The sequence below is a fragment of the Yersinia vastinensis genome (assembly GCF_902726565.1).
Taxonomy (GTDB): domain Bacteria; phylum Pseudomonadota; class Gammaproteobacteria; order Enterobacterales; family Enterobacteriaceae; genus Yersinia; species Yersinia vastinensis.
The window spans coordinates 1-53,817 of sequence record NZ_CACVAF010000017.1; the positions used below are offsets into that span (position 1 = coordinate 1).

Genomic DNA, 53,817 nt, shown 5'->3' on the forward strand with positions numbered 1-53,817 from the left:
TGTTAGGGCGCGGCTGGCAACAGAGCCTTATAGGCGCATATGAAAAACCTCCGGCTATGCCGGAGGATATTTATTTTTGTTCTGGAGTCATGGTGACTTCTTTTAACGCTTAAAACCTCAGGAAAAACGTTCTTGGTCGATAAGTTGTTTGCCAAAGGGGAAAATATTCTCTTTATTGTTTTGTGACTAGTATCTCACTGGCGGTTATTTTTATTGGGTTTTGATTATTTATCTATTTGTATTTTAAGTGTTTTTATTGTGTTTTTTCTTTTTTAATATCTTTTATCAAAGAGAACAAAATTCTCCATGCGCCAAAAACAACAGGAAATAATGAAAAGTATTTCTCTCTATAAAACCATAAGATGAAAATAAATAAAATCACTCACTAATAACTTAAAATGCAAAAAATTACGCATCAACAATTACTCGATTGGTTGAGAAAAGAAGTGAAAATCTCATTAGGTTGTACTGAGCCAATTGCTATTGCCTATGCTGCTGCGGTAGCGGCTAAATATCTTAAGGAGCCACTGGTCAAGATTGCCGGGAATATATCGGAGAACCTATATAAAAATGCGATGGGGGTCACTATTCCGGGGACGGCTTATTCAGGTGTTACGCTTTCAGCCGCAATAGGAGCGATTGGTGGTAATGCGGATGCAGGGTTGGAGGTATTAAAAGATATTACTACAGCACAAATAGCTGAAGCTTATCGACTTAATGAATCAGGTCATGTGCGTTTAGAAACACTTGAGGCTGAGGACTTTATTTTTATTGATATTACTGTATATAGCCTTTGCGAACAGTGCCGGGTTGTTATTCAAGGTAGTCATACAAATATCACTGAACTTTATATTAATAATATTAAACAAGACCTCACAAATGATTTAATGACAAATAATATTCAGAGCCCTGAGTTACCTCAGTTCTCCCTACTCGATGCGTTTAGATTTATTACTGAAGTTGCCGCAAAAGACATTATGTTTATGCTTAAAAGTGCAGAAGTCAACTCGGCACTTTCTGATGAAGGGCAAAGGAAAAATTATGGCTTGAACGTCAGCGGCGCATTAGTACAAGCCAGAAAAAACGGTTTTATCAGTGCTGATTTATTGAGCCAAATGTTAATCAATACGACTGCAGCCTCAGATGCGCGTATGGGGGGGGCACCTTTACCAGCGATGTCAAATTACGGTTCGGGCAATCAGGGGATTACGGTGACGATGCCGGTGCTGACACTTGCCAAACACCTTAACGTTGACGATGAAATATTGGCTCGGGCGCTGGCATTGGCTCACTTGGCTGCTATTTCAATTCACATGCGTTATACCCGACTATCTGCATTGTGTGCAGCTTCTACGGCTGCCATGGGGGCCGCCGCAGGAATGAGTTGGCTGTTGACCAAGAACTATCAGACAATTTCATATGCTGTCAGCAATATGATAAGTGATATCAGCGGCATTATTTGCGATGGTGCATCAAATAGTTGTGCCATGAAAGTCTCTACTGCAACAGCTTGTGCATTTAAATCAGTATTAATGGCACAGCAAAACACCGTGGTCGGTGAGCGTGATGGTATTGTTTCTTGCGACGTAGAAGGCTCTATTAATAATTTATGTAAATTAGTTTTATCACCAATGAGACAAACGGATAAAGAAATAATCAGTATAATGACGCTTAAATAAAATAAGCAGTACTGTTTAACAGTGAAGCCTAGCATCATTATTTATAATGAGCGGTTGGCTATCGTTAAAATTTAAGGGATAAATAATGAAGAAAACAAAATCAATTGCAACTCTGGTGATCCATGCAGGAGATCAAGTTGATCGTGGTAATAATGCTATTTTCCCACCAATTACTACCGCCAGTTCTTTTATTCAGCCAAATTTAGGTGAGGAAGGTGAGTTTTGTTATTCCCGATGCAGTAATCCAACAAGATACGCCTATGAAACGGCATTGGCTGAATTAGAAGGCGGAATCTATGCAACGGCAACCGCTTCTGGTATGGCTGCAACTGCGCTCATATTGGAACTGCTTCCTAAAGATTCCCATGTATTAGTAATGAAAGGTGTTTACGGCGGTACTTATCGTTTATTTGAGCGGCTGCGCAAACAAACATCAGGTACCACATTTAGCTACGTCGATCTAAATGATCTTGCCGCAGTGGATAACCATATCCAAGAAAATACCCGTTTAATCTGGATTGAAACACCGACGAACCCGCTGTTGGAATTGGTTGATATTGAAGCGGTGTGCCAGGTTGCAAAAGAGCGAGGCATCATGAGCTGTGTGGATAATACTTTTGCCAGCGCTTGGAACCAACGTCCTCTCACCCTCGGTGCGGATATCGTTATGCTTTCTACCAGTAAATACATTGGTGGGCATTCTGATTTAATTGGCGGTGCAGTGATTACGAATGTTCAGGATATCGCACAACAGCTCGATTTTTGCAAAACCACCGTCGGGGCTATTGCCTCTCCGTTTGATGCTTATCTGGCATTACGGGGCATGAAAACATTGGATGTTCGTATGGAGCGTCAATGTAGCAATGCCTTAAAAATGGCTCAGTTTTTAGAGCAACATCCGAAGGTACTTGATGTTCATTATCCTGGGTTGGAATCTCATCCTCAATATCAGTTATGTAAGAAACAAATGCGTTCTGGCGGTGCAGTCGTCAGCATTCGATTAAAAGGTGATATCTCGGCGGTAAAAACCTTTATTGCCAAGTTAAGTTACTTCGTTTTAGCCGAGTCTCTGGGGGGAGTTGAAAGTATGGTCAACCATTCTGCGTCAATGTCCCATGGTTCTATGTCCAAAGAAGAAAAGGAAAATATTGGCATATACGACACAACACTACGCCTTTCAATAGGCATCGAAGATATTAATGATTTAATAGCAGACGCAGAGCAAGCCCTTTCCTTTATACAATAATTAATAGGGTAGTTATATGCATGATTACGGCGTGTGGACAATTATAACTCCATTAGTCACGATTTGTTTGGCCATCTTTACTCGCCAAGTCATACTGTCGTTACTTATGGGGATAGTTGTTGGATTTACGGTCATTAACGACCACAATATTATTCAGGGAATCAGTGGGACGTTAAATGGCATTATTGATACGTTCTCTTCTCCAGGAAATACCCGTACTGTTATTTTTATGGTGATGATTGGCGGTATTATGCGCTTAATTGTCGTGACTGGTGGGGTGAGAAGTTTAGTTCGCGCCTTAACAGAAAAGACCCAATTTGTTACCAATAAAAAAGCAGTGCAATTACTGGCGATGGTGATTACTTCAATCATTTTCATCGAAAGTTCGATTAACCAACTTATTGCTGGGGCATCGACCAAAGATCTGGCAAAAAGATACGGCCTGTCACCGGAAAAAATGTCTTACATTATTCAAACTTCCTGTGTCTCTGTTTGCTCCTCGGCAATGATTAATGGGTGGGGCGCCGCTATGATGGGGGTTATCGGTGTCCAGATAGCGAAAGGCTACATTGATGGCCAACCATTTGAAATTCTTGCCAGATCAATGGTGTGGAATCTTATGGCATGGTTCTCTCTGGCTTCAGTGCTATTTTATATTTTCTCTGGTGCTACTTGGGGGCCGATGAAGAAAGCGGAAGTAAATTTCGTTAGTAAACAGGATGTTCATGTCTCGAAAGAAGAAGATGAAGTCATTGATCATCCGGCATGTAATTCATTGCTTAACTTCCTAATCCCTATCCTATCGACTGTCATTGCTGTTCCGGTTGCACTTTATGTGACTGGTGACGGTGATTTTACGAAGGGCAGCGGTTCTATGTCGGTTTATAGTGCCGTGATGTTCGGGACAACCGTTTCATTTATTTGGTTCTGTGGCCGACGAATTCTGAATATAGAATCCTTCTTTAAAGAGCTGTATGTCGGTTATGCCAGCATGGTTAAGATCAGCTCAATTATGGTATTGGCATTTTTAATGGGTAATGTCTCTGCGGATCTTAATACCGGACAATATATTGCAGCTATCACGTCTGGTGTTATTTCCCCCGGTTTCTCCATTGGTTTTATTTTTATTATCAGTGCCATTATGTCGCTCGCGACGGGGACATCATGGGGAACGTTTGCCATCATGATCCCTATTGGTGTGCAACTGGGTGTTTCGGTTGGTATACCTGTGGAATATATGATTGGTGCAGCAATTGCCGGGTCTATTTTTGGGGACATGACATCGCCCATATCTGGGGATGCTATCGTGGCATCGATGGCAACAGATTGTGACCACATCGAGCATATTCGCACACAAATGCCTTATGCCATTGCCACCGCGAGCATTGTTTTAGCCATCTATCTTTATCTCGGTTTCTCAGTATAACGTAGCGTATTTTGTATTTTTTCCCGACAACAATGTACAGAAAATACCGTCTCTAATGCCATTATAGATTCTTATAGTGGCATTATTTTTTGCTGCTTCCATGTATCGGTTTGTTGTGCTTATGTCAGGTTGAGTAAAGTTCAACAATTATATTGACCGAGTAATTATAAACTTTTGCAAAATAACTGACGGCTGTCGGTGAAATATATCTTATATCAAATAAGTGTTGATTTTATGTTTCATAATGTTTGACTATTGCTTTATAAATTGAGCAAAAGGGAATCATTATGCTTTGGAAAAATACCAAGGAGAAGTTTGGTTGCGTCACTATTAGTATCCACTGGCTAGTGGCATTAACAGTATATGCACTGTTTGCTCTGGGCTTATGGATGGTGACATTAGGCTACTACGATGGTTGGTATCATCAGGCACCTGAAATACATAAAAGCGTCGGGTGTATCCTTTTTGCTGTGATGTTATTTCGTGTAATTTGGCGTTTTATTTCACCACCACCAAAGCCACTATCGAGTTATAGCCGTTTAACTCGAGTTAGCGCGATATTGGCGCATGTTATTTTATATATTTTTCTATTTTGCATTATGTTCAGCGGTTATTTAATTTCGACGGCTGATGGGCAACCTATCAATATATTTGGTTGGTTTTCCGTACCGGCAACATTAACCGGATTACCTGAACAAGCGGATATTGCCGGGACAGTGCATCTTTATCTAGCTTGGGCTGTTGTTGTGATTTCACTATTACATGGACTGGCCGCAATTAAACATCACTTTATTGATGGTGATATGACTCTTAAACGGATGCTGGGACGTAGCACCGATTAACCAACTGTATTATGGAGAATTAAGCATGTTTAATAAGACCCTTTTGGGCCTGACTGTAGGCGCACTGATGTTTACCGCAGGTAGCGCCGTAGCCGCTGAATATAAAATCGATAAAGAAGGCCAACACGCCTTTATCGAATTTCGCATTAAACACTTAGGCTATAGCTGGTTATACGGCAGTTTTAACGATTTCGATGGTTCTTTTACTTTCGATGAAAAGGATCCGTCAGCTGATAAAGTCAACGTCGTGATCAACACAAACAGTGTAGATACCAATCATGCCGAGCGTGATAAGCATCTACGCAGTAAAGATTTCCTCAATGTTGGTAAATTCCCACAGGCGACATTTGAGTCAACAGAAGTGAAGAAGAACGCAGACGGTTATACTGTGGTAGGTAATCTGACGTTAAATGGCGTGACTAAGCCTGTGACGTTGGAAAGCAAATTAACCGGTCAGGGTAATGATCCGTGGGGGGGTTACCGTGCTGGTTTTGAAGCTAACGGTAATATTAAGCTGAAGGATTTTAATATCACCACGGACTTGGGGCCAGCGTCACAAGACGTCGAGCTGATTCTGTCAGTTGAAGGTGTGCGCGTTAAATAGTATCACTGTTTACTTGATTAAAAGGAGCCTTTGGCTCCTTTTTTACTGAGCATTTTCCACCGATGACTTATTCTCCATTGAATTGAAAAATGGCCCATTACTGACAGAATCTCTGATAATCAGCTCGGATTGAAATATATTTTCCTTTGATAAATATCCGCCATCTAGCATAGATATAAGTCGATTGATAACTTCATTTATCATACCGCTGACAGGATCTTTTATGCTCGATAGTGGGGGCCGTAGGAAAGGTGCAATAGGAATATTGTCGAAGCCGATGATGGAGATATTTTCAGGAACTTTCATTCCCACTTCATCTAATTTTTTTATTGCACCAATCGCCATATCATCATTACTGGCAATAATTGCACTAAAGGGAACGTTGCTGTCTAACAACAGCTCTACCGCTAATGCTCCACTAGTAGGCGTCCATTTCCCTTGCACAATTAGCTCATCCTGAACCGGCAAAGAAGATGCAGCTAATGCGGCTTTGTACCCCGAAAGGCGTTCTATTGCCGTGGGGGAATCCAGTGAACCTGTAATGAATGCAATATTCTGGTGGCCTCGCTCAATAAGATATTGCGTTGCATGATAACTTGACCCTTGATGATCACAGAAAATACAGTGGCTGTGATTTTTTCTGAGCTTTCTGTTCACCACCATAATGGGCTGCTTATATTTATCAATAATAAGGTCCATGGCATCAACAGTTAGAAATCGTGGGTAGATTATGATTGCATCACAACGTAAATCGAGCAGGAATTGGATGGCTTCTTGTTCCTCTGCTGCGCTGTGTTTCCCGTCAACCAGCACTAATTGCCGGCCATGACTTTCTAACTTTTGCGCAGCCTGAGAAAGTATTTCATTAAAGTAGCTCCCCTGATACAGGGTATTCGTCACGACAAAACCGATACATTCAGACTTATTTGTGGCCAGATTTCTGGCCAGTAAATTTGGCCGATATCCTGTCTCTGCTATTGCCTTAAATACCTGCTCTTTAGTCGCTTCGCTGACATAACCTTTGCCCGACAAAACACGCGAAACAGTGGCTTTTGACACCCCAGCTTTCTTTGCCACTTCTTGCATTGTAGACATAGGCCTTCCTGACACATTGAAAATTATTATTATTCTATACCTTTCGTTCTTGAAGTTGCGAGGGTTCGTCAGGTTCTGTAGCGAAACTGATGTCCTTGACACTGAAAAATCACCCTCTAATGACGATCACTATCACAGAATTAAAATTGAATAAATTCACCTATTGAATTTCACCTCATATTTTAAGATTCTCATGTGGAACCGGTTACCTATTGGGTCGAAAATGACAATATGAACAATTTTTCGTTGGTAACCAAATTATAACTATATGAATATTATAGCTAATTATGAATTTATGCTGGCAAGGGGCATTTCTCTTAAGCCGCAAAGAGTTCACTTAGCTCGGCGTGCGTCATTACGGGGAGTTGCCACTCATGTCAAAAAATTTTGCTGCTGTATCTCGACAAATCGTCGATGCCATTGGTGGGGCGAATAATATCGCAGCAGTGACTCACTGTATGACGCGTTTACGTTTTGTACTCAATGACGATAGTGCGGTTGAACTGGCAAAGTTGAAATCCATCACCGGTGTGCTGGGAGTAGTTCGCAATGAAAACCAGTGCCAAGTCATTATCGGGAATAATGTGTCTTCAGCCTATGCGGAAGTGATCAAATTGCTTCCTGAAGGTATATTGCCCACCAATACACAACCCCAGAAAAATAAAATTACGTTAAAGCGAATTGGGGCGGGGATACTTGATGCGCTGATTGGCACGATGTCACCGTTGATCCCAGCCATCATCGGTGGTTCGATGGTGAAACTGCTGGCGATGATTCTGGATATGACTGGCATCTTCGAGAAAGGTTCATCAACACTCATTATCCTCAATGTCATTGGTGACGGGGCTTTCTTCTTCCTACCAGTGATGGTGGCGGCCTCGGCGGCGATAAAATTCAAAACCAACATGTCGTTAGCCATTGCTATTGCGGGTGTGCTGGTTCATCCAGCCTTTATTGATTTAATGGCGAAAGCGGCGCAGGGGCAGCAAGTGGAATTTATGGGGGTTTCTGTCACGGCCGTGAAATACACTTATACCGTGATTCCCGCTCTCTGTATGACTTGGCTGTTGTCTTATATTGAAAGATGGGTCGATCGTATTACACCGGCGGTGACCAAAAACTTCCTGAAACCGATGCTGATTGTGCTGATCTCAGCGCCGATTGCCATCATGTTTATCGGGCCGTTGGGGATCTGGATCGGTAGTGGTATTTCCTCTCTGGTGTACACCGTTCATGACTATCTGGGCTGGCTTTCTGTTGCGATTATGGGCGCACTCTGGCCGTTGTTGGTGATGACAGGCATGCACCGTGTATTTACCCCCACCATCATCCAAACCATTGCCGAGACTGGGAAAGAAGGGATGGTTATGCCGTCAGAAATTGGCGCTAATCTTTCTCTTGGTGGTTCTTCACTGGCGGTGGCTTGGCGAACCAAGAACCCTGAACTGCGCCAAACCGCATTGGCTGCGGCGGCCTCAGCGATTGTTGCTGGTATATCTGAACCGGCACTTTATGGTGTGGCATTGCGCCTCAAGCGGCCATTGATCGCCAGCCTTATCAGTGGCTTTATTTGTGGTGCGGTGGCGGGTATTGGTGGGTTGGCTAGCCACTCAATGGCATCACCTGGGCTATTTACTAGTGTGCAATTTTTCGACCCGGCAAACCCAATGAGTATTGTGTGGGTGTTTGGTGTCATGGTTCTGGCGATAGTTATTTCATTTATTACAACATTACTGTTGGGATTTGAAGATATTCCTGTGGAAGACAATGAAGGGGACTCTGCCTCTGTAGCAGACCCTGCTGTTTCGCACAGTGCAGTAAAAATTAACTAAATTAAAGAGGTACTTAATGGCAGCATCAATATTTCCCGACGGTTTTTTATGGGGCGGCGCATTAGCCGCAAACCAGGCCGAAGGCGCTTGCTTTGAAGGGGGGAAAGGGCTGTCAACGGTGGATATGATCCCTCATGGACCACACCGTTTAGCCGTGAAATTAGGGCAAGAAAAGCGTTTTAGCTTAAGAGAGGATGAGTTTTACCCTAGTCATCAAGCGATAGATTTTTACCATCGTTATAAAGACGATATTGCGCTAATGGCTGAAATGGGGTTTACCGTATTTCGCACATCAATCGCCTGGAGTCGAATTTACCCGAATGGCGATGAAACGACCCCCAATGCAGAGGGGGTTGCTTTTTATCGTGACCTCTTTAACGAATGTAAAAAGTACAATATTGAGCCGTTGGTGACGCTGTGCCACTTTGATGTTCCGATGTATCTGGTTGCTGAATATGGTTCGTGGCGTAACCGCAAAATGGTTGAATTCTTTACCCGCTATGCCCGCACTTGTTTTGAAGAATTTGATGGGTTGGTGAAGTACTGGCTGACATTCAACGAGATTAATATTCTGCTGCATAGCCCATTTTCTGGTGCAGGTTTGGTGTTTGAGCCGCATGAAAATCAGGATCAGGTAAAATATCAGGCAGCGCACCACGAACTGCTCGCCAGTGCGCTGGCAACAAAAATTGCGCACGAGATTAACCCTGAGAATCAGGTTGGTTGCATGTTAGCTGGGGGGAATTTCTATCCGCGGACTTGTAAACCGGAAGATGTCTGGGCTGCGCTGCAAAAAGACCGTGAAAATCTGTTTTTTATTGATGTTCAAGCTCGGGGCGCTTATCCAGCTTACACCAAACGACTTTTCCGGGAGAAAGGCATTTCTATTGCCACTGAAGTAGGGGATGACGATATCCTCAAACATACCGTGGACTTTGTCTCTTTTAGCTACTATGCCTCTCGTTGTGCATCTGCGGACATGAATGAACATAACAGCAGCGCTGCCAATATCGTCAAGTCACTGAAAAACCCTCATATTCAGGCCAGTGAGTGGGGCTGGGGAATTGATCCCCTCGGTCTGCGTATCACCATGAATATGATGTATGACCGCTATCAAAAACCACTATTTTTGGTGGAAAATGGCTTGGGCGCGAAAGATGAAATTAACTCACAAGGTGAGATTGACGACGATTATCGTATCAGCTATTTGCGTGAACATATTAAGGCGATGGCCGAGGCCATCGATGATGGTATTCCGGTAATGGGGTATACCTCATGGGGCTGTATTGATTTAGTTTCTGCCTCTACTGGCGAAATGAGTAAGCGCTATGGCTTTATTTATGTGGATCGCGATGATCATGGAAAGGGGTCTTTAGCTCGTAAGAAGAAGAAATCTTTCTATTGGTATAAAAAAGTTATTGCCAGTAACGGTGCCGATTTGAGTTAAATCATTCGCTGGGAATTTTATTTATTGCTTATATTCCCAGCGAGTCACGTTATACGGGTAGGGGCTATTTTAATTTTATACTGACGATTATTCGGTACTGCCGTTACGATCGCGTGGCGACCCTTTCTTCAAGTTGGTCATAAAATCCATAAATGCGGTACGTAGTGGTGCAAACAGTGGGTGCTTGCGATTCTCCATCATAGTTTCTGAAAACAGTTTCAAACCCAATGCAAATGCCGCTGTTTTTTCTTTGCCAAAATCAATATCTTCCCGAGCTTGTAACCGTTCGATGATGCCGAGAATATCATCATGATTCTCGGCTTCAAACGTTACCGGGGCTTTATCAATGGGATGACCTTTGTTGTCGGTCAGCGGCTCAATGGTGATGCGATAACGGTAACCGGGCATTATTTTTTCTCCTGCTCACTCTCGTCGGTGGCTGCTGATTGCGGTGCTAACTCTTTCTCAATAATCTCTACCGCGGTCAACAAGGCGGTATTAATGCGCACGACCTGTTCAGGGGTAACATCTGAACGCACCATATTGCTGCGTAAAATGTGACGTAAACGGTGCATCGCATCAGAAATACCTTCAGCCAAATTCCCTTCAGGGCGGCGTTCTGCTTGTGCTAATCGAGAGAAAATGGTGTTGACCATCTCTTGATTTTGCTGCAATTCAACTTTACCCGCTTCAGTGACCTGATAGCTTTTACGACCATTACCGGTTGCCACGGGGGTAATAAAATCTTGCTCTTCCAGCAGCGTCAGTGTTGGGTAGATAACCCCGGGGCTTGGTACATATAGACCTGATGATGCTTCTTCAATTGCTTTAATCAGCTCATAGCCATGACTAGGTTTTTTATCCAGCAGTGCCAAGAGAACAACCCGCAAATCACCATGTTCAAACAGACGCTGCATTTTATCACCGCGCCCACGTCGACCACCTCTGACTGCTTCTGCCCCTTGTGCCGCCATGTGATGACGACCCCCACGATGCATTCTTTTACCACAGCAACCTTGCCCTTCATGATGTTCATTACTGCAATGGCGGCTTCGTTTCATTGAACCAAACATAGTTAATCTCCTTTAGATATATCGAAACGATTTCGATATGTCTAATCTAGATCGATATATCTAAATTAGCAAGAGGGGGAGGTGAAAAAAGATATATCTAAATGAATGCAGCGCTAGGGACTGTTGCCAAGAAAGAGGTTGAGAGAGAGAAATACGCGGAAGGAAAGTGGGGAGTGAGAAATTCCCTCCCAGTATTAAAACAATGGCTTATCTTAAATAACTGAGTGCCAGCGTCTTTGTCGGGAGGGGAAGTGACCGATTAAATTATCAGCTTTTCTTAACAAACTCAGATTTCAGCTTCATTGGGCCAAATCCATCGATTTTACAATCGATATTGTGATCGCCTTCAACCAGACGAATGCTTTTCACTTTGGTGCCAATTTTCAGCGTTGAGGAGCTGCCTTTGACTTTCAGATCTTTAACCACGGTGACGGCATCGCCATCGGCAAGCAGGTTGCCATTGGCATCACGTACAACTAACCCTTCTTCAGCCGCTGCTGAATCACTGTTTTGCGACCACTCATGACCACATTCTGGACAATTGAGTTTTTCCCCTTCTTGCCATGTATATTCAGAACTGCACTTTGGACAGTTTGGTAAATTCATTATGTTAACCTCTTGAAAATAAGCTAAATAAATTCAAAAAAATGACAAATAAAAGACTACTGTACTAATAAGTGCATATTTTACACTTTTTATCACATTAAATGATAGTCAGATGGCGGATTAGGCGTATAAACGATATGGCTTCTTACTTCTATTTTGTTATTACAAACCAGAAAAATTCAAACTCAATGCTTCTCTGATGATGGTCGCTTTGTTGAATAAAACTCAATCCGGCTGACCAAATTCGGCCACAACAAAATCAATAAAGCTGCGTAATTTAGGGGTGGGTCGCCGGTTAGCTGCAAACAAGATATGCATTTGGCGCGAGGGGGCTTGATAGTCAGCCAGCACTTGCACCAATTGCCCAGAGTTAAGGTAGTTTTTCAGTACGACTTCTGCGCCAAGAATAATGCCACCGTTATGTAAAGCTGCGCAGAGTAATGCGGTGGCATCATTCACCTGCAAGCGCCCATTAACTTGAATGACATGAACCTGGCCATCCTTGGTAAAGTGCCAGCCGCGTTCGGGAGGATGAGTCCAGTAGGTATAACCGAGGCATTCATGTGTAGTCAGATCTGCGGGGACTTTGGGGATGCCGTGCTCCAACAAATAGTCTGGCGAGGCGCAGGCAATCAGCCGGTAGGGGGCTAATGAACGAGCAATGAGTGATGAGTCTTTGAGGGCACCAAGACGTATCACCGCCTCATAGCCTTCATCAATGAGGTCAACAAAGCGGTCATTGAGTGTCAAATCAACGTGGACTTCTGGATACTCGTGCAGATAGCGGGTCATCATCGGTGCCAGACTATAGGCTCCGAAAGTCACGGGGGCATTGATGCGAAGGCGACCCCGAGGCGTGGCATTAAGCTCGTGTGCAATCGATTCTGCAGCTTCAGCTTCAGCCAATACCACTTTACAGCGCTCATAAAATAGTGCGCCTATTTCTGTCAGGCTCTGTTTGCGCGTCGTGCGGTTGAGGAGTTGTGTGCCTAAGCGATCTTCCAAAAAGGCGACATGCTTTCCTACCATTTGCGAAGATATATCAAGATGTTCACTTGCTCTGGCAAACGATCCACAGTCTACAACTTTGATAAACACCGCCATGCTTTGTAGCCTATCCATGATTCACAACCTATGGTTTCTAAAATCGCAACTGAATGAGTATTTATCACTGTTTGATTGATAATTATAGTGGTCAGGTACAATTTGATACGGACAACAAGCGAGTGTTGCTATGAAAATCGGAATTATTGGGGCTGGGTTTATTGGACGTGCTGTTGCCGAGTTGGCTGTTCGTCATGGTCATCAAGTCATGATCAGTAACTCCCGAGGGCCAGATACCTTACTTAGTCTTGCCGCAGCAATAGGATGTGAGATTGGCACGGCTGAAGATTCGGCAGCTTTTGGCGAGGTGGTTTTAATTGCTGTTCCACTAAAAAATTATCGTGCAGTGCCTGTCGCGGCGTTAGCGGGCAAAATTGTGCTTGATGCTAATAATTACTACCCTGAGCGGGATGGACAGATGGTTGAATTGGATACGCACCAGACCACAACCAGTGAGCTATTGGCGCGCCATCTGCCGGAGTCAAAAATTGTTAAAACATTCAATTCCATTCGGGTAAAAGAACTCGAGGTTGATGGTCAGTTAGCGGGAACACCGCATCGGCGTGCTCTGCCTATCGCCGGAGATGATACTGAGGCGAAACAACGGGTTACAAAATTACTGGACGAGTTCGGTTTTGATACTTTAGATGCCGGTCCACTGGCCCAAGGCCGATTATTCGAACGTGGTACCGTGCCATATTGTGTTCGCTACACTTTGCCCGAGCTGAAGCAAGCATTGGCTATATAGTGATGAATAGAATTCAGTATGCTATCCGCAATATTCTCATCATATGGATGAGGAACTGCTTAACCTGATTGCGTGGGTAGGAGAAGTGCTAATGGTGTCCCCGACTGGAATCGAACCAGTAACTAGCCCTTAGGAGGGGCTTGTTATATCCGTTTAACTACGGGGACCTTTTTATCAGCGGGTTTACTGCCGATGAAGTGTACTGCCGGAGCATTATACGCATTTTGACCCAGATAATAAGCAGTTAGCTGTCTGTTTGGTTATTCTGTCACCAGCGGGGAGTGAATAATTAGCATTAGTGTGCAAAAAACATCAGACCAAAGCGGTAAAAAGTGGGCCATTATGTGTGCGGGTGATTGTCTACTTTGTCGCTTTTTTTAGGTTGATGGGTCATATCGCTGCGGATCTGTGCGTGACTTATCAATGCAAAAATAAAGGTGCCACCAATAATGTTGCCCGCAAGAGTTGGGATGGCGAACGGATAGATAAATTGCTGCCAGGGTAACGATCCGTTAAATACCAAATAGAAGATTTCTACTGAGCCAACCACGATGTGGGTTAGGTCACATAGCGCCACCAGATAGGTCATCAGAAAAATCACCCAAATCTTGGCCCCTCCCGCGGAAGGCATCATCCAGACCATAGTGGCAATGATCCAGCCGGAAAATATACCATTAGCAAACATCTCACCCGCAGAATTATCCATGACACTTTGTGCAATGCTAACAAACGCGGCACGCGTAGCCTCGTCAAATACGGGCATATAAATAAAAGCGCAGGCCGCGATTCCGGTGCCAATCAAGTTGCCAAACAATACCAACCCCCAGAGACGGAATAGCAGGATAAAATTTTGGCGACTGGGCTTTTGCATTATCGGCAGTACAGGGGTGACGGTATTTTCAGTAAATAGCTGTTGGCGCGCCATAATGACGATAATAAAACCAAAGGTATAACCGATGTTTTCCAGTAAAAAGCTAGCTGGAGTATCTGGTAATTTGGCGTGAAAAATACCTTTGGCAATCAATGATGCTCCCATGGAAAGGCCCGCCGCCACGGCTGACCATAGTAGGGCAAAGCTGTCGCGCTCTAACTCTTTTTCACCCTCGACACGAATAATTTCATGGATTGCTGCGGCTTTGGAGGGCAGGTTTTTTTCGTACACTTTAATTTCCTTACCATCATGTTGTCCGCGGCTCTCCACGTTCAGTTCATCCTCAGCTTGAGAAAGTTTTTCATCACTCATAGGGGATTTCCGGTTAGTCGTGAAATAAGGAGGTCGTCAGAAAATAAGCATAGTAGCTAATTATTGTTCGTGAGCTTTTAGTCACGATAACTAAGATAAGTCGTAACTAAATTTTAACGTTGTTGATTTTTTCTACAGAAATTTGATCTTGACCCGAATATTACCTCTATTAGGGTAGGCCTAGCATTAGACCCATGCTACGTAAGGAATAAGCCTTATGTTATCATTCAGTTTTCCTGAGTGAATAATTCTACGGTGGAAGACAATCCTTCATGCTGGAAGCTAAAAATCTGACCTGCATCCGAGATGAACGAAGCCTGTTCCAACAGTTAAGTTTCTCTGTGGCGGCGGGAGAGATTGTACAAGTGGAGGGGCAAAATGGGGCAGGTAAAACCAGTTTGCTGCGTATTTTGGCCGGGCTTGCTGATGCTGATGTTGGGCAAGTGAACTGGCTGGGTGAAAATATACGCCGTGACCGCGCCCGTTATCATCAGGATTTACTGTTTTTAGGTCATCAGCCGGGCATTAAATCGGTGCTGACACCATTTGAAAATCTGGCATTTTACCAGTCGGTATTCCAGCAGGTGGATAGTGCCGCAATCTGGCAAGCCTTATCTCAGGTTGGGTTGGTGGGATATGAGGATTTGCCGGTCTCTCAGTTATCGGCAGGCCAGCAACGGCGAGTGGCATTGGCCCGTCTGTGGTTGAGTAAAGCACCGTTATGGATTTTGGATGAACCTCTGACGGCGATTGATAAGCAGGGCGTCAGCACATTGTTAGCCCTGTTTGTGGCGCATGCCGCCAAAGGCGGTATGGTCTTGCTCACCACACATCAGGATCTGGATGCTGTCGGCCAGCATGTGCGTAAAATCCGTTTAACCAGCACGCAGGAGAAGTAATGTTTATCAGCGTGTTGCGCCGTGAATTGAAAATAGCCTTCAGAAAAGGCGCAGAAATCGTTAATCCGCTCTGGTTTTTTCTGATTGTTATCACCTTGTTTCCATTAGGGATTGGCCCGGAACCACAATTATTGGCACGTATTGCCCCGGGTATCGTCTGGGTTGCGGCATTACTCGCTTCATTGTTATCTCTGGAGCGATTGTTCCGCGATGATTTCTATGATGGCTCTCTTGAGCAGTTGCTGCTATTACCCACTCCGCTAGCCCTCACGGTGTTAGGCAAAGTGTGTGCTCACTGGGTTGTTACCGGGCTGCCTTTACTTATTTTATCGCCCTTAGTGGCGTTGCTACTTTCCCTTGATAGTGATACTGCCATTGCGATGGCGCTGACCCTGCTGTTGGGGACGCCGACCTTAAGTTTTATTGGGGCTATCGGTGTGGCGCTGACCGTCGGTTTACGTAAAGGTGGCGTTCTGTTGAGTTTATTGGTTCTACCGCTGTATATCCCTGTGCTGATTTTTGCTACCGCAGCTATTGATGCGGCGTCGATGGCACTGCCGATTGACGGTTATCTGGCTATTTTGGGGGCAATGTTAGCAGGGAGCGCAACATTGGCACCTTTTGCTACCGCTGCTGCATTGAGAGTGAGTGTGCACTAGCTAATTATCGCTGGGCACAAAGAGGCTTTTTGTCTGAGAAGTTATTAACAACAACCATTAAAAGAGTAACGGTTTTCAGAAGCTTAAGCGCGGTAGCCAACGCAGATCTGAGCAGATTGTGCGCCGTACCCTGCACCGACATGCCCACGAGGGTGATGGCGGTCCAATTTCAACGTGAGCAATGAAAAATGTGGAAATGGTTTCATCAATTCGCTAAACCCGAGCGACTCTATCAGCTGTGTGGGCGTTTTATTCCATGGCTAGGTATAGTGGCCGTTATCTGTCTGGGGGTGGGCTGGGTATGGGGATTCGGTTTCGCCCCATCGGATTACCAGCAAGGTAATAGCTTCCGTATCATGTACATACATGTGCCTGCGGCGATTTGGTCGATGGGTATCTATATGTCGATGGCTATCGCGGCATTTGTTGGTTTGGTCTGGCAAATGAAAATGTCCGATAACATCGTGGCAGCCATGGCTCCTGTGGGGGCAGTATTTACCTTTATCGCGCTGGTTACAGGGTCTGCTTGGGGTAAACCCATGTGGGGAACCTGGTGGATTTGGGATGCCCGGCTGACTTCTGAGTTAGTCCTGTTGTTCCTCTATCTGGGGGTTATCGCCCTTTATAACGCCTTCGAAGACCGCAAATTAGCGGGGCGAGCTGCCGGTATTCTGGTGCTGGTTGGCGTAGTCAATATCCCTATTATTCATTTCTCAGTCGTTTGGTGGAACACCCTGCATCAAGGTTCGACCAATATGCAGCAAAGCATCGATCCCAGCATGCGCTCCCCGCTGCGATGGGCCATTTTTGGCTATCTGTTCTGTTTTGCCACACTGACATTAATGCGCCTGCGCAATCTGATTTTGCAGCAAGAGCGCCATCGCCCTTGGGTGAGTGCGTTATTACGTAAGGAGCCACGCCTATGAAACCTGCTTTTAACTCTTGGGCGGAATTTTTTGCGATGGGCGGTTATGCCTTATATGTCTGGCTAGCTGTTGCTGCAACGTTATTATCACTGCTATGCCTGTGGGGACATACGCGCTGGCAATACAAACAATTATTAGCGGATATTCAGCGCCGTGAGGCTAGAGAGCAGCGTATTCAACAGGCAAATCAGGCTCAGGTCGAACACGCGAAAAATGCCGCCCGTCCGCAGGAGAAACAACAGTGAACCCACGTAGAAAAAGTCGGCTCTATCTGGCCATTGTAGTGTTGATCGGTATCGGTCTGACCGCCACTTTGGTGCTGTATGCACTGCGTTCTAATATTGATCTATTTTATACTCCAGGTGAAATTTTACAGGGTAAAGGCGAGCGTCATGAGAAGCCGGAAATCGGCCAGCGTCTACGTATTGGCGGCATGGTCATGCCAGGCTCGGTGCAACGCGACGACAAAACATTGGAAATGAGTTTCAAAGTTTACGATGCACGCGGTGCCGTCACTGTGACTTACACCGGTATTCTGCCCGACTTATTCCGTGAGGGGCAGGGCGTAGTCGCACAAGGCGTGTTTGCCGAGGGCAATACCATCAATGCCAAAGAAGTGTTAGCAAAACATGATGAGAAATACACGCCACCAGAAGTGCAAGAGGCAATGAAAGAGAATCATACTCGCCCGGCCGAGGTTTACAGTAGCGCCAATGGTGGGAGCAATGCCTCATGATGCCTGAAATTGGCAGTTTCCTATTATGTCTGGCGCTGGCTATCTCATTATTACTGAGTTTGTATCCACAATGGGGAGCCGCGCGGCAAGATGCCCGTATGATGGCAACTGGCAGACCATTGACCTACGGTATGTTTGCCACGATTGCGCTGTCATTTATATGTCTGATCTATGCGTTTGTGGTAAATGATTTCACTGTCTCTTATGTTGCAGCAAACTCAAATTCACATTTACCGGTTTATTACCGGATTGCGGCGAGCTGGGGGGCGCATGAAGGGTCACTGCTGCTTTGGGTATTACTGCTCAGTTGCTGGTCACTGGCGGTAGCACTGTTTAGCCGCTCAATGCCAGATGATGCGGTAGCCCGCGTGCTATCGGTGTTGGGGATGATTACCGGCGGCTTCCTGCTGTTTATCATTCTGACCTCAAATCCGTTCAACCGCACCTTGCCGGACTTCCCGATTGATGGCAACGATTTAAACCCCCTGTTGCAGGATGTTGGGCTGATTTTCCATCCACCTTTACTCTACATGGGTTATGTGGGCTTCTCGGTGGCGTTTGCATTCGCCATTGCTTCTTTAATGGCTGGCCGTCTCGACAGTGCATGGGCGCGCTGGTCACGCCCGTGGACTCAAGCTGCATGGGTGTTCTTAACTTTGGGCATCGTGCTCGGCTCGGCATGGGCCTATTATGAGCTGGGTTGGGGGGGCTGGTGGTTCTGGGATCCGGTAGAGAATGCCTCCTTTATGCCATGGTTGGCAGGTACGGCGCTGATTCACTCATTGGCGGTGACTGAAAAGCGAGGAACGTTCAAAGCCTGGACGGTATTACTGGCGATTACCGCATTTTCTTTATGCCTGATGGGAACATTCCTAGTGCGTTCCGGCGTGTTGGTGTCAGTACACTCTTTTGCCTCTGATCCTGCTCGCGGCATGTTTATTTTGGCTTATCTGGTGATTGTCATCGGCGGCTCTTTACTGCTGTATGCCTTTAAAGGTGCGCAGGTCCGCAGCCGTACCCAACATGAAGTCTTCTCACGCGAAACTTTCCTGCTCGGTAATAATGTGTTGCTGATTGCTGCCATGTTGGTGGTGCTATTAGGTACCTTACTGCCGTTGGTCCACAAGCAGTTGGGGCTGGGTAGCATCTCTATTGGCGAACCTTTCTTTAATACGATGTTTACTTGGTTGATGGCTCCAATGGCATTGTTGATGGGGATCGGGCCGCTGGTGCGTTGGCGCCGTGATGAACCGAGCAAGTTGTGGAAACGTTTAGGTGTGGCGCTAGTGGCAACGTTGCTCTTGTCAATATGGGTACCGTGGTTGCTGCAAGACACTATTGCCGGTATGACGGTGGTTGGGCTGATGATGGCTATTTGGGTGATTATTCTGACCTTGATGGAGTTACATGAGCGCGCCACGCATCGCCATGGTTTCTGGCAGGGGTTAAGCCACCTTTCTCGTAGCCATTGGGGCATGGTGCTGGGGCATCTTGGTGTGGCTGTCACCGTGATTGGCATTGCATTTAGCCAGAATTACAGTGTTGAGCGCGATGTGCGCATGAAAGCCGGTGATAGCATCGATATCCATGATTATCACTTTGTTTTCCGTGATGTTCACGAGATCAAAGGGCCAAACTATACCGGCGGTGTTGGCATTATTGATGTCACTCGAAACGGTAAGCCAGAAGCCACGCTGCATGCAGAAAAACGTTATTACGCGGTTGCCCGTTCAATGATGACTGAAGCGGCCATTGATGGTGGCCTAACCCGTGATTTGTACGCCGCCTTGGGTGAAGAGTTGAATGACGGTTCATGGGCGGTGCGCCTGTATTACAAACCCTTTGTCCGCTGGATCTGGTATGGCGGGGTGTTTATGGCCATCGGTGGAATTCTCTGCATGCTCGATCCTCGTTATCGAATGAGCAAAAAGTTAAAACGCGGCGCTACAACGGAGGCTGAAAAATGAAATCTCAAGGTTCATTCAATAAGCTGATGTTTATTCCGTTGGTGCTGTTTTTACTGCTGGTTATCGCCTTTTTAGTGCAACTAACCCGTAATGCTAATGGCGATGATCCAACCATGTTGGAGTCAGCGCTAATTGGCAAGCCTGTACCGACGTTCAAGTTGGAATCCCTTGAACAACCAGGGAAAACCTTTGATCAGGCAATATTGCATGATGGCCAGCCGATGCTGCTCAACGTCTGGGCAACGTGGTGCCCGACGTGTCGTGCCGAGCATCAATATTTAAATAAACTCGCCGCTCAGGGCATCCGTGTCGTGGGATTGAATTACAAAGATGATCGCGCCAAAGCTGTGCAGTGGCTCAATTCGTTGGGCAACCCGTATGCCCTGAGCTTATATGATGGCGATGGCATGTTGGGGTTAGATCTTGGGGTTTACGGCGCGCCGGAAACTTTCTTAATCGACGGTCAGGGCATTATTCGTTACCGCCATGCCGGTGATCTCAATGATCGTGTTTGGCAGCAGGAAATCCTGCCACTCTACAAAAAGTATCAGGGGGGCGCATGAGATTATTCAGTCTGCTACTTGGCTTGATACTGAGTTGGAGTGCGTTTGCTGCTATTGATACTTACACTTTTAGCACCGAGGCGCAGGAGCAGCAGTATCGTGAATTGACCGAACAACTGCGCTGCCCGAAATGCCAGAACAATAGTATTGCGGACTCAAATGCCATTATTGCCGCTGACATGCGCGGTAAAGTATATGAGCTGCAACAGCAGGGGCAATCTAAGCAGCAAATCATTGATTATATGGTGGCCCGATACGGTAATTTCGTCACCTATGAACCACCGGTGACTGCTGCCACCCTAATTCTGTGGGTTGGGCCAGCACTGTTTGTCCTGATAGGGGCCGTGATAGTCGTGTTGCGCGCGCGGCGAAGAGTGGCGAGCGAAGCACCACTTTCGGAGCAAGAGCAGCAAAGATTACACCGTTTGCTGGCTGAACAGGCAGTGACAGAACAACACTCCCCGGCTCAACAAGAAAAAACTAACAGGAAACAACCATAATGGCTTTTTGGCTGATAGTGATTATTTTGCTGGTGGTTGCGGGCGCTCTGCTGGTTATTCCGGCTCTGCGGCACAAGACAAATTCGCAAGTGACAACCCGAGATGAGCTGAATAAAGCAATTTATCAAGACCGGTTATCTGAACTGGCGGAAGACGAAGCGCAGGGTGTGGTCGAACAGAGACCTGAATTGATTCAGGAACTGCAACAAAACCTTCTGACGGATATTCCACAGCAATCATCTGAAACCACCAGCCCAATCAATCGTTGGGTACTATTACCGGGTTTAGTGATTATGGTGGTCGTCGCGGTGGGGTTATACCTGAAAACTGGCGGCTTACCTAAAGTGCAAGAATGGCATCAGGTTGAAGCACAAATGCCGGAGTTACGAGCGCGGGTTGCCAATGAACGAGCGGAGCCTCTGAGCATGGAGGAAGTTGCCCGTTTAGGGTTGGGGCTGCGGACTTCTTTGCAGCAAGATACTGGTAACGTTAATGATTGGATGATGTTAGGCCGAGTGGGTATGGCGCTGAATAATGCCACCACAGCAACGCAAGCTTTTGCTAAAGCTTACCAACTTGCACCCGATAATGATGATGTCAGGCTGGGCTATGCCGAAGTCTTGACACGCTCCAATGATCCGCAGGATAACCAATTGGCAACTCAGATGCTGCGCACTATGGTGGGGCAGGATCATACCAACTTGCGGGCCATGAGTTTATTAGCTTTTAATGCTTTCGAGCAGGGAGATTTTAAACAAGCCATTGGTGCGTGGGAAGTTATGCTAAAATTGCTGCCGGCTGGTGATTCTCGAATAGAAGTGATAAAACGCAGTATTGCACAAGCCAAATCACAGGCAGGGCAGGAAACAGCTACACTGGGAATAGAGGTTTCATTATCACCTGATGCCGCCCGGGATTTACCGCAACAAGGCATGCTGATTATTTCGGTAACCGATGGCGTAAACCCAATACCGGTTGCTGTAAAACAACTACCATTGAGCCGATTCCCGCTATCAGTGACGCTGGATGACAGTAATGCAATGATGCCAGAGCGTTTGCTCTCTTCTTTGCAGCAGGTGAATGTACGCGCGCGTATCTCACTAGATGGTACTGTTAATTCTCAACCTGGTGACTGGTTTGGCGAAAGCGGAGTGCAGAGTTTTGACGGTAAAGGGCAGCCTCAGACTATTATTAATGTTCAGATAAACAAACAGATCCCTTAAATCGAAGGGGCTGGATAGAATTTCATGGAGAAAAGTATGAACTACCGCCTGATGGGGCTAGCTTTTGCAACCGTACTGTTAGTGGGGTGCGCCAGTAGCTCATCGGATCACATGGAGCAGGGCCGCTCAGATCCACTAGAAGGTTTTAACCGGGCAATGTTCAATTTTAACTATGAGGTTCTAGATCCTTATATCGTACGCCCGGTTGCGGTTGTTTGGCGTGATTATGTGCCACAACCGGCACGTAATGGGACGAGCAACTTCTTAAGTAACCTTGAAGAGCCAGCCAGCATGGTCAACAGCTTCCTGGTCGGCGACCCGTACAACGCCATGAAGCACTTTAACCGCTTCTTCCTGAACACTATTTTGGGGATGGGCGGCTTAATTGATGTGGCGAGTATGGCGAATCCGAAACTGGCGAAGCAAGTTCCTCAGCGTTTTGGTTCTACATTAGGTCATTATAATGTGGGTTACGGGCCATATGTGGTTCTGCCAGCGTATGGTAGCTTCACGATCCGTGAAGATGGCGGTAATGCCGCTGATTACGTCTACCCAGTGTTGAGTTATCTGACGTTCTGGATGTCGGCAGGTAAGTGGATGCTTGAGGGCGTTGAAACCCGTGCCCAACTGTTGGATTCTGATGGTTTACTGCGTAACTCTTCTGATCCGTATCTGATGGTGCGTGAGGCTTACTTCCAGCGCTATGATTTCTTGGCAAGTGGTGGGCAGCTAAAACCAGAAGTGAATTCGAATGCACAAGCTATTCAGGATGATCTGGAAAGTATCGATTCAGCCAACTGATTATTGATACCCAATGAACAAATAAAAAAGCGCCGAAAGGCGCTTTTTTGTGGGCAAATGTATTGCCAAGCAGGCTATTAGAAAGCGTAGTTGAAGTTCACGCCGTACAGCAATGCCGTCCCTTTAGAGTCAAATTCATAGGTCGTGCCGCCCAATGCTGCTGGTGTTTTTTCCGTAATATGAACGTTCTGGCCATGCATATAGGAAATCCCTACGTCAACAGAGGCATCTTTGTTGAAGGCGTAAGTTGTACCGGCACTGATCCAGAAACGGTCTTGGTCTGGGATAGAGATGGTACGGTTATTGGCTGGAACTGGGCTATCATCGAAGGCGATACCGGTACGGAATGTCCAGTTGTCATCATAATAATAGGTGGTACCCAGTGCGATACGATAAGCATCGTGCCAGCTTTCATCTTTCTGGAACAAGACGTTACCATTAGACCCTGTTGCTTTCAGCTCTTTAAACTGACTCCAACTGGTGTAGGCCATGCTGTAGTGAATTGCCCACTGTGGTGCTACACGATTATAGCCTGACACTTCCCATACTTCGGGCAGGTTCAGAGTCAATGCACCCGGAATTACAGCACCACCAGTGCCACCAAATGCAGGTGGTAACTGATTACTGAAATCACCATCAAAATCAATTTTCACTTTTGAACGGTAGGTGAAGCTGTAACGGTTTTCTTTATCGATTTCATACAGAACACCCGCATTCCAGCCATAACCCCACTTAGTCCCTTCCATTCGAGTGACTTCGGTGCTGTTTGGTAGGCCTAAGCGAGCACCTGCTTCACCAATATGACGCACGATCTTCGCATCAGCATAAACGGCGTTAAAGCCTAAGCCAAAACTGAAGTTTTCATTTAAACGATATGCTGCACTCAGGTTCAGGTTAGCGGTTTTCAGATCAGTCTGACCACCGAGAGCCCCTGCAACATAATCATCATTAAATTCCGTCGCCAAACCGTAGTTCGAAGTACCAGAGGCACCAATTGCCCACTGTTCATTCAGCGGCATAATAAAGTGGATATTTGGGATCCACTCTGATGGCGCGATATTATTGGCACTGGTGCTTCTACCGCTTGGTGATGTTCCGCTGATATCGACGTTTGGATCAACATAAACGAAGCCACCAGAGAAGGAAGGGCGATCAAACATAGTCATCGCGGCGGGGTTGCGGCTCCCCACTGAAGCATTGTCAGCAACAGCGCCTTCACCAGAGAAAGAGCGGCCCAATGCAGCGGCTGAATATTCATTCAGCTGAAAACCGGCCGCAGACACGTTCGAAGAAATTAATGCTACTGCAGCTGCCAGAGCTGATCGGGTAAACAGGTTTTTCTGGTTCATGACCAAAACCTCATTGTTTTAATTAATGTTACATACCGTAACAAGAGAATGCGGGATTGTAGGGTCCGTTATCACTCAGACAAAGCAGACCAGTGGCTGAAGTATAGGTCCGACCTGTATCAATGTTGCAAGTATGTTTTGACATTTGGTCGTTTTTGATTGCAAAAAATAGACGTAGTTAACAAAAAACTCACAATTTAATAGCAATTAATACATTATTGATGAGTGAACAAACAATTTGACTGTGATTTCCATCACTTAATAGGCCTTTAAACAGTAAGTCCTAGTTCCAAGTGACCGAGGAGAGTAAAATAGGGGATAGAGAAATATTTTTTGCACCATGTTTTATTTTTGTGCCATTTGCACTATCTAATAGGCAATTTGCACCTATTTTGAAATATCCGTTGAGGAGAATTGAAGATGTCAGATGCAATTAATCGCTGTAGTGCCGAAGAAACTGCGGCATGCTGCTGCGTAGATGTGGGTACTGTGATGGACAATACCGACTGCACCGCATCCTATAGCTGTGTATTCGATAACCGTGCTGAAGCTGAAGCTATGCTGAAACTGCTGACTGAAAAAGCACGTGCTGTTGAGTCCGAACCTTGCCTGATTGAACATAAGCTGGAAGAGACTGAAGGTGGTGTGCGCCTGACTATCGATTTCACCTTTGCCTGCCAGGCAGAAACTATGATCTTCCAGTTGGGCCTGCGTTAATTTAGACCCTGCCGCCGTGAGGTTATCGAACGCGGAGCTTTTTGCTTCGCGTTATCCTCAAAGGGCCGTTTTGCAATCTTTGTCTTTCCTCCCTTCTTATTTTTATTCCTAAAAGTTGCTCCTGCTCTCACTTTCCTGCTCTATAGGTTTACCAAATGTAAATATTTGGTTAACAATAATTAGATCAGGTCTGACCTGTTAATTTGTTATGCTTTAATTAAAGCCACTTTTTTATCAGGAGCGTTTATGAGTAAGCCATTACCGCTAGTGACGCGTCAGGGCGACCGTATCGCCATTGTCAGCGGTCTGCGAACCCCTTTCGCCAAGCAAGCCACTGCTTATCATGGCGTACCAGCCGTAGATTTGGGCAAAATTGTGGTCAGCGAATTATTAGCCAGAAGTGGTGTAGCTCCTGAATTAATTGATCAACTGGTGTTTGGTCAGGTCGTACAAATGCCGGAAGCGCCCAATATCGCCCGTGAAATCGTACTGGGGACGGGCATGAGTGTGCATACCGATGCTTACAGTGTCTCACGTGCATGTGCGACCAGTTTTCAAGCCGTAGCTAATGTGGCTGAAAGTATTATTGCCGGTTCGGTGACTGTGGCTATTGCCGGTGGCGCAGATTCCTCTTCCGTTTTACCTATTGGTGTCAGTAAAGCACTGGCGCGAACCTTGGTTGATGTGAATAAAGCACGAACGCTATCTCAGCGGCTGAAATTATTCAGCCGATTAAAATTTCGCGATTTACTGCCTGTCGCCCCAGCGGTGGCTGAATACTCAACCGGCTTGCGCATGGGCGATACTGCGGAGCAAATGGCAAAAACCTATGGTATCAGCCGCGAAGATCAGGATGCTTTAGCATTACGATCTCACCAAATGGCGGCACAAGCTTGGCAGCAGGGGCTGCTGCAAGATGAGGTCATGACGGCTTATATTCCGCCTTATCGTGATGCTATCGCTGAAGATAATAATATCCGTAAAGATTCCACGATGGCGCAATATGCCAAATTGCGTCCGGCGTTTGATCGCAAACATGGCAGTGTGACGGCGGCGAACAGCACACCACTCACGGATGGCGCGGCAGCCGTGATGATGATGAGTGAGTCAAAAGCCAAAGCGTTGGGTCTACAGCCTTTAGGTTATCTGCGCAGCTTTGCATTTTCCGCTATTGATGTATGGCAAGACATGTTGCTAGGCCCATCTTACGCAACGCCATTGGCGCTGGATCGCGCCGGTATCACATTGGCTGATTTGACTCTCATCGACATGCATGAGGCTTTTGCAGCACAGACACTGGCTAATTTGAAAATGTTTGCCAGTGACAGCTTTGCCCGAGAGAAACTGGGGCGTAGCCAGGCTATCGGTGAAGTCGACATGAGTAAATTCAACGTATTAGGTGGCTCTATTGCTTATGGACACCCCTTTGCCGCCACGGGCGCGCGTATGATAACCCAAACACTTAATGAGCTGCGTCGCCGTGGCGGTGGATTAGGGTTAACCACCGCATGTGCTGCGGGAGGTTTAGGTGCCGCGATGATTTTGGAGGTGGAATGATGAATCAGGAACCAGTCATTAATAGCGGTGATGAAATCGCGCTGGTGGATAATGCGGCTTCAGTTCATTCAGCATTTACCCTCCATGTGCGCCCCGACAATATTGGTGTTATCACCATCAATGTTGTAGACGATAAAGTGAATACCTTAAAGGCTGAATTTGCAGAACAAATTACTGAAATACTGCAACAAGCACAGGCTTTGACCCAATTACAGGGGCTGGTGATGATTTCCGGTAAACCGGATTCATTTATTGCCGGAGCTGATATCACCATGATTGCCGCGTGCCGAACCGCACAAGATGCACGTGTTCTGGCACAAAAAGGACAATCCATTTTGGCGCAAATCGCCGCATTCCCAGTACCGGTAGTCGCCGCAATTCACGGTGCTTGTCTGGGCGGAGGACTGGAATTGGCGCTGGCATGTCATGCACGTATTTGTTCGCAAGATGATAAGACAGTGCTGGGTTTACCCGAGGTGCAATTGGGCTTGTTGCCAGGGTCCGGCGGCACACAGCGCTTACCACGCTTGGTGGGGGTTAGTAAGGCGCTGGATATGATATTGACAGGCCGGCAAGTGCGGGCACGTCAGGCGCTGAAAATGGGGTTGGTGGACGATGTTGTACCGCAGGATATTTTGCTGGATGTGGCTATCAAGCGAGCAAAAGCCGGTTGGCTTGATAGGCCAGCACTGCCATGGCAAGAGCGCTTGCTCAGTGGCCCATTAGGCAAAGCGCTGTTGTTTAGTCTTGTGCGCAAAAAAACCTTAGCGAAAACCAAAGGCCATTATCCTGCGGCTGAACGTATTATTGATGTCGTGCGTAAAGGGCTGGATCAGGGCGGTCCTGCCGGTTATGAAGCCGAAGCCAGAGCTTTCGGCGAACTGGCGATGACTCCTCAATCAGCCGCTCTGCGCAGCTTGTTTTTTGCCACTACGTCGTTGAAAAAAGAGACTGGCGGTGAAGCTCGACCACGTACTATTCACCGTGTAGGCGTGCTGGGCGGCGGTCTCATGGGCGGCGGTATTGCCAATGTGACAGCGACCCGAGCGAGGTTGCCCGTTCGTATCAAGGATATCAATCCACAGGGGATTAATCTGGCGCTGAAATATACTTGGGATACGTTAAGTCAACGGGTGCGCAATAAACGTATGCGTCCAGCTGAACGGCAACAGCAGATGATGCTGATTTCAGGTAGTACGGATTATCGTGGTTTTGCCAACATTGATATTGTTGTTGAAGCTGTGTTTGAAGATTTATCACTGAAACAACAAATGGTTGCGGATATCGAGAGCGTTGGTAACGCGCAAACTATTTTTGCCTCTAATACCTCCTCATTACCCATAAGCCAGATTGCAGCACAAGCACGACGGCCAGAGAATGTTATCGGACTACATTATTTCAGTCCGGTGGATAAAATGCCGCTAGTTGAAGTGATTCCTCATAGCAAAACCAGTGAGGAAACTATCGCCACGACTGTTGCTCTTGCGCGAAAACAAGGGAAAACGGCAATCGTGGTTGCTGATTGTGCTGGGTTCTATGTAAACCGCATTCTTGCACCTTATATTAATGAGGCTGCTCGCTGTTTGCTGGATGGCGAACCTGTCGACTCAATTGATAAAGCGCTGGTGGATTTTGGCTTCCCTGTAGGGCCGATTACTTTACTGGATGAAGTGGGCATTGATGTCGGCACCAAGATCATGCCAATTTTAGTCGAGCAATTAGGGCCACGTTTCGCGGCTCCCCCTTCATTTGATGTCATTTTGAAGGATGGGCGCAAAGGGCGTAAAAATGGCCGGGGCTTCTATCTCTATCCGGCTAAAAGTTCGGGTTTTAAGTGGAAAAAAAATCCGGGTAAGGAAGTGGATACCAGCGTGTATACGCTGCTGGGTGTCACGGCCAAAGCACATATTGGGTCTGCTGTGATAGCGCAGCGTTGCACCATGATGATGTTGAATGAAGCTGTGCGCTGCCTTGAAGAATCTATTATTCGTCAACCGCGCGATGGTGATATTGGTGCGGTGTTTGGCATTGGCTTCCCACCATTTTTGGGGGGGCCTTTCCGCTACATGGATAGCCTTGGGGCTGACAAAATGGTGAAGACGCTTAAATTGCTCGCGCAGCAATATGGTGAGCGTTTTGAGCCTTGCCAATTGTTGGTCACGATGGCTGAACAACAGCAGAGGTTTTACCCGCTGCAGAGCCAAGTGAATGACGAGCAGGCGAAAGAGAGTGTTATTGGCTAGCGTGACCAGAACATTTTAGGATGTTTTTTCACCTATTCACTGTGGGTCAATACTCTATAATTAACAGTGTGAGCAGGATCACCACCTGCAATTCTAAGAGATAAGGTGGCTGTACACAGGGGTCAACCCGCGCTACCTTACAACCAGAATCACGTGAAGTGACTATTCGTGCCAAAATGAATTAATAGCCACTTATTGTGCAGGTAATAGAGTTTGGATTAAGCTATTGATATGGTTACTCTGTAACCAATCAAGGTTGGCTGTTGATGTTCCTGAGGTAAAAAACAGCCATTTTCTTTACCTTAAGTTTCAGGCAAAATGCCCGGCCGCCATAGAGAGACGGCGCGTTATCGTTATGAAGTTTCTTTGCTTTCCAGCAAAGGTTTCGGCGGTACAGCACGCGAAGCGTTTCTGTATAGCGTTATTTTGTTAACAAAAACGGTGCAATATGCAAGTTTTCATTATGCGTCACGGTGACGCGGCCCTTGATGCAGCAAGTGATGCACAACGGCCTCTAACTCTGTGTGGTCAGGATGAATCACGTCAGATAGCAAGCTGGCTCAACGACCAGTCAGTCGATGTTGATCAGGTTTTGGTCAGCCCTTATCTACGTGCAGGGCAAACATTGGAAGTGGTTCGTGAAGTGATGGCGCTTCCGCCATCACAAGAAGTGATGCCAGAATTAACGCCCGGTGGGGACGCGGCCTTTGTCTGCTGTTACTTGCAAGCGCTGGCAAAAGAAGATTGTGCCGCGGTGTTGATTATTTCGCACTTACCCTTGGTGGGGTATCTGGTCGCTGAACTTTGCCCTGGGCAATGCCCACCGATGTTTGCGACATCGGCCATTGCTTGTGTTGATTTGAATGGCGAGACAGGCAAAGGAACTTTCGATTGGCAGGTTAGCCCAACACAACTTTTAGCGAAAGCTTGCCACGGCTAGATAGAATAATCTCATTCACTGTCAATGGGCGCGGCATAACTGCTGCGCCTATGTTATTTTGTCATCCGCACAATGAATACCCTATTGGCAATAGTGCACAAATCCCTCTAGCATTGTCTTGCTACTGCTCTAACTCAATTAACACCAGCAATGCAGCCGTTCCACCCCACTCTTTAGGGGCCTGATGGAAAGCTAGTACGTCAGGATGCTGCGCCAACCACAGTGGTGTTTGCTGTTTTAAAACATGTTTGCCATGACCATGCATCACACAGGCGCAATGCACGTGCTCGCGTTTACAGGCCGCGATCAATGCCCCCAATTCTTGCTTGGCTTGTTTCTGAGTTAATCCGTGTAAATCCAAAAACATATCGGGCGAATAGTCGCCGCGGCGTAGCTTCTTAACTTCGAAGTGGTCAACACCGGGCCGCACGTACCGTGTCGGGCCTTCGGTATCCAATTGCGGCTGGAATTCATCAGAAAAATAATAGCTAGCATCGACCTGCTCTTGCAGCAATCGTTCAGGTGCAATTTTTTTGCCGAGTTTAGGTGGCACACGGTGAACAATAGTGTCTTGTTTCAGCTTTTTCGCTCCGGCAATCGACTCTTTAAATAGCTGTAGTTCATCCGTTGTCAGGTGATATTTATTTTTCATTGTCTATTCATCGTGCTTATTCATTTTCCTCAGTTTACCTAATGTCCCGCGGAGATTAACCACTTTAATCTGTCTTTCATTATTTGGTTATCATGCAACTGATGTATTGCTGCTGATTTGTGGCGGGCTTCATGGCAAACTAGGCAAATAGATAATGATTTTACGTACCCGCTGGAGAATATTTTGGACAAAATTTTCGTCGATGAAGCAGTCAATGAGCTGCACACCATTCAGGATATGCTGCGCTGGGCTGTCAGTCGTTTTAATGCGGCCAATATTTTTTATGGTCACGGTACTGATAATCCGTGGGACGAAGCGGTGCAGTTGGTTTTCCCAAGCCTATTCTTGCCGATTGATATTCCAGAGGATATGCGCAATGCGCGTCTGACTTCCAGTGAGCGTCACCGTATTGTTGAGCGCGTTATTCGTCGGGTTAACGAGCGTATTCCGGTCGCTTATTTGACTAACAAAGCTTGGTTCTGCGGCATGGAATATTATGTCGATGAACGTGTGCTGGTGCCACGCTCGCCAATTGGTGAGTTGATCAATAACCGCTTTGATGGGCTGATTCGTCATCAACCTAAGCATATTCTGGATATGTGTACCGGTAGTGGTTGTATTGCGATTGCTTGCGCCTATGCCTTCCCTGAAGCGGAAGTGGATGCCGTCGATATCTCCAACGACGTGTTGGCCGTCACTGAACATAATATCCAGCAGCACGGCATGGAGCATCAAGTTACGCCAATTCGTTCTGACCTGTTCCGCGATTTACCTCCAATCAAATATGACCTGATTGTCACTAACCCGCCTTATGTCGATGCTGAAGACATGTCCGACTTACCGCAAGAGTTCCGCTTTGAGCCAGAACTGGGGCTAGCTGCGGGCAGTGATGGCCTGAAGCTGGCGCGCCGAATTCTGGCTTGTGCGCCTGATTTCTTACAAGATGACGGCGTGCTGATTTGTGAAGTGGGCAACAGCATGGTGCATTTGATGGATGAATATCCTGATGTGCCGTTCACTTGGCTAGAGTTTGACAACGGTGGTGATGGCGTCTTTATGCTGACTAAACAGCAACTTATTGACTGCTCATCACATTTCAGCATGTATCGTGATTAATCATCACTTTTAAAACTGCCAGCCGGTTAATACTATGCTGGCAGTGAACTTAATGACTTAGAGGAACCGTGATGGCTGGGAACAGTATTGGGCAGTTTTTCCGCGTCACCACTTTTGGTGAATCTCACGGCATTGCCTTGGGATGTATTATCGATGGCGTCCCACCAGGAATTCCCATCACTGAAGCTGACATTCAATTGGATCTTGATAGACGCCGCCCTGGGACTTCACGGTATACCACACAACGCCGTGAGCCAGATCAGGTGCGCATTTTGTCAGGCGTATTTGAGGGCGTGACTACCGGTACGAGCATCGGGTTGATGATTGAAAATACCGACCAGCGTTCACAAGATTACAGTGCTATTAAAGATGTATTTCGTCCCGGGCATGCTGATTACACTTACGAACAGAAATACGGTGTGCGCGATTATCGGGGGGGAGGTCGCTCATCTGCCCGTGAAACGGCGATGCGTGTCGCCGCCGGCGCTATTGCTAAAAAATATCTTGCGCAGAAATTTGGCGTACAGGTGCGTGGCTATCTGGCACAAATGGGTGATATCAGTTGTGATTTAATTGATTGGGATTTGGTCGAGCAAAATCCATTCTTCTGCCCGGATGCCAGCAAACTGGAACCACTGGATGCCTTAATGCGCGAGCTGAAAAAGGCCGGTGACTCGATTGGTGCCAAAATCACTGTCGTGGCTGAGCATGTGCCCGTGGGGCTAGGTGAGCCGGTATTTGACCGTCTAGATGCCGATTTGGCCCATGCATTGATGAGCATCAATGCTGTGAAAGGGGTAGAAATCGGTGATGGCTTTGCGGTGATAACCAAACGCGGTAGCGAAAATCGCGATGAAATTACGCCACAGGGTTTCCAGAGTAACCATGCGGGCGGCATTCTCGGTGGGATTAGCAGTGGGCAGCCGATTGTGGCGCATATCGCACTGAAACCGACCTCCAGTATTACGGTACCGGGGCACACGATTAATCGGCAGGGTGATGCGGTTGAGATGATTACCCGTGGTCGTCATGATCCTTGTGTCGGCATCCGTGCTGTTCCGATCGCTGAAGCGATGATGGCGATTGTGTTAATGGATCACCTGCTGCGCCAGCGCGCTCAGTGTGGTGATGTAGTTTCAGACGTCCCGCGTTGGTAAACACAATGAAAAAATGGATAACGGGTGTCGTGGCATTAGCCGGTTTAGCGGCGCTCGCGACCATAAGCCCGGTAATGGCAGCGACGCCGTGGCAACAGATTACACATCCGGTGGCCGGACAACCGCAGTCAATTGGTGGTTTTGCCAATGGCTGTGTTATTGGTGCCATGCCTTTGCCGCTTGAGTCAGCTGATTATCAGGTGATGCGTCCGGATCAGCGCCGCTATTTTGGCCACCCCGATTTACTGAATTTTATTCATCGTCTGGGTGATAAAGCCCAACAAAACCAGCTCGGAACTGTCCTGATTGGCGATATGGCGATGCCTGCTGGTGGGCGTTTTAGTAGTGGGCATGCCAGCCATCAATCGGGGCTAGATGTGGATATTTGGTTGCAACTGCCACAACAGCGCTGGAGCCAGAAGCAGCTATTGAAACCACAACCCATTGATTTGGTTGCAGCCGATGGTAAACGAGTCGTTCCTGCATTGTGGCAACCACAAGTTGAAAGCCTGATTAAACTGGCCGCCAAAGATAATGAAGTCACGCGTATTTTCGTCAATCCGGCAATTAAAAAACAGCTTTGTCTGGATGCTGGCGCGGATCGTAACTGGCTGCATAAAGTGCGTCCATGGTTTGGTCACCGCGCTCATATGCATGTGCGCTTACGCTGCCCAGCAGATAGCCTTGAATGTCTGGATCAAGATACGCCACCGCCGGGTGATGGTTGTGGTGCCGAGTTAGAAAGCTGGTTCCAGCCACATCAACCAAGCGCCAAACCGGGTAAAACCTTACCACCACCATTGCCGCCTTCTTGTCAGGCTTTGCTGGATAACCATTTCGCTGCGGAATAAACTTTGATGTTTAATAGAATCCGTTAACATCGAATAAATCTCTCAAGGCCTCGCTATTGCAGGGCTTTGTGTTTATTGGCATCTAACAACATTGATTGACAGCGAATAATAAACCGGACAAGCTACCGGACAAATAAACGGTTATCCGGTGGCCCTATGAAGTTAACTGATACCAAAGCCCGCAACGCTAAACCTCAAGAAAAAGCCTATCAATTGCAGGATGGTAACGGCCTGTACTTGGATGTTCGCCCCTCGGGTGTAAAGACATGGCGTTATCGCTACTGGATCACGCCTACAAAGGACGGACGCTACACTATCGGGAGTTACCCTGCCGTATCGTTGGCCGAAGCTCGTCGATTGCGTGAGTGGGCTAGGGAGCAGGTAAAAAACGGCATCGCCCCCAAGGAAGCCAAAGCAGTTGAGCGGGATATCGCAAAAGCTGAGAACGCCAATACATTCGAAATAGTGGCAAAAGAATGGCTGGATAAAAAAGGGGAGCATTGGGCAAAAAATTCAAAAAATCAGATCACTGGTTTTATGTATAACGATATTTTCCCCGCTATTGGCGCTATGCCTATGCGGGAAATTAACGCCTCTCATATATTAAAAATAATTAGAGACCTTGAGAGTCGGGGCGCTAAATCCGTAGCGGTTAAAGTACGGCAGTGGTGCTCTGCTGTTTTTTGCTATGGCGTAGCGACATTACGCGCAGACTCCGATCCGGCCGCGGCATTAAGGGGGGCTATTATAGTCCCTAAAACCGAACATTCTAGACCGCTCACTGGTGATGAGTTACGTGATTATTATTTGCGTCTTGATAGCTCCACCGGTAACCAAGCGACTATTATAGCGCTAAGAATCTTGCCGCTAGTATTTGTTAGACAAGCTGAATTACGTTCGGCTGAATGGTCACATATTGATTTTGATAATGCGGAATGGGTTATTCCCCCGGAACTAATGAAAATGGGGCGAATGCATAGAGTGCCATTGTCTGCCCCAGTAATATCCCTGCTAAATGAATTGAAGAAAATTACGGGTAATAGGCGTTGGTTATTCCCCAATACCAGACTAAACAACACTTACATGGGAGCATCCACTTTAAATAGGGCTATTGTGCAGTTGGGATACGCTCGTACGGTGATAACAACTCACGATTTCCGCGCTACAGCTTCAACCAGGTTGCATGAAATGGGATATCGGCATGAAGTTATCGAGCGGCAGCTAGCACACGTTGAAAAAAACCGTGTGTCAGCCGCATACAATCACGCCGAGTACATGCCAGAGAGACGGCAGTTAATGGAAGAGTGGGGCCAGTGGGTTACTGGCCTGATTGCTTCTGATTCTCCACAATAAGGTTATCAATCCATTCCTGAATCACCGTTGACGGCCAACGAGAGTTGCGCCCGTCTTTAACTGGTTTTGGGAATGTCCCTTCTTTGATGCGCAGGTAGATGGTTGTGCGGTCATACCCTACAGCCTTTTCTACCCGTTCAATTGTCAATAATTCACATGTGATCATAATTAGCCGCCTTGCTTATCTGTAGGGTAAAACATTGGTGAACACTCGCTTGAGTAACCCGCCTTCCGGATCGCTATAGAGCACATAGCAATGGCAGCGTTGAAATGGTTCGCGGAGTTTAGGTCTTCACCCTCCAGACCAGTGATATCAATCATTGGGGGGGAGCATTACCGGTGTTTTGATTGCCGCTTGCCACCATGTCCAGCCTAAATCCGTTCTGTAGCTAGCGTAGCCGTTGCCATGGCGAGTTAAATCAAAGCCGCCTACGTAGTGACAACGTTTTTCAAACTGCTGACGGTTGCTCATCTGCGCATACCTCCATGACAAAATCAGTAATAGTGGCTTCACCCATCGAGGCCCACCAGTGCCAATGCCCGTAGCAATCGGCCTCGTCTTCTGCTTCGGTAACGCGCTCGAATGGTTCACCGTTCCACTTGCCTGTACATTTGAATTTCACTGTTTCGCCTCCACAATTAGCTCTTCGTATAGCGGCTCTGGGGTTCCTCGAAAACCGGGCTTAAGTGCATCCTCTCGCGTTGAAAATAGGATTCCGGCAATCTCCCAATAAACCGGTTCAGCCATTAGCGCAGATAGGGCAACTCGGTAGCTAGAGAGAACAAACTCAGCGTGTAGCGCGGCGCATGGATTGCTTGATGCTGTCTGTTTTTCCAACAACTCAATCTCAAACTGAAGCATTTTTATATGGTCTTGTTTATTCATCACACCGCCCCTATCGCTTTCTGAACCACCTTATAACCCCGTTTCCGGGGCTGTTTAATCGGCGTTATTGTCACTGGTGCTACCTTCGGTCTGGCTGGTGGTGCTTCATTTATCCCATTCCGCATGCGGTACTTTTCACGCATTTTCCAGTTAAGCCATTTCGTCCAGTCGCGACCATCATCTATCCGAACCGTGGCCCGTACTTGGGTGTCGTTGATATCAGCCTGTTTACCCATTGGTACCCACCTTGCTGTATCCGGCGTCGATAATCGCCCTTGCAACACTGACGGAGTTCGAGTTATCTAGATATACAGCCTCGAAAACAATCAGGTTCAGTTCGCCAGATAGCACGTGGTCATAAGTTGTGGGCCAATACTCGAAAGGGATATCATTTCCGTAATAATCATTCGTAATCAGATCCAAAGTCAGTAGAGCGGCTTCCTCGGCTGATTTCTCTGGCTTACGGTAACCAGCCGCCCATACAGCGCCTGTGATATCGCCGGGGTTACCCCACGCTAATCTGATGATGTACGCCAGTGGTAATATGCTTTGCTGACCAGATTGGCCGATAGCCTTGCTATTAGCGGGAACGGGTGCGACAACCCCCTTATCTTTGCCACCAATTAGCTCAAGTGATTTCTTCATCGCGACACCCCCCGAGCCACAAGTTTATAAGCCCTGAGCACCGCCGCAGAGCGACCGGAAAGCACGGTTTTCATGAAGAATGATCCGGTTCGGTGTGGGCTAACATCTACCAGAAGCAACACCTTATCAACCACACGGTTATGTTTACGGAATTCAAATATCGTGCTGGTGATCGTGATGCTGGCCACCGCGCCGCTGTCTTGATAATCGAATTTCATGCCAACACCTCCCGCAACCAAATGACCCAGCCAAGCCAAGCATAGAAGCCAGAAGTAAGCCCAACGCCGACAAGGGTAGAAAAGAACAGCGTCCACATAATCTCAAATACCTTCTTCATTCAGCACCCCCTGGCAGAGTTCAAAGGCGTTTGAATGTAGCGGCATAATTACCAGAAATGGGTTTCCGTACAGGTGATTAGTGGCTGGGTCGAGCAGTAACTGGCACGGTGCTTCTTTCCCGTAAGGCTTGAATTTCACCGGGCCAAAACCATGACGAAACATCAGGTAAGGCAATGCCAGTAGTCGGGCATTGAACATGGGAAATTCTTCGCATGGTTCCAGTTCAGCGGGTAATAGCTTGCTAAAATCGGGGTATTTGCAATCGAGTAGTTCCAGCATGTTTGAACAAATTGGCTTCTCGTTTTCATCGTAATGGACTGCATACCAGTTGCTGCCGTCAGCAACAATCGCGGTTAATTCGGCATCGGCGGCTTCGTCAGGAATGTCACCATCAAAGACAAACACGCCATCAATATCATTACCGACCTCACAGCCATGCTCCATCATCACCAGCGCACGGCCATCAGTAGCCTTGATATGGGTTGGGGTGATGTACACCCCTTTCAGGTATTCGCGGGTTTCGCTCTCTCCAGCGACACAGAGCAGAGCGGCGCGAAGAATATCGGTTGGAATAAACATTATTTTGTCTCCCCTGTGTGGTTTTCGGATTTCAGACGTAAAGTGAAGCCGCCGAACTCTGGATGCTGCCAGCGCTTAAGTTTGCCGGTGGGTGGTGTGGACTCATCAAGCAAGGTTTGAGCTGCCGACATAAACGAATCACGGTGAATCAGTAAATGGCCTCGCTCACCATTGGTCAGGCGGGTAGGTAGCTTCGAGAACGTAGTCAATCGGCGGCAGGCATCATCTGATAACCCACAAGCCCACGACAGATCAGACACAAGGGCATATTCAGATTGTCCGCTATCTGGCGTGTGGTGGCTGACCTGCAAGGCTTCTGGTGCTGGTGGCGCGATAGCTACAACTGGTTCAACTACGGGTTGGTACTTCTGAATGCCAACAATATCAATTACCGCTTTCATGGTTGCCGATGCGGTTGCCTCAGCTACAACACGCGCCAGAGAAAGAATGTCATTATTCATGTGGGTTTCCTGTGGTGCTGGCGGTGAGAGGAGAGGCTGGGATTCGCCCGTTTCAAGTGCGTGCCAACGATCAATGATTGCAGCGCGACGTTTAACGTCGTAACCAGAAACCAAAATTTCCGAATGTCGGCGATCGAGGAGGAACTCAGAGACAAAGCCACGATTATCGATGCAGGCAATAACGCCAGAAACCAACGTAACCTGTTGATTTTTATAATTACGCAAATTTGCGTTATCTTTGCTGATACCATAAAGAGATTCCAGCATCACCCACACGTCGCGGATCACGTCTGCTGGGCGTTTTTCAGTCATCTTTGCAATTTCTTTGGTACCCATCATTGGCGCACCATTGACTACTAGTTCAGTTTTATTCGTCATTTCACTTCACCTCTTTGATGTTGATGCCAATGTGTTTTGCGTACCGGCGCATGCTTCGGTTTAATGGCATTTCAACTACGCCGTCGTCTGTTCGGTATTTCGCTACTGATTCCTGCACGTTGACGTATTCCCTTGCTGGCGCTCGGTCTAGTCGGTGTCCTTGCGCCAAGGTCACACCACAAAGGCCCTGACGAGTTTTGCTATTGCGTTTTTTAGTCATACTTCTGGTTTTCCTTTGTATTTCGCCTGGTCAGAGCAACGCTGCGCATTGCTGGCACATATTCCCTGAACCTCTATTGATGGGGCGTGAGGTAATGCGTCACGCCAAGCACATGCAGCACGGCGATATAGCCCTTTAGCTTCAAGCTCGGTTGCTTGTTCGGCTCTTTGGGCGTAATTGCTCATTTCACTTCCCGTGTGTCGCTGGTGGCTGGTTCGTCAGATGCTGTAACAAACCCATCAATTAACCGATCAACAAGGGCGTGACCGCTTTGGGTAAGTCCACCAAACTTTTTGACGCAATCCTTATAGGTTTCAACAATCGACTCACGAGCCTTGGCCTTTCCTAATGATTCAATAATTACCAGCTCAAACATTTCTAATGCGCGTGTTAATACCTCAGCCGTTAATTCAATGGAGATAATCTCCCCGCTGGCTGATTCTTTAATTACGCAGGTGCTGCCTGTTTTCCGCTGCAATGAATCCAGTTTTGCAGCCACTATGCGATTACGATATCTTCCGATTAATTCAAGATTGCTCATATTTGGGTTGCCTCATTTACGGCCTTTAGGTATGGGGAGTCCTAACCCGAAGGCCATAGTTAATATTTTGTTTAGTTAGTAATTAAGACTTACAATCTCTTTCTTTAATTCGGCAACCTTATCTATTGCCTTTTTATATTTATCGATAAGAGAGTCAGTTTGCTTTTTCTTTTTGGCTTCCTGTCTTAATATTTCGCGTCGCTTGGCTAACAGGCGGCGAATACGGCGCATACAGCGCGAGTGGGCAATAATATAATCTATAGTGTGTTCACCGCGATTATGTGCAATCCTGCCATCTTCAAGTGTTGTGTAGGTTTCGCCTACGCGAGACTTAACACCCGCCCGTTTAAATACTTTTTCAGTCATAAAGTGAGCTAGACGATTAATTGCAGTTTCACGGCTAAAGCATTTCTTACGGCGACCGTGACGCATAACAAAATAAACAGGTTCCGGCCTTAATTGGAATGCAACCTCGACACCACCATCATCAATTAAATCAAATTCCCACTCTTCGAATCTGGATGGGTCAACTTTTTCAATTTTCATTATTTTCATCCATTAATTTTTTAGCATTTCTGGATGATTGTGTTGTCATTATTACCAACTCTTCTGTAAGGCTCCATAGCCTCGCTGCAACATCTTCATCAACCTTTCGAATTGCGTCATCAATGAGCGTTGTATATAAATATCTTAATTGCTTTGCATAACGATCAGCATTACTAGCCGTGTAGGCAAGGTATTCTATTTGCCCTTTCGGAGGGAAAATACCAAAATTTAATGGTGTAAAATTATCAGGTTCTTTGTACAAGATATCTTTCTTGTCTTGTATGTATACACCTTCGGAAGAGCCACCGGAGACAGAGATGATACCTGGTGTGATTTGGTTTGATGTCGATAAATTACGCATAGATTCCAGCTCCTTTATTCATTTGTAAATAGCGCGTCTGAGTCTTAATAACACAGCCGGTTTCTTTGCAAGCATGCGTGATAGTATAATTACCCAATACATCACCGACGCTAGGGAACGGTTCTTCAATATATATCCCGTAAGCCTCTCTCAACTTCCAATTGGCTAATAACCAACCGTATTCAGTTTTATAGTCACTTGCCAATTTTTGGGCTACATGCCGAGCGTCTTTATCAACTAGAATAACTTTCTCAGATGATGGGTTTGTAGTTGCATTTTTAATTATGATACTATTTGACTTAACCATATAACTAACCTCTCAGGTATGTGTATTTGGCTAGGCTCATGTATTCGATTGGCGTCAGTACATGAGTCGTTAAACTAAGCATTCAAGTTTCTTTCTTTATAATTAGAATAACCAATAATTGAATTTTTAAACTTTTCGCATTCATCAATTATTTTTCGAGCTTGTTCATTTGCTGATTCGTAACTGTTAAAAAAATCCACAAGAACAAAGTAATTTTCAATCCGTTCATAAATGGCGTATTCAACTTCACCAACAAAACAAGTTTGAAGTTGGTAAGTTGATTTAGGGTTAAAATGTTTAGCATCAAACAAATACGACCAGTGGGATTTACTCTCACGTAATTTTTTATGAATATCCTGATGGTTAACCTCTGAGTGTTTCATCTTATCCTCAACGCAATTATGTGTGGCGGTGAGGTAATAATACTAAAAGTTTTAATATCTGCAATACTAAAAGTATATAAAATATTATCATAAGTATTAACTTTTTGAATTTTAATGGTATTTATTTTTATTTTGGCGATAAAAAAGGCCCGAGGTTAACCGTGGGCCTTTTGTTGGGGGTGTGGGTAGGTGGTTTTTAAGAGAACATAATTTTAGCTTCTACCACAACGCCAATGATTTTACAGTTTCCATTAATGGGGATTAATGGGTACTGAGGGTTTAGGGGCTTAAGGTAGGATGATCCTCCGTCTGTCACTAATTTTTTGAATGTGGCTTCGTTGGCATCAGTTAATTTAGCGATAACAAGGCTGCCATTTTTTGCTTCTCGCCCAGTATCTACCAGAACAATCATTCCCTCTGGAATGCTGACACCTACAGGGGATGTCATTGAGTCACCTTGGACTCTCAACCAAAAGCCATCACCTTCAATGTGAGCTGAAGTATCATACCACTCATCGATATCTTTCAGGGTATAGGGTTCTATAGCCTCACACCATGAGCCTGCACTGACCCAGCTAATTAATGGATAACTCCCCTTGGGAGTATTTTGCTCTACAAATGACACGTTGGAGACTTGTGATAAGCGGGATGCCTCTTTTGCAAGAGATGGACTAAATTCTGATATAGGAACCTGTAGAAAACTTGCAAAAACAGCGGCAACATTTAGGTTGAGAGGGTTTCGCCCATTCAGATAATGACCTACAGCCCCCTGAGAAATATCAAGTTCGTTGGCAATTACCTGCTGAGTAATCCCTAAAGATTTTTTCTTTGACTCATACAAAGCCTTCAGACGCATCGCATCTTCCAACTGTTCTGTCGTCAGGACTCTTTTGTTTTCCATATCTTATTTTAATACCTTTAGTTTGATAATGTCTCCTACTTGTAGTAGCATTTATATTAATACTTTTAGTATTATAAATGCAACAGATAGGACATTTATGACTAATATGACGTTGAGAGAGTATGTGGATATGCATGGGCAAGTCCGTACTGGGAAGGCTCTTGGCTTAACCCAGATGGCAATCAGCAAGGCGCTTATATCTGGGCGAAACATCAAGGTTTCTGTTCAGGAAGGAGGAGCTCTTGAGGCATTCGAGACAAAACCCTTCCCGAGTAAGAAAAAAGTAACCAAGCGGAATTAACCCATGACTCCCGATGCATTTACCCAAGTAATCATGCCAACGGTGTTTTGCCCCGAGGATGGGAAGTGGATTCAGGAGCAGTTACAGCAATTGGCACCCTCGTTGCGCAGAAAGGTTGTCGTTAAGTATGCAGAGGCTTATCAGGTCGCGTTTTACACGGAGTCTGTTTCATACCGTCAAGAGAACAAAGCAAGGCATGAAGCTAATACGCGATTGAGATTGTTTGTGAACAGCCACGGAAAAGCACTACAGGGTTACACGGTCAGTCCGCCGTTGGTAGCACAACGGTAAACAACCTGCGGATAACCAGACTTAAAGGTGTTTGGTTGCATTACAGCATCAAGGTGCTGGCAGGTTACTAAATCTACATATCAAGATGCGTAATTTTTAGGTGGCTAGATGTGCGGATATCTAAGCGCTTAAGTGTCTGGATGTATAGATGCTCACCTCAAAAAATGAGGGGGGTAAGGGGGGAGTTGGGTTTAAGTGCGAAGCACTGGAACAGGCTTTTCCAACAGACAACTCCATAGGTTAGGTAGATCTCGATCTAAGGGGTAGCCCTTAAAAATGCGATGTACCACCAATCTAGTACGTTAAGTAATTATGAGGAGACTCTATGAGCAAAGAACTGAAACAGAAATTAATCGCCCTTCTGGAAGAGCAATTCATTCGGTCTGACGACAAGGTCACTTTTGACTACGTCATGCAAAGGAAAATCAAATCTCAAGGTTATTACCTGCAACGCAACTTTGCTATCAGCGTGGCCAGTGGTCGCAAAGGGTTTATTGATTGCCTAGTTACATCGCCTGACGGGCAGCAATGCGCCATTGAAATTGACAAAAAATCTCCTCGTTGTCGCTCACTGATGAAGTTGAACGTATTACCTGACGGTATGTCTGGTTTCGTCCTGCTCATGGATGGTAGGCACCCACTGCGTTATATCGCTGATGGCGTCGAGGTTATCCGAGCCACCAGATTCAAGTAAACGCTTTGTACTAGCTAGATGATATGGGGTCACACAATGCTGAACATCACACCGAACTTTGCACAGGAACGCGCCCTGAACATGCTGCGCAGTGACTGGAAGTCATTCGGCTCTTTCATGGTCTATGCACCGACAGGCAGCGGCAAAACCGGCTTAGCGGCATTTATCGCTGATGGGTTTGTTAGTCGCGGTATGCGTGTGCTCTTCATTGCCCCGTACACAATTTTAATTAACCAGACTGCGCAGCGCTTTATCGAATACGGACTCCCTGAAGATGAGATTAGTTTCATCTGGCAGAAACATCCGAGCTATGACCCAGCGTTAAAAATTCAGATTGCCAGTGCCGCCACGCTGATCCGCCGTCAGTTCCCGGACAATATTGATCTGCTGATCGTTGACGAGGCTCACCTCCGGCAGAAACAAATTCTGATTGAGATTGAGCGCCTGACACGTGAAACACAGGTGAAAGTGATTGGTTTATCCGGTACGCCTTTCTCACCGTTCTTGGGTAATTACTACCAGCAACTGGTTAAGCCGACCACCATCGGGGAGTTAATCCAGCGTGGCGACCTGAGCGGTTACGAGTTCTATGCGCCGAGCAAGCCAGACCTGAAAGGCGTGAAAACAACCAACACCATTGATTGCGGACGAGACTACAACGAAAACCAACTCGCAGAAATCATGTGTGGTGCTGACCTTGTTGGCGACATCGTTGATAACTGGCTACAGAACGGGCGGGACCTGCCCACGGTGGCATTCTGCGTAAATGTAGATCACGCCAATTACGTCACCATACAATTCAATAAGGTGGGGATTAACGCTGAGGTGATGGTAGCTGAAACCCCGCATGAAGAGCGTCAACTCATTATTCATCGCTTCGAAATGGGCGCCACAAAAATTATCGTCAGTGTGGGCGTGTTGGTAGCTGGTTTTGATAGTGATGTTCGCTGCGTTATCTACGCCCGACCCACAAAAAGCGAAATCCGTTGGTTGCAGGCGCTTGGGCGTGGCTTGCGTACTGCGCCGGGTAAAGAGTCTTGCCTTGTTTTCGATCACAGTGGCACTGTTCACCGCTTGGGCTTCCCTGACTCCATCGAGTACAACGAACTGCCCTCCAAAAGCGACGGAATGAAAGACAGCGCCAGTCGTGAGACTGAGGAACGCACTGAAAAACTCCCCAAAGAATGCACCGAGTGTCATTTCATGAAGCCTGCGGGTGTATATGTCTGCCCGAAATGTGGATTTAAGCCACTGGCAGGGCAGGACGTGGAGACCGACACCCAGCGCGGACTGAAAAAGTTAGGTAAGGGTAAGCGGGGGTTCACCCAATCTGACAAGCAAGCGTGGTGGAGTCAGATCAAGTTCTATCAGCGTCAGCGTACATCAATGGGTAAGCCTGTCAGCGATGGCTGGTGCTCACACACCTTCCACGACAAGTTTAGCGAATGGCCTAATGGCTTGAGTGATTTCCCGATGGAGATAACCCCCGAGGTCAGCAACTTCATTAAACATAAGCGCATCGCTTTTGCTAAAGGCAGAGAGAAATCTCAGCCACCCCCTCAACAGCGTCATGACGTCAATGCCGACACCACCATGTCGTTGATTAATGCCAAAAATCAGCTTGAAGATATACGTCAAAGTTTAAGGAAAGCAGTATGAAAACAACAGAAGCGTCAAGAGGCCGGTGGGCTGAAATTTTTGAGTATTTTGGCTTACCACCCATCACAGGCAAAAACCATTTTAAGGGAGAGTGTCCGGTATGCGGTGCTCGTGGCAAGTTCCGCATTGATGACCGCGACGGGGTGGGAACATGGATTTGTATCTGTGACAGTGGCGACGGTATGAAGCTGCTTAATCTGACGCAGGGTAAATCATTTTCAGCACTGTGTGCCGAAGTGGATCAGTTGATTGGCAATAACTACCGTCATGTCAGCATCCCCGTCACCAGTTCAGCAGCGAAACAGCGGCAGCGAGTCATTAGTAAGTTTTCAAAGCTGGTGGGCTTACGTGGCACGACGGGGGCAGATTATTTGCGTCAGCGTGGTATTAGCCGTCTTCCGGTTGAAGCTGTCAGGTTTTGCGATAAACAGCGACATGCAGGGCGGGTATATCAGGCGCTTTATTCTTTGGCTACAGATGATAAGGGTGAACTCTGTTACCTACATCAGACCCTGCTTGATGGAGATAAAAAAGCCAATATCGGTGATAGCGCCAAGCGACTTAAGTCACTTCAGGAACAGAACTACCTCGATCACACCCGCTCAGTAGCGATACGTATGTTTCCAGTCGCTTCCACATTGGGGATTGCAGAAGGGATAGAAACAGCTCTGTCCTGCTATCAAGTTTACGGGGTCAATACATGGTCAGTCATGAATGCTGGATTCATGGAGAAATTCAGGGTGCCGGCAGGCGTCAAACACCTCATTATTTTTGCTGATATGGATAAACATTCAGCCACCGGACAGGCAGCGGCCTTTAATTGCGCCACCGCCAATCTCAGAGCAAAAAATGACCTGATATCTGTTAGCGTACGCTGGCCCGATAATGATGATTTCAATGACATGTTAATGAATGGTGATCAAGTTCGTGAGCAGATCTACACAAAGAGGGCGGCATAGTGAAACTAGAATCAGCAATGAAACAGTTCAGCGCCAAGAGCCAGATGATTACCGATTCTTCCCGCGCGACCTCTTCCGATTCGCTTAAGGGACCGGATTTAGCCGCTGCAATGGGAATGGTTGAGGCTCGTGCCAGTTTCGGCATGGCTGCATATCTTGGCAAGGTGGGTATCAGCAAAGAGGATAAGGTAAGAACCGTTGAGCAGCTTACACAGTTCGCCATGAAGAACGCCCCGAAACATGTCGGTAAAGCATCAGGCCGCCGAATGGCTCAATGCATGGTTATTCTGGCTAAATTTGCCTATGAGGAATACAGCAGTTCAGCAGCGACCACTACTACATGTAAACACTGTAAGGGGAGGAGGCTGATTTACAGCATTCAAAAAGTGACTAAACACCCCGGATGCGGTGAGAAAACAGAGGCATGGATAGAAGAAGAACTGGTGGGCGAATTGTGCAATCCCTGTAACGGAAAGGGCAAAATCTCCCATCGTTGCCGCTGCAATGGAACGGGTAAGGTGCGTGACCTTAAAAAATCCAAGCGGCTTGGCGTGCCAGTTGAAAAAGAGTGTGAACGTTGTTCAGGAATTGGATACAAACGGACACCCTCAACAACAGCATACAGAGCGATTACAGCGTTGCTTCCTGAACTAACCCAATCGTCTTGGTCACGTAACTGGAAGCCGTTCTATGAGTCGCTGGTGGCTAAATGCGACATTGAAGAGAGTTATGCAGAAGATGAGTTCCAGCGGATTACACGATAACGACATGATTGTGACTAATGGCGACAAGTTTTTAATATATCGCTTGCATTTTGCATAAAGTTGGCGTAATTTCTCTAAATCATGGGCGTTTCTGTAGATGAGCGCCAAGGAAAATTATCAAGACCTCGCTTCGGCGGGGTTTTTTGTTTCAGTCTTCACTGCTAATTGGGTATACTAATTGCGAGGTATGCTCAGGTTGATACGCACTATCGACTTTCCAAAAGAAACTGAGCATATTTCACTTGTACGCAGTGACGGCCGGGAAAGACCGGCAACCCCCTAAAAATTATTAATCTTGGTATCAATTTGTATTGGAGCATTTCCACAAGACATATATATACTCCTAGTAATGATGGTAGATACTAGGAGATGAAGCATGTCAGACGTTACATCACATATAACGCTTGAAATATTGGCGCTAAAAAAGATAGTTTCAGCGTTTTATTGCACGCTAGGTCCTTCAGAACGAGCGAGACTTGATGTCATGCTAATGGACAAAAGCTCTCTAGATGGGGAGATTAAGTCGCCGTCATTGCAGCTAGAAATTCAAGATAAAATTAATAAAATCCTGCTGTAGAGTGACTTAGTTGTGATGTCACTGTCGAGATAGTTCGATTAATTATAAAGCCCTGGTATTTACTGGGGCTTTTTGCATTTTAGAGGTATGCGGTCAGCACATTGGTAGGTGTTGACGCCGGAACCGTAACCGGCTTCAAAGAGTCCTCGCCATCGTGCGGTTTTTTGTTTATGTATCTACCTCTAATTGGGTATACTGATTTTGAAGTATGCTCAGGCTGACATCCAGGGTCATCTGTCCAAAAGAAGCTGAGCATATTTCATCTACAATGAAAACTGACAGCCGGGAAAGACCGGCAACTATTCAAGCCCTTGAGTTAATTGCTCACGGATTTATGGTTTTGTGAGTCATGCCCACTGTAAAGGTAGTTATGTTTAAGGTTTGTTTATAATTGCAATGTAAATTATTCAGTGCTGTGATAGCTACCTTGGTGCAAGGATTGCATTATCATTGATACGGTTGCAGGGTTAACTATCACAGCCCCGAATTTTAAAGCCTCGGTTAATCGCCGGGGCTTTTTGCATTCTACATTCGCATGGGTACTGGATTGGTTAATCCAATCGTTGTGAAACAGTATCCAGCCGAATGTGGTGAATGCGCATGCTAAAGCGCCGCAATACTGGAGATGAAGTGACCGTGCAGGCTGGCAAAACTCCAGCAGACGGCCTGCAAGGGAGAGTGTAAAACCATTCCCTGATACACGGAGTAGCGCAGTGAGAGTCTGACATATCCGAGATTAGCGCCGGACACCACATACCAACTTTTAAGGCTCACTTCGGTGGGCCTTTCTCGTTTTAGCCCATCAGTCACCCAATCAACTCCACACACATTACTCCGCATGAGTGGCTGCACTGGTGGGCTAAATTCCTTAACTACGCGCCCAACCCGCAGAACGGGAGGGGGAGATATGAAGATGAACGATACTGGTCAAGTGCCTTATTGGTGGACAGCTTCACTTGCTTTGTTTTCCGCTCTCAGTTTGCAGGAATACATTTTTATTATCGGCGCTTTGGTTAGTGCGTGGTTCACCATCAAAACGTATTACGCCAATCGAAGAGAAAAGGCGGCTCAAATTAAAGAGCAGCAAGAGCGTACGCAGATATTAAAAGACTATTTGCACGGCAAACCTATTGATAGCCATCCGGCTGCAATTCAAGTGGTAAATGAAGTTTTGCAGCAAATGGAGAGTGAGTGATGACGACATTAAAGCGTGTTGCCATCGGTACCGCCTGCGCAGTGTCAGCCATTATTGCTATCGTCGTATCTAACGGAACGGTGAGAACAAGCGAGAAAGGATTAGAGCTTATTGGTAATGCTGAATCATGCCGCCGTGACCCATACGTATGTCCGGCTGGAGTGTTGACCGATGGCATTGGCAATACTCACGGCGTCAAGGCTGGGGTGATTAAGACTGACGCTCAAATAGCCGCTGATTGGGAAAAGAATATTCTTGATGCTGAACGTTGCGTAAACAAATTTGGCAATGGAAAGGAGCTGAATCAAGGCCAGTTTGATGCTGTTACGTCGATCACATTTAACGCTGGTTGTGCGCAGATGCAGAAATCTACGATGTATCGAATGTTGCGCGATAGCAAATTCACCGAAGCCTGCTATCAATTCCCCCGATGGACTTACGGTGGTGGAAAACAACTCCCCGGACTGGTTACTCGTCGTGGAAAAGAAAAGTCTCTCTGCCTGACAGGTGATTTCAAATGAGTGCTATCTGCTTTATCGCCGCTGCTGTGTTGGTATTTTATGGCATTCCGCAATGGTGGTGGTTTTTTGTGGTCGGGATACTCACATCATGAATAAGGTAACGGCAATACTGATCGCAGTGCTGGTAATCGCTGCTATTTGCATCGCTGGTGGACATAAGTGGGGCAGCGATAGTAAAGATTCGGAATGGTCACTTGAATGGGCTAGGCGTGATAAGTCAGACCTAGAAGCAGAAAAAGCCGCTAAAAAGAGTGCTGACGAGAAAGAGGCTCAACTTCAAGCCGCGCAATCAGCCGGATTAAAAGCATATCAACAAGGGGTAGCAGATGCTGAGAACAAAGCAAAAGGCACTATTGCTGCTTATCGCGCTGGCAATATCAGGCTGCAAAAGCGCTTCGAGTGTCTCTCCGCTTCAGTTGGGGATATGTCCGTTACTCCCGCCAGTGGACAGCTCACTGATGCAGCCAGAGACTGCGGATTTTCAGACGCAGATGTCGGATTTCTTATTTCAATCGCTGAACGAGCCGACAAGTTAGTTGAGAAGGTCACCGCATTGCAGAAGGTTATCACTGACGACCGGTTAATCATTAACTCAGATAGAACGGGGCAATAAGATGAATGATCTGGTAAATGCTTTGTTCGCACTCATCTCGTTATTAGCTCTCATTGTTATCTTTCCCATTATTGCAGCTGCTCTTGTTTGTTCTGGACGGAATGGCTCAAACCGTAACGGGCCACCGCCAGCAAACTATAAGCGCCCTAAAGCGCCACCACCACCGCCACTTCGGTAGGTTTTTTGTATCCATCAAAAGGAAATCAAATGTTTAAGTATGAATTGACCCAACTGGTAAATATCGCGATTAGTGATGAGTTTGGCGAGGTGAAAGGCCGCGCAGAATACGCAACACATGAGAACTCTTATTTTGTGCATTACAAGGCTGGCGATGGTCGGGCCATGAGCGCATGGTTCGATGAGAGTGATTTGACTGCTGTTGAAGATGAGCGTCACCCAGGCTGCGCTGTATACGCTGGGCGTGAATTGCCAGAAGGTGCAACAGTCGAAGAGTAAAAGCATTACAGATGGTATTCATTGAGTGCCATCGATAATGTCTGTAGTAATATGGTTTCGTTATTACTTCATTGACCAGAGGTTGTTATATGCAAGACATAATGCTTTTTGGTGAGGGGTGGAATGGGGAAGTGCGCAGTATTGAGCAGGGATTGCGCAAACTACATTTAATTCCACAAATAGCAGATCCGCATTTACGTGAAGCTATCTTTGTGGTTGCTGAACACTATTCTGATAATGGTGAAATGTATCTTGTTGGTTATATTGGCAATGAACCATTAATGGAAGATGTTGAAGAAGCAATTATGAGACAAAAACCAAAACCAATTTAAGCCCAAACATCTTGGTCAATCACTTAGCTAATTACAAGCCACTGGCCTTATAAGCCGGTGGTTTTTCTTTTGGAGTAAACCATGACACAGGACCAGCAAACTCTATTGATGTTCAAAGGGTTGATTGCTTCACAGCCAGAGGAATTTCAGTCCAAAGTGAATGAAGCTGCAAAGAAGCTGCGTGAGGTTCTAGCTGATTACCCTGAAGGTGAGGAAGCAGTCGCTTTCGGTCTGATTGGTGCGGAGTTACAGATAGGTGAGGCCGGAATAATCACAAAGTGAAATCATTTCATCTCAAATGCTAATGAATCTCAAAAGGTACTCCCAGAGGGGGTCCCTACCACGGGGAGTGGGACTCGCGGAAAACGGCTAGTTTTTCAATTTTCATGGTGACAGCAGCAGGTGTCGCATCTTCTTGAAAATTAGAATAAAAATCAACTTTCAGGTGACAAAACTAAAAGCGCACTGTCATCTGACCAGATTGTAATTATTTGAATTTATTTAATAAATACCAGTTTCACCTGACAGGATGAGGTGTCAATGTCCAATATCAGCAATCTGGGGGACGCTTATAACTGGAGCGTAGCGAAGATTGCTGAGGCTTTTGGGCTAAATCGCGGAACGGTGAGAAAGCGCCTGCTCGATGCCAATACGCCAATCGCTGACACAGTGAGAGGCAACCCCGTTTATGCACTGAAAGATGTCGGCCCCATTTTGTTTGGGGAGATTGAGCCTGTCGATCCTGATGGTTTTCAAAATCCACAGAGAATGGGTCCTAAAGATCGTAAAGATTGGTATCAGTCTGAAAATGAGCGAGTGAAGTTGGAAGCCAGCTTGCGTCAACTTATCCCTGTTAGTGAAGTTCATACCGAGATGGCCTTGTTGGTGAAGTCGGTCGCTCAACTGTTGGATACTTGGCCGGATGTGCTTGAACGTAAAAAGAGTTGGTCGCCTGAACTGGTGAATGAGGCGCAATCGCTGGCTGATGAGTTGAGGGACTTAATGGCCTCATCGGTTTCACTGGCAGAAACTGAGGATGAGCATTAATGAGTTATGCATCAGCGGCAGCTATACGGCGTGATGTTTCAGCCCTGCTAAAAGCCCCTCGGCGCATTCCAATTGCCGAGGCAGTACAAAAGTATATGCGTGTTCCCAAAGGCGGGGGTAATTCAGTGCCGTGGGATGCCTCCATGACACCTTATATTATTGAGCCTATGAACTGCCTAGCTTCACGTGAGTATGACGCAGTTATTTTTGTCGGCCCTGCCCGAACGGGTAAAACTATTGGGCTAATTGATGGTTGGTGTGTCTATTCTATTGTCTGCGATCCCGCTGATTTTCTGTTGGTGCAAATGACAGAGGAAAAGGCGCGAGAACACTCAAAGAAACGCCTCTCCAGAACCTTTAGGGTTAGCCCGGAAGTTGCAAAACGTCTCAGTAAAAACCCTAATGATAATAACGTCCACGATATTATTTTTCGTGCAGGTAATTATCTGAAGATAGGCTGGCCCTCAATCAATATCCTTTCATCGTCCGATTACCGATTTGTTGCGCTGACTGATTATGACCGCTGGGTAGAAGATATTGGCGGGGAAGGCGATGGTTTTACACTGGCCTCAAAGCGTACCACCACATTTATGAGTTCCGGTATGACGCTGGTGGAAAGTTCACCAGGCAGGGATGTTCGCGATACTAAATGGCGGCGAACATCTCCCCATGAAGCCCCCCCAGCCACTGGCATTCTTTCGTTGTATAACCGTGGAGACAGACGGCGCTGGTACTGGCCATGCCCGCATTGTGGCGAATATTTTCAGCCTTGCATGCAAGCGATGAGTGGGTATCGTGATGTGCCAGACCCTATACAGGCCAGCCGAGATGCACATTTGGTTTGCCCATCTTGTCAGGGCGTCATCACCTCAGACTTAAAAGATGAGTTAAACAAAAAGGGTATTTGGCTGCGAGAGGGAGAGCACTCTGATCCTAATGGGGATATTACCGGCACTCCACGACAATCGCGTATTGCTTCATTTTGGATGGAAGGCCCCGCTGCTGGTTATCAGACCTGGGCGCAAATGATATTCAGGCTTCTGACTGCTGAGCAAGAATTTGAAGCTACTGGCAGCGAAGAAACCTTGAAAGCTGTCACGAATACGGACTGTGGTATTCCCTACTTACCCCGCTCCAGCGTAGAGCAGCGACAATCTGAAACTCTGATGATTCGGGCAGAGGACGTGACTAAGCGTACCGTGCCGGAAGGTGTGCATTTCCTCGTTGCCACTATTGATGTGCAGGGCGGTAAAAATCGACGTTTCGTTGTTCAGGTTGTTGGTTATGGCACCCATGGCGAACGCTGGATAGTTGACCGATACAACATTAAGCAATCAATGCGTGTCGGCCCGAACGGTGAAAGTCTGCCGATTGATCCCGCTGGTTATCTCGAGGATTGGGACCTGTTACGTTCCGACGTGTTGGATAAGGAATGGCCGCTACATAGCAACCCTAGCGTCTCATTGCCTGTACTGGCAATGGCGGTTGACTCAGGCGGTGAAGATGGCGTCACCGGCAACGCTTACGAGTTTTGGCGGCAATGTCGTCGCGATGGTGTCCACAAACGTGTTTTTCTTTTCAAAGGGGACAGTACGACGCGAAGCAAACTGATCACCAAAACGCTCCCTGACAATACCGATCGCCCCAATCGGCGAGCTGAGGCGGGGGGAGTTGTGCCGCTTTATCTGTTGCAGACCAATCAATTAAAAGACCGGATCAGCAACGCGCTTCAGCGCGAAACACCGGGGGCTAACTACGTGCATTTTCCGGCGTGGCTGGGGGAGTGGTTCTATGACGAGTTGACTTACGAGGAACGCGGTAGTGACGGTAAATGGACGAAGCCGGGCAAGGGCGCAAATGAGGCATTTGACTTAATGGTCTATGCCCATGCGTTAGTGATACTGAAGGGGTACGAGAAAATCAACTGGGAAAAACCGCCGCCTTGGGCGCGGCCTATTGATACCCATTCCTCGTTATCGCCCGTTCAAAAACCGACCTCCACAACATCTCGAACTAAGACACCAAAACCTAAAAAATCACTTGCCCCGCAAGAGGAAAAAACCTCTGCATGGGTATCATCAACTTCAGGAGGCTGGGTGTGAATCAGGCAGAAATTGAAAACATGATCCAGCGTTATGTTGCCGCTGAAATAGCTGTGCTGGAAGGGAAATCCATCACTTTTAACGGTCAGTCAATGTCGATGGAAAATCTGAGTGAGATACGAAAGGGGCTAGCGGCATACCGACGAGAACTCCGGCTGCTGATTGCGGCGCGGCGCGGGCGTCCTATGTATAAAGTGGCGAGGTTTCCATAATGAGCATTATTGATGATGCGATTGGTTTGTTTTCCCCGAGCTGGAAAGCGGCCCGTTTAAAATCTCGGGTGGCGATCCGTGCTTATGAAGCGGTATTACCGACACGCACACATCGCGCCAGACGTGAAAATCGTAATGCTAACCAACTTAGTCAAGTGGCTGGTCGCTCTTTGAGGGAGCAGGCCCGATATTTGGACAACAACCATGATCTTGTGATCGGGCTGCTGGATAAACTGGAGGAGCGCATCATTGGGGCTAAGGGTATTATTGTCGATCCTCAGCCCATCCTCCTCACTGGGTTAATCGCGGATGATTTAGCGAAGCAAATCAGGTCCGCATGGGCCGAGTGGTCCGTTTCACCGGATGTGACCGGTCAATTTACTCGCCCCGTACT

69 protein-coding genes and 1 tRNA gene (1 of these 70 only partly in view) are annotated in these 53,817 nt (G+C 46.7%); 43 read left to right on the top strand and 27 right to left on the bottom strand.

Annotated features, from left to right (window positions below):
* Positions 1-398: 398 nt before the first annotated feature.
* From HUZ92_RS18930 to HUZ92_RS18950, 5 genes are all read left to right on the top strand, one after another.
* Entirely contained in the window at positions 399-1,679 is a 1,281-nt protein-coding gene (locus tag HUZ92_RS18930; protein ID WP_050296379.1) for an L-cysteine desulfidase family protein, read from the top strand.
* Between the two features lie 85 nt (positions 1,680-1,764).
* The gene (locus tag HUZ92_RS18935; protein WP_050101500.1) at positions 1,765-2,925 is read left to right on the top strand and encodes a trans-sulfuration enzyme family protein; all 1,161 of its coding nucleotides are present in this window, start codon (positions 1,765-1,767) and stop codon (positions 2,923-2,925) included.
* Positions 2,926-2,941: 16 nt separating this feature from the next.
* Positions 2,942-4,351 carry a Na+/H+ antiporter NhaC family protein gene (locus HUZ92_RS18940; RefSeq protein ID WP_050101502.1) on the top strand — a complete coding sequence of 470 codons (1,410 nt, stop codon included), beginning with the start codon at positions 2,942-2,944 and terminating at the stop codon, positions 4,349-4,351.
* Between the two features lie 287 nt (positions 4,352-4,638).
* A complete protein-coding gene (locus HUZ92_RS18945) occupies positions 4,639-5,193 on the top strand; it encodes a cytochrome b (protein ID WP_050101504.1) in 555 nt (184 codons plus the stop codon).
* A 25-nt stretch (positions 5,194-5,218) separates the two neighbouring features.
* Entirely contained in the window at positions 5,219-5,797 is a 579-nt protein-coding gene (locus HUZ92_RS18950) for a YceI family protein (protein ID WP_050101506.1), read from the top strand.
* Between the two features lie 42 nt (positions 5,798-5,839).
* On the opposite strand, the gene HUZ92_RS18955 is transcribed toward HUZ92_RS18950, so the two are convergent.
* Positions 5,840-6,892, bottom strand: a complete 1,053-nt coding sequence (locus HUZ92_RS18955) for a LacI family DNA-binding transcriptional regulator (RefSeq protein ID WP_050140331.1) — start codon at positions 6,890-6,892, stop codon at positions 5,840-5,842.
* Between the two features lie 374 nt (positions 6,893-7,266).
* Here HUZ92_RS18955 and ascF point away from each other — a divergent pair, with 374 nt between their 5' ends.
* Complete coding sequence (ascF, locus tag HUZ92_RS18960; RefSeq protein WP_050101510.1) at positions 7,267-8,724, top strand: PTS cellobiose/arbutin/salicin transporter subunit IIBC; 1,458 nt, start codon at positions 7,267-7,269, stop codon at positions 8,722-8,724.
* A 16-nt stretch (positions 8,725-8,740) separates the two neighbouring features.
* Entirely contained in the window at positions 8,741-10,171 is a 1,431-nt protein-coding gene (locus tag HUZ92_RS18965; RefSeq protein WP_145579830.1) for a 6-phospho-beta-glucosidase, read from the top strand.
* A gap of 87 nt (positions 10,172-10,258) precedes the next feature.
* On the opposite strand, the gene HUZ92_RS18970 is transcribed toward HUZ92_RS18965, so the two are convergent.
* The 4 genes from HUZ92_RS18970 to HUZ92_RS18985 all read right to left on the bottom strand — a co-directional run bounded on the left by HUZ92_RS18970 (position 10,259) and on the right by HUZ92_RS18985 (position 12,972).
* Positions 10,259-10,579 carry a DUF3861 domain-containing protein gene (locus HUZ92_RS18970; RefSeq protein WP_050101516.1) on the bottom strand — a complete coding sequence of 107 codons (321 nt, stop codon included), beginning with the start codon at positions 10,577-10,579 and terminating at the stop codon, positions 10,259-10,261.
* A complete protein-coding gene (locus tag HUZ92_RS18975) occupies positions 10,579-11,244 on the bottom strand; it encodes a PadR family transcriptional regulator (protein WP_072086768.1) in 666 nt (221 codons plus the stop codon). The genes HUZ92_RS18970 and HUZ92_RS18975 overlap by 1 nt, the downstream gene beginning before the upstream one ends.
* Positions 11,245-11,511: 267 nt before the next feature.
* Entirely contained in the window at positions 11,512-11,853 is a 342-nt protein-coding gene (locus HUZ92_RS18980) for a zinc ribbon domain-containing protein YjdM (RefSeq protein ID WP_164908411.1), read from the bottom strand.
* Positions 11,854-12,075: 222 nt separating this feature from the next.
* Positions 12,076-12,972, bottom strand: a complete 897-nt coding sequence (locus HUZ92_RS18985) for a LysR family transcriptional regulator (RefSeq protein ID WP_145579829.1) — start codon at positions 12,970-12,972, stop codon at positions 12,076-12,078.
* A 112-nt stretch (positions 12,973-13,084) separates the two neighbouring features.
* On the opposite strand from HUZ92_RS18985, the gene HUZ92_RS18990 reads away from it, so the two are divergent.
* Complete coding sequence (locus HUZ92_RS18990) at positions 13,085-13,702, top strand: NADPH-dependent F420 reductase (protein WP_050101522.1); 618 nt, start codon at positions 13,085-13,087, stop codon at positions 13,700-13,702.
* Between the two features lie 92 nt (positions 13,703-13,794).
* Here HUZ92_RS18990 and HUZ92_RS18995 read toward each other — a convergent pair.
* Together HUZ92_RS18995 and HUZ92_RS19000 are read right to left on the bottom strand one after the other, a co-directional pair.
* Positions 13,795-13,869: transfer RNA gene (locus tag HUZ92_RS18995), tRNA-Arg, on the bottom strand.
* Between the two features lie 173 nt (positions 13,870-14,042).
* A complete protein-coding gene (locus tag HUZ92_RS19000; protein WP_050101524.1) occupies positions 14,043-14,945 on the bottom strand; it encodes a formate/nitrite transporter family protein in 903 nt (300 codons plus the stop codon).
* Between the two features lie 272 nt (positions 14,946-15,217).
* On the opposite strand from HUZ92_RS19000, the gene ccmA reads away from it, so the two are divergent.
* The 10 genes from ccmA to mlaA all read left to right on the top strand — a co-directional run bounded on the left by ccmA (position 15,218) and on the right by mlaA (position 23,219).
* Positions 15,218-15,844: a cytochrome c biogenesis heme-transporting ATPase CcmA gene (ccmA, locus tag HUZ92_RS19005; RefSeq protein ID WP_050101526.1), complete on the top strand. Its 627-nt coding sequence runs from the start codon at positions 15,218-15,220 to the stop codon at positions 15,842-15,844.
* Positions 15,844-16,503, top strand: coding sequence for a heme exporter protein CcmB (gene ccmB, locus HUZ92_RS19010; protein WP_050101528.1), 660 nt, complete (start codon positions 15,844-15,846; stop codon positions 16,501-16,503). The genes ccmA and ccmB overlap by 1 nt, the downstream gene beginning before the upstream one ends.
* 188 nt (positions 16,504-16,691) lie before the next feature.
* Positions 16,692-17,429, top strand: a complete 738-nt coding sequence (locus tag HUZ92_RS19015; protein ID WP_050101529.1) for a heme ABC transporter permease — start codon at positions 16,692-16,694, stop codon at positions 17,427-17,429.
* Entirely contained in the window at positions 17,426-17,674 is a 249-nt protein-coding gene (gene ccmD, locus HUZ92_RS19020; RefSeq protein ID WP_050101532.1) for a heme exporter protein CcmD, read from the top strand. The genes HUZ92_RS19015 and ccmD overlap by 4 nt, the downstream gene beginning before the upstream one ends.
* Positions 17,671-18,165, top strand: coding sequence for a cytochrome c maturation protein CcmE (gene ccmE / locus HUZ92_RS19025; protein WP_050101533.1), 495 nt, complete (start codon positions 17,671-17,673; stop codon positions 18,163-18,165). Before ccmD ends, ccmE begins: the two co-directional genes overlap by 4 nt.
* The gene (locus HUZ92_RS19030) at positions 18,162-20,132 is read left to right on the top strand and encodes a heme lyase CcmF/NrfE family subunit (protein WP_050101535.1); all 1,971 of its coding nucleotides are present in this window, start codon (positions 18,162-18,164) and stop codon (positions 20,130-20,132) included. Before ccmE ends, HUZ92_RS19030 begins: the two co-directional genes overlap by 4 nt.
* Positions 20,129-20,695: a DsbE family thiol:disulfide interchange protein gene (locus tag HUZ92_RS19035; protein ID WP_050101537.1), complete on the top strand. Its 567-nt coding sequence runs from the start codon at positions 20,129-20,131 to the stop codon at positions 20,693-20,695. The genes HUZ92_RS19030 and HUZ92_RS19035 overlap by 4 nt, the downstream gene beginning before the upstream one ends.
* Entirely contained in the window at positions 20,692-21,195 is a 504-nt protein-coding gene (locus HUZ92_RS19040; RefSeq protein ID WP_050101539.1) for a cytochrome c-type biogenesis protein, read from the top strand. Before HUZ92_RS19035 ends, HUZ92_RS19040 begins: the two co-directional genes overlap by 4 nt.
* Positions 21,195-22,418, top strand: coding sequence for a c-type cytochrome biogenesis protein CcmI (gene ccmI, locus HUZ92_RS19045; RefSeq protein ID WP_050101540.1), 1,224 nt, complete (start codon positions 21,195-21,197; stop codon positions 22,416-22,418). The genes HUZ92_RS19040 and ccmI overlap by 1 nt, the downstream gene beginning before the upstream one ends.
* Positions 22,419-22,454: 36 nt before the next feature.
* Positions 22,455-23,219 carry a phospholipid-binding lipoprotein MlaA gene (mlaA, locus tag HUZ92_RS19050; RefSeq protein WP_072086769.1) on the top strand — a complete coding sequence of 255 codons (765 nt, stop codon included), beginning with the start codon at positions 22,455-22,457 and terminating at the stop codon, positions 23,217-23,219.
* 77 nt (positions 23,220-23,296) lie between these two features.
* Here mlaA and fadL read toward each other — a convergent pair whose 3' ends face one another.
* Positions 23,297-24,568 carry a long-chain fatty acid transporter FadL gene (gene fadL / locus HUZ92_RS19055; RefSeq protein WP_050101545.1) on the bottom strand — a complete coding sequence of 424 codons (1,272 nt, stop codon included), beginning with the start codon at positions 24,566-24,568 and terminating at the stop codon, positions 23,297-23,299.
* 420 nt (positions 24,569-24,988) lie between these two features.
* Between fadL and HUZ92_RS19060 the strand changes: the two genes are divergently transcribed.
* The 4 genes from HUZ92_RS19060 (at position 24,989) to sixA (ending at position 30,025) form a co-directional block, all read left to right on the top strand.
* A complete protein-coding gene (locus HUZ92_RS19060; RefSeq protein ID WP_072086771.1) occupies positions 24,989-25,285 on the top strand; it encodes a YfcZ/YiiS family protein in 297 nt (98 codons plus the stop codon).
* Positions 25,286-25,531: 246 nt separating this feature from the next.
* Complete coding sequence (gene fadI / locus HUZ92_RS19065) at positions 25,532-26,842, top strand: acetyl-CoA C-acyltransferase FadI (protein ID WP_050101546.1); 1,311 nt, start codon at positions 25,532-25,534, stop codon at positions 26,840-26,842.
* Positions 26,842-29,085 carry a fatty acid oxidation complex subunit alpha FadJ gene (gene fadJ, locus HUZ92_RS19070; protein ID WP_050295388.1) on the top strand — a complete coding sequence of 748 codons (2,244 nt, stop codon included), beginning with the start codon at positions 26,842-26,844 and terminating at the stop codon, positions 29,083-29,085. The genes fadI and fadJ overlap by 1 nt, the downstream gene beginning before the upstream one ends.
* A gap of 448 nt (positions 29,086-29,533) precedes the next feature.
* Positions 29,534-30,025 (top strand): phosphohistidine phosphatase SixA, encoded by a 492-nt coding sequence (sixA, locus tag HUZ92_RS19075; protein WP_050101548.1) that lies wholly within the window; start codon positions 29,534-29,536, stop codon positions 30,023-30,025.
* Between the two features lie 121 nt (positions 30,026-30,146).
* Here the strand turns inward: sixA and smrB are convergent, their stop codons facing one another.
* Entirely contained in the window at positions 30,147-30,677 is a 531-nt protein-coding gene (smrB, locus tag HUZ92_RS19080) for an endonuclease SmrB (RefSeq protein ID WP_050101550.1), read from the bottom strand.
* A gap of 183 nt (positions 30,678-30,860) precedes the next feature.
* On the opposite strand from smrB, the gene prmB reads away from it, so the two are divergent.
* From prmB to HUZ92_RS19100, 4 genes are all read left to right on the top strand, one after another.
* Entirely contained in the window at positions 30,861-31,793 is a 933-nt protein-coding gene (prmB, locus tag HUZ92_RS19085) for a 50S ribosomal protein L3 N(5)-glutamine methyltransferase (protein WP_145579827.1), read from the top strand.
* A 71-nt stretch (positions 31,794-31,864) separates the two neighbouring features.
* Positions 31,865-32,950 (top strand): chorismate synthase, encoded by a 1,086-nt coding sequence (gene aroC, locus HUZ92_RS19090; RefSeq protein WP_050101553.1) that lies wholly within the window; start codon positions 31,865-31,867, stop codon positions 32,948-32,950.
* A gap of 5 nt (positions 32,951-32,955) precedes the next feature.
* Complete coding sequence (gene mepA, locus HUZ92_RS19095) at positions 32,956-33,801, top strand: penicillin-insensitive murein endopeptidase (protein ID WP_050101555.1); 846 nt, start codon at positions 32,956-32,958, stop codon at positions 33,799-33,801.
* A gap of 156 nt (positions 33,802-33,957) precedes the next feature.
* The gene (locus HUZ92_RS19100) at positions 33,958-35,154 is read left to right on the top strand and encodes a tyrosine-type recombinase/integrase (protein ID WP_019210768.1); all 1,197 of its coding nucleotides are present in this window, start codon (positions 33,958-33,960) and stop codon (positions 35,152-35,154) included.
* Here HUZ92_RS19100 and HUZ92_RS19105 read toward each other — a convergent pair.
* From HUZ92_RS19105 to HUZ92_RS19185, 17 genes are all read right to left on the bottom strand, one after another.
* Positions 35,120-35,320, bottom strand: coding sequence for a helix-turn-helix transcriptional regulator (locus HUZ92_RS19105; protein WP_042806437.1), 201 nt, complete (start codon positions 35,318-35,320; stop codon positions 35,120-35,122). The two genes, HUZ92_RS19100 and HUZ92_RS19105, sit on opposite strands and share 35 nt — an antisense overlap.
* A 147-nt stretch (positions 35,321-35,467) precedes the next feature.
* Positions 35,468-35,626 (bottom strand): hypothetical protein, encoded by a 159-nt coding sequence (locus tag HUZ92_RS19110; RefSeq protein WP_155408998.1) that lies wholly within the window; start codon positions 35,624-35,626, stop codon positions 35,468-35,470.
* Positions 35,604-35,777, bottom strand: a complete 174-nt coding sequence (locus tag HUZ92_RS19115) for a hypothetical protein (protein ID WP_019210767.1) — start codon at positions 35,775-35,777, stop codon at positions 35,604-35,606. Before HUZ92_RS19115 ends, HUZ92_RS19110 begins: the two co-directional genes overlap by 23 nt.
* Complete coding sequence (locus HUZ92_RS19120; RefSeq protein WP_019210766.1) at positions 35,774-36,040, bottom strand: hypothetical protein; 267 nt, start codon at positions 36,038-36,040, stop codon at positions 35,774-35,776. Before HUZ92_RS19120 ends, HUZ92_RS19115 begins: the two co-directional genes overlap by 4 nt.
* Positions 36,040-36,276, bottom strand: coding sequence for a hypothetical protein (locus tag HUZ92_RS19125; protein WP_019210765.1), 237 nt, complete (start codon positions 36,274-36,276; stop codon positions 36,040-36,042). Before HUZ92_RS19125 ends, HUZ92_RS19120 begins: the two co-directional genes overlap by 1 nt.
* Entirely contained in the window at positions 36,269-36,685 is a 417-nt protein-coding gene (locus HUZ92_RS19130) for a hypothetical protein (protein ID WP_019210764.1), read from the bottom strand. The genes HUZ92_RS19125 and HUZ92_RS19130 overlap by 8 nt, the downstream gene beginning before the upstream one ends.
* A complete protein-coding gene (locus HUZ92_RS19135) occupies positions 36,682-36,903 on the bottom strand; it encodes a hypothetical protein (protein ID WP_019210763.1) in 222 nt (73 codons plus the stop codon). Before HUZ92_RS19135 ends, HUZ92_RS19130 begins: the two co-directional genes overlap by 4 nt.
* A gap of 102 nt (positions 36,904-37,005) precedes the next feature.
* Entirely contained in the window at positions 37,006-37,602 is a 597-nt protein-coding gene (locus HUZ92_RS19140) for a beta clamp domain-containing protein (protein ID WP_019210761.1), read from the bottom strand.
* Positions 37,602-38,441: a Rha family transcriptional regulator gene (locus HUZ92_RS19145; RefSeq protein WP_019210760.1), complete on the bottom strand. Its 840-nt coding sequence runs from the start codon at positions 38,439-38,441 to the stop codon at positions 37,602-37,604. The genes HUZ92_RS19140 and HUZ92_RS19145 overlap by 1 nt, the downstream gene beginning before the upstream one ends.
* A 1-nt stretch (position 38,442) precedes the next feature.
* Entirely contained in the window at positions 38,443-38,661 is a 219-nt protein-coding gene (locus tag HUZ92_RS19150) for a hypothetical protein (RefSeq protein WP_019210759.1), read from the bottom strand.
* Entirely contained in the window at positions 38,658-38,846 is a 189-nt protein-coding gene (locus HUZ92_RS19155) for a hypothetical protein (protein ID WP_019210758.1), read from the bottom strand. Before HUZ92_RS19155 ends, HUZ92_RS19150 begins: the two co-directional genes overlap by 4 nt.
* Positions 38,843-39,202, bottom strand: coding sequence for a hypothetical protein (locus tag HUZ92_RS19160; RefSeq protein ID WP_019210757.1), 360 nt, complete (start codon positions 39,200-39,202; stop codon positions 38,843-38,845). Before HUZ92_RS19160 ends, HUZ92_RS19155 begins: the two co-directional genes overlap by 4 nt.
* A gap of 75 nt (positions 39,203-39,277) precedes the next feature.
* Entirely contained in the window at positions 39,278-39,748 is a 471-nt protein-coding gene (locus HUZ92_RS19165; protein WP_019210756.1) for a hypothetical protein, read from the bottom strand.
* On the bottom strand, positions 39,738-40,109 hold the full coding sequence (locus tag HUZ92_RS19170; RefSeq protein WP_019210755.1) for a hypothetical protein: 372 nt from the start codon (positions 40,107-40,109) through the stop codon (positions 39,738-39,740). Before HUZ92_RS19170 ends, HUZ92_RS19165 begins: the two co-directional genes overlap by 11 nt.
* Positions 40,102-40,416 (bottom strand): hypothetical protein, encoded by a 315-nt coding sequence (locus tag HUZ92_RS19175; protein ID WP_019210754.1) that lies wholly within the window; start codon positions 40,414-40,416, stop codon positions 40,102-40,104. Before HUZ92_RS19175 ends, HUZ92_RS19170 begins: the two co-directional genes overlap by 8 nt.
* Before the next feature lie 74 nt (positions 40,417-40,490).
* On the bottom strand, positions 40,491-40,799 hold the full coding sequence (locus HUZ92_RS19180; protein ID WP_019210753.1) for a hypothetical protein: 309 nt from the start codon (positions 40,797-40,799) through the stop codon (positions 40,491-40,493).
* 196 nt (positions 40,800-40,995) lie between these two features.
* Complete coding sequence (locus HUZ92_RS19185; protein WP_019210752.1) at positions 40,996-41,700, bottom strand: LexA family protein; 705 nt, start codon at positions 41,698-41,700, stop codon at positions 40,996-40,998.
* A 97-nt stretch (positions 41,701-41,797) separates the two neighbouring features.
* Between HUZ92_RS19185 and HUZ92_RS19190 the strand changes: the two genes are divergently transcribed.
* The 7 genes from HUZ92_RS19190 to HUZ92_RS19215 all read left to right on the top strand — a co-directional run bounded on the left by HUZ92_RS19190 (position 41,798) and on the right by HUZ92_RS19215 (position 46,945).
* Positions 41,798-42,001, top strand: a complete 204-nt coding sequence (locus tag HUZ92_RS19190; RefSeq protein WP_019210751.1) for a Cro/CI family transcriptional regulator — start codon at positions 41,798-41,800, stop codon at positions 41,999-42,001.
* Between the two features lie 3 nt (positions 42,002-42,004).
* Positions 42,005-42,292 carry a hypothetical protein gene (locus HUZ92_RS20920; RefSeq protein WP_019210750.1) on the top strand — a complete coding sequence of 96 codons (288 nt, stop codon included), beginning with the start codon at positions 42,005-42,007 and terminating at the stop codon, positions 42,290-42,292.
* Between the two features lie 325 nt (positions 42,293-42,617).
* On the top strand, positions 42,618-42,986 hold the full coding sequence (locus HUZ92_RS19195; protein WP_019210749.1) for a hypothetical protein: 369 nt from the start codon (positions 42,618-42,620) through the stop codon (positions 42,984-42,986).
* A 36-nt stretch (positions 42,987-43,022) separates the two neighbouring features.
* Complete coding sequence (locus HUZ92_RS19200) at positions 43,023-44,645, top strand: DEAD/DEAH box helicase (RefSeq protein ID WP_019210748.1); 1,623 nt, start codon at positions 43,023-43,025, stop codon at positions 44,643-44,645.
* Positions 44,642-45,604: a DUF7146 domain-containing protein gene (locus HUZ92_RS19205; protein WP_019210747.1), complete on the top strand. Its 963-nt coding sequence runs from the start codon at positions 44,642-44,644 to the stop codon at positions 45,602-45,604. Before HUZ92_RS19200 ends, HUZ92_RS19205 begins: the two co-directional genes overlap by 4 nt.
* Positions 45,604-46,368, top strand: coding sequence for an antitermination protein (locus HUZ92_RS19210; protein WP_019210746.1), 765 nt, complete (start codon positions 45,604-45,606; stop codon positions 46,366-46,368). Before HUZ92_RS19205 ends, HUZ92_RS19210 begins: the two co-directional genes overlap by 1 nt.
* A gap of 376 nt (positions 46,369-46,744) precedes the next feature.
* Positions 46,745-46,945: a hypothetical protein gene (locus tag HUZ92_RS19215; protein WP_019210745.1), complete on the top strand. Its 201-nt coding sequence runs from the start codon at positions 46,745-46,747 to the stop codon at positions 46,943-46,945.
* 603 nt (positions 46,946-47,548) lie between these two features.
* Here the strand turns inward: HUZ92_RS19215 and HUZ92_RS19220 are convergent.
* The gene (locus HUZ92_RS19220; RefSeq protein WP_145566369.1) at positions 47,549-47,785 is read right to left on the bottom strand and encodes a hypothetical protein; all 237 of its coding nucleotides are present in this window, start codon (positions 47,783-47,785) and stop codon (positions 47,549-47,551) included.
* A gap of 73 nt (positions 47,786-47,858) precedes the next feature.
* On the opposite strand from HUZ92_RS19220, the gene HUZ92_RS19225 reads away from it, so the two are divergent.
* The 10 genes from HUZ92_RS19225 to HUZ92_RS19270 all read left to right on the top strand — a co-directional run.
* On the top strand, positions 47,859-48,140 hold the full coding sequence (locus HUZ92_RS19225) for a hypothetical protein (protein ID WP_042806577.1): 282 nt from the start codon (positions 47,859-47,861) through the stop codon (positions 48,138-48,140).
* Positions 48,140-48,661, top strand: a complete 522-nt coding sequence (locus HUZ92_RS19230) for a lysozyme (protein ID WP_050295271.1) — start codon at positions 48,140-48,142, stop codon at positions 48,659-48,661. The genes HUZ92_RS19225 and HUZ92_RS19230 overlap by 1 nt, the downstream gene beginning before the upstream one ends.
* Positions 48,662-48,749: 88 nt before the next feature.
* The gene (locus HUZ92_RS19235; protein WP_050295390.1) at positions 48,750-49,274 is read left to right on the top strand and encodes a DUF2514 family protein; all 525 of its coding nucleotides are present in this window, start codon (positions 48,750-48,752) and stop codon (positions 49,272-49,274) included.
* A 207-nt stretch (positions 49,275-49,481) separates the two neighbouring features.
* A complete protein-coding gene (locus HUZ92_RS19240; RefSeq protein WP_050295272.1) occupies positions 49,482-49,730 on the top strand; it encodes a hypothetical protein in 249 nt (82 codons plus the stop codon).
* Between the two features lie 89 nt (positions 49,731-49,819).
* Positions 49,820-50,062, top strand: coding sequence for a hypothetical protein (locus tag HUZ92_RS19245; RefSeq protein ID WP_050295273.1), 243 nt, complete (start codon positions 49,820-49,822; stop codon positions 50,060-50,062).
* 81 nt (positions 50,063-50,143) lie between these two features.
* A complete protein-coding gene (locus tag HUZ92_RS19250; protein WP_050295274.1) occupies positions 50,144-50,344 on the top strand; it encodes a hypothetical protein in 201 nt (66 codons plus the stop codon).
* A 258-nt stretch (positions 50,345-50,602) separates the two neighbouring features.
* The gene (locus HUZ92_RS19255) at positions 50,603-51,109 is read left to right on the top strand and encodes a DUF1441 family protein (RefSeq protein ID WP_050146805.1); all 507 of its coding nucleotides are present in this window, start codon (positions 50,603-50,605) and stop codon (positions 51,107-51,109) included.
* Positions 51,109-53,211, top strand: a complete 2,103-nt coding sequence (locus tag HUZ92_RS19260; RefSeq protein WP_050146807.1) for a phage terminase large subunit family protein — start codon at positions 51,109-51,111, stop codon at positions 53,209-53,211. Before HUZ92_RS19255 ends, HUZ92_RS19260 begins: the two co-directional genes overlap by 1 nt.
* Positions 53,208-53,423, top strand: a complete 216-nt coding sequence (locus HUZ92_RS19265) for a hypothetical protein (protein WP_050146809.1) — start codon at positions 53,208-53,210, stop codon at positions 53,421-53,423. Before HUZ92_RS19260 ends, HUZ92_RS19265 begins: the two co-directional genes overlap by 4 nt.
* Positions 53,423-53,817, top strand: partial view of a phage portal protein gene (locus tag HUZ92_RS19270; RefSeq protein ID WP_050146812.1) — the beginning only. Its footprint extends 1,087 nt past the window's final position; the window shows 395 of its 1,482 coding nt (coding positions 1-395); its start codon is at positions 53,423-53,425; its stop codon lies beyond the right edge, outside the window. The genes HUZ92_RS19265 and HUZ92_RS19270 overlap by 1 nt, the downstream gene beginning before the upstream one ends.

What these genes read in the sequence shown, in the direction of transcription:
- aroC (WP_050101553.1), top strand. Translation starts at nt 31,865, where the DNA reads ATGGCTGGGAACAGTATTGGGCAGTTTTTCCGCGTCACCACTTTTGGT.
- HUZ92_RS19015 (WP_050101529.1), top strand. Translation starts at nt 16,692, where the DNA reads ATGTGGAAATGGTTTCATCAATTCGCTAAACCCGAGCGACTCTATCAG.
- mepA (WP_050101555.1), top strand. Translation starts at nt 32,956, where the DNA reads ATGAAAAAATGGATAACGGGTGTCGTGGCATTAGCCGGTTTAGCGGCG.
- HUZ92_RS19260 (WP_050146807.1), top strand. Translation starts at nt 51,109, where the DNA reads ATGAGTTATGCATCAGCGGCAGCTATACGGCGTGATGTTTCAGCCCTG.
- HUZ92_RS19040 (WP_050101539.1), top strand. Translation starts at nt 20,692, where the DNA reads ATGAGATTATTCAGTCTGCTACTTGGCTTGATACTGAGTTGGAGTGCG.
- ccmD (WP_050101532.1), top strand. Translation starts at nt 17,426, where the DNA reads ATGAAACCTGCTTTTAACTCTTGGGCGGAATTTTTTGCGATGGGCGGT.
- HUZ92_RS19250 (WP_050295274.1), top strand. Translation starts at nt 50,144, where the DNA reads ATGACACAGGACCAGCAAACTCTATTGATGTTCAAAGGGTTGATTGCT.
- HUZ92_RS19060 (WP_072086771.1), top strand. Translation starts at nt 24,989, where the DNA reads ATGTCAGATGCAATTAATCGCTGTAGTGCCGAAGAAACTGCGGCATGC.
- sixA (WP_050101548.1), top strand. Translation starts at nt 29,534, where the DNA reads ATGCAAGTTTTCATTATGCGTCACGGTGACGCGGCCCTTGATGCAGCA.
- HUZ92_RS19130 (WP_019210764.1), bottom strand. Translation starts at nt 36,685, where the DNA reads ATGAAGAAATCACTTGAGCTAATTGGTGGCAAAGATAAGGGGGTTGTC.
- HUZ92_RS19145 (WP_019210760.1), bottom strand. Translation starts at nt 38,441, where the DNA reads ATGACGAATAAAACTGAACTAGTAGTCAATGGTGCGCCAATGATGGGT.
- ccmA (WP_050101526.1), top strand. Translation starts at nt 15,218, where the DNA reads ATGCTGGAAGCTAAAAATCTGACCTGCATCCGAGATGAACGAAGCCTG.
- HUZ92_RS19160 (WP_019210757.1), bottom strand. Translation starts at nt 39,202, where the DNA reads ATGAGCAATCTTGAATTAATCGGAAGATATCGTAATCGCATAGTGGCT.
- HUZ92_RS19120 (WP_019210766.1), bottom strand. Translation starts at nt 36,040, where the DNA reads ATGAATAAACAAGACCATATAAAAATGCTTCAGTTTGAGATTGAGTTG.
- HUZ92_RS18935 (WP_050101500.1), top strand. Translation starts at nt 1,765, where the DNA reads ATGAAGAAAACAAAATCAATTGCAACTCTGGTGATCCATGCAGGAGAT.
- fadI (WP_050101546.1), top strand. Translation starts at nt 25,532, where the DNA reads ATGAGTAAGCCATTACCGCTAGTGACGCGTCAGGGCGACCGTATCGCC.
- HUZ92_RS19105 (WP_042806437.1), bottom strand. Translation starts at nt 35,320, where the DNA reads ATGATCACATGTGAATTATTGACAATTGAACGGGTAGAAAAGGCTGTA.
- HUZ92_RS18975 (WP_072086768.1), bottom strand. Translation starts at nt 11,244, where the DNA reads ATGTTTGGTTCAATGAAACGAAGCCGCCATTGCAGTAATGAACATCAT.
- HUZ92_RS19190 (WP_019210751.1), top strand. Translation starts at nt 41,798, where the DNA reads ATGACTAATATGACGTTGAGAGAGTATGTGGATATGCATGGGCAAGTC.
- ascF (WP_050101510.1), top strand. Translation starts at nt 7,267, where the DNA reads ATGTCAAAAAATTTTGCTGCTGTATCTCGACAAATCGTCGATGCCATT.
- HUZ92_RS18970 (WP_050101516.1), bottom strand. Translation starts at nt 10,579, where the DNA reads ATGCCCGGTTACCGTTATCGCATCACCATTGAGCCGCTGACCGACAAC.
- HUZ92_RS19240 (WP_050295272.1), top strand. Translation starts at nt 49,482, where the DNA reads ATGTTTAAGTATGAATTGACCCAACTGGTAAATATCGCGATTAGTGAT.
- HUZ92_RS18940 (WP_050101502.1), top strand. Translation starts at nt 2,942, where the DNA reads ATGCATGATTACGGCGTGTGGACAATTATAACTCCATTAGTCACGATT.
- HUZ92_RS19110 (WP_155408998.1), bottom strand. Translation starts at nt 35,626, where the DNA reads ATGAGCAACCGTCAGCAGTTTGAAAAACGTTGTCACTACGTAGGCGGC.
- HUZ92_RS19030 (WP_050101535.1), top strand. Translation starts at nt 18,162, where the DNA reads ATGATGCCTGAAATTGGCAGTTTCCTATTATGTCTGGCGCTGGCTATC.
- HUZ92_RS19150 (WP_019210759.1), bottom strand. Translation starts at nt 38,661, where the DNA reads ATGACTAAAAAACGCAATAGCAAAACTCGTCAGGGCCTTTGTGGTGTG.
- HUZ92_RS20920 (WP_019210750.1), top strand. Translation starts at nt 42,005, where the DNA reads ATGACTCCCGATGCATTTACCCAAGTAATCATGCCAACGGTGTTTTGC.
- ccmB (WP_050101528.1), top strand. Translation starts at nt 15,844, where the DNA reads ATGTTTATCAGCGTGTTGCGCCGTGAATTGAAAATAGCCTTCAGAAAA.
- HUZ92_RS19255 (WP_050146805.1), top strand. Translation starts at nt 50,603, where the DNA reads ATGTCCAATATCAGCAATCTGGGGGACGCTTATAACTGGAGCGTAGCG.
- HUZ92_RS19225 (WP_042806577.1), top strand. Translation starts at nt 47,859, where the DNA reads ATGAACGATACTGGTCAAGTGCCTTATTGGTGGACAGCTTCACTTGCT.
- HUZ92_RS18950 (WP_050101506.1), top strand. Translation starts at nt 5,219, where the DNA reads ATGTTTAATAAGACCCTTTTGGGCCTGACTGTAGGCGCACTGATGTTT.
- HUZ92_RS18985 (WP_145579829.1), bottom strand. Translation starts at nt 12,972, where the DNA reads ATGGATAGGCTACAAAGCATGGCGGTGTTTATCAAAGTTGTAGACTGT.
- HUZ92_RS19235 (WP_050295390.1), top strand. Translation starts at nt 48,750, where the DNA reads ATGAATAAGGTAACGGCAATACTGATCGCAGTGCTGGTAATCGCTGCT.
- HUZ92_RS19230 (WP_050295271.1), top strand. Translation starts at nt 48,140, where the DNA reads ATGACGACATTAAAGCGTGTTGCCATCGGTACCGCCTGCGCAGTGTCA.
- HUZ92_RS19170 (WP_019210755.1), bottom strand. Translation starts at nt 40,109, where the DNA reads ATGCGTAATTTATCGACATCAAACCAAATCACACCAGGTATCATCTCT.
- HUZ92_RS19180 (WP_019210753.1), bottom strand. Translation starts at nt 40,799, where the DNA reads ATGAAACACTCAGAGGTTAACCATCAGGATATTCATAAAAAATTACGT.
- HUZ92_RS19200 (WP_019210748.1), top strand. Translation starts at nt 43,023, where the DNA reads ATGCTGAACATCACACCGAACTTTGCACAGGAACGCGCCCTGAACATG.
- HUZ92_RS19100 (WP_019210768.1), top strand. Translation starts at nt 33,958, where the DNA reads ATGAAGTTAACTGATACCAAAGCCCGCAACGCTAAACCTCAAGAAAAA.
- HUZ92_RS19220 (WP_145566369.1), bottom strand. Translation starts at nt 47,785, where the DNA reads ATGCGGAGTAATGTGTGTGGAGTTGATTGGGTGACTGATGGGCTAAAA.
- HUZ92_RS19165 (WP_019210756.1), bottom strand. Translation starts at nt 39,748, where the DNA reads ATGAAAATTGAAAAAGTTGACCCATCCAGATTCGAAGAGTGGGAATTT.
- fadL (WP_050101545.1), bottom strand. Translation starts at nt 24,568, where the DNA reads ATGAACCAGAAAAACCTGTTTACCCGATCAGCTCTGGCAGCTGCAGTA.
- HUZ92_RS18955 (WP_050140331.1), bottom strand. Translation starts at nt 6,892, where the DNA reads ATGTCTACAATGCAAGAAGTGGCAAAGAAAGCTGGGGTGTCAAAAGCC.
- fadJ (WP_050295388.1), top strand. Translation starts at nt 26,842, where the DNA reads ATGAATCAGGAACCAGTCATTAATAGCGGTGATGAAATCGCGCTGGTG.
- ccmI (WP_050101540.1), top strand. Translation starts at nt 21,195, where the DNA reads ATGGCTTTTTGGCTGATAGTGATTATTTTGCTGGTGGTTGCGGGCGCT.
- HUZ92_RS18965 (WP_145579830.1), top strand. Translation starts at nt 8,741, where the DNA reads ATGGCAGCATCAATATTTCCCGACGGTTTTTTATGGGGCGGCGCATTA.
- HUZ92_RS19245 (WP_050295273.1), top strand. Translation starts at nt 49,820, where the DNA reads ATGCAAGACATAATGCTTTTTGGTGAGGGGTGGAATGGGGAAGTGCGC.
- smrB (WP_050101550.1), bottom strand. Translation starts at nt 30,677, where the DNA reads ATGAAAAATAAATATCACCTGACAACGGATGAACTACAGCTATTTAAA.
- HUZ92_RS19215 (WP_019210745.1), top strand. Translation starts at nt 46,745, where the DNA reads ATGTCAGACGTTACATCACATATAACGCTTGAAATATTGGCGCTAAAA.
- HUZ92_RS19125 (WP_019210765.1), bottom strand. Translation starts at nt 36,276, where the DNA reads ATGGGTAAACAGGCTGATATCAACGACACCCAAGTACGGGCCACGGTT.
- HUZ92_RS19140 (WP_019210761.1), bottom strand. Translation starts at nt 37,602, where the DNA reads ATGTTTATTCCAACCGATATTCTTCGCGCCGCTCTGCTCTGTGTCGCT.
- HUZ92_RS19205 (WP_019210747.1), top strand. Translation starts at nt 44,642, where the DNA reads ATGAAAACAACAGAAGCGTCAAGAGGCCGGTGGGCTGAAATTTTTGAG.
- HUZ92_RS18990 (WP_050101522.1), top strand. Translation starts at nt 13,085, where the DNA reads ATGAAAATCGGAATTATTGGGGCTGGGTTTATTGGACGTGCTGTTGCC.
- HUZ92_RS18945 (WP_050101504.1), top strand. Translation starts at nt 4,639, where the DNA reads ATGCTTTGGAAAAATACCAAGGAGAAGTTTGGTTGCGTCACTATTAGT.
- HUZ92_RS19155 (WP_019210758.1), bottom strand. Translation starts at nt 38,846, where the DNA reads ATGAGCAATTACGCCCAAAGAGCCGAACAAGCAACCGAGCTTGAAGCT.
- HUZ92_RS19035 (WP_050101537.1), top strand. Translation starts at nt 20,129, where the DNA reads ATGAAATCTCAAGGTTCATTCAATAAGCTGATGTTTATTCCGTTGGTG.
- HUZ92_RS19195 (WP_019210749.1), top strand. Translation starts at nt 42,618, where the DNA reads ATGAGCAAAGAACTGAAACAGAAATTAATCGCCCTTCTGGAAGAGCAA.
- HUZ92_RS19000 (WP_050101524.1), bottom strand. Translation starts at nt 14,945, where the DNA reads ATGAGTGATGAAAAACTTTCTCAAGCTGAGGATGAACTGAACGTGGAG.
- HUZ92_RS19185 (WP_019210752.1), bottom strand. Translation starts at nt 41,700, where the DNA reads ATGGAAAACAAAAGAGTCCTGACGACAGAACAGTTGGAAGATGCGATG.
- HUZ92_RS19175 (WP_019210754.1), bottom strand. Translation starts at nt 40,416, where the DNA reads ATGGTTAAGTCAAATAGTATCATAATTAAAAATGCAACTACAAACCCA.
- HUZ92_RS18930 (WP_050296379.1), top strand. Translation starts at nt 399, where the DNA reads ATGCAAAAAATTACGCATCAACAATTACTCGATTGGTTGAGAAAAGAA.
- mlaA (WP_072086769.1), top strand. Translation starts at nt 22,455, where the DNA reads ATGAACTACCGCCTGATGGGGCTAGCTTTTGCAACCGTACTGTTAGTG.
- HUZ92_RS19135 (WP_019210763.1), bottom strand. Translation starts at nt 36,903, where the DNA reads ATGAAATTCGATTATCAAGACAGCGGCGCGGTGGCCAGCATCACGATC.